This is a genomic window from Alsobacter metallidurans, from assembly GCF_014636935.1.
GTDB classification, from domain to species: Bacteria; Pseudomonadota; Alphaproteobacteria; order Rhizobiales; family Beijerinckiaceae; genus Alsobacter; species Alsobacter metallidurans.
Map to the genome: position 1 here is coordinate 1988822 of NZ_BMES01000002.1, position 56543 is coordinate 2045364.

The 56543-nt window shown below is 67.3% G+C and carries 56 protein-coding genes and 1 other RNA gene (2 of these 57 running past the window's edge); 27 read left to right on the plus strand and 30 right to left on the minus strand.

Going from position 1 to position 56543, the window contains the following annotated elements; genetic code table 11:
* Positions 1-162: the 5' portion of a DUF6476 family protein gene (locus IEV99_RS19640; protein WP_188519399.1), read on the minus strand. It extends 159 nt beyond the left edge of the window; 162 of the gene's 321 nt are visible here — the first part of the coding sequence; it begins with the start codon at positions 160-162; its stop codon lies beyond the left edge, outside the window.
* Positions 163-292: 130 nt separating this feature from the next.
* Here IEV99_RS19640 and IEV99_RS19645 point away from each other — a divergent pair, with 130 nt between their 5' ends.
* Both IEV99_RS19645 and rpoH read left to right on the plus strand, forming a co-directional pair.
* Entirely contained in the window at positions 293-1315 is a 1023-nt protein-coding gene (locus tag IEV99_RS19645) for an RluA family pseudouridine synthase (protein WP_371875804.1), read from the plus strand.
* A gap of 185 nt (positions 1316-1500) precedes the next feature.
* Positions 1501-2403, plus strand: coding sequence for an RNA polymerase sigma factor RpoH (gene rpoH, locus IEV99_RS19650; RefSeq protein WP_188519400.1), 903 nt, complete (start codon positions 1501-1503; stop codon positions 2401-2403).
* An 18-nt stretch (positions 2404-2421) separates the two neighbouring features.
* Here rpoH and IEV99_RS19655 read toward each other — a convergent pair whose 3' ends face one another.
* The 15 genes from IEV99_RS19655 to IEV99_RS19725 all read right to left on the minus strand — a co-directional run bounded on the left by IEV99_RS19655 (position 2422) and on the right by IEV99_RS19725 (position 22099).
* Positions 2422-3612 carry a histidine kinase gene (locus tag IEV99_RS19655; RefSeq protein WP_188519401.1) on the minus strand — a complete coding sequence of 397 codons (1191 nt, stop codon included), beginning with the start codon at positions 3610-3612 and terminating at the stop codon, positions 2422-2424.
* 31 nt (positions 3613-3643) lie between these two features.
* Positions 3644-4936 carry an adenylosuccinate synthase gene (locus IEV99_RS19660; protein WP_188519402.1) on the minus strand — a complete coding sequence of 431 codons (1293 nt, stop codon included), beginning with the start codon at positions 4934-4936 and terminating at the stop codon, positions 3644-3646.
* A 254-nt stretch (positions 4937-5190) separates the two neighbouring features.
* Complete coding sequence (locus IEV99_RS19665; RefSeq protein ID WP_188519403.1) at positions 5191-6867, minus strand: mucoidy inhibitor MuiA family protein; 1677 nt, start codon at positions 6865-6867, stop codon at positions 5191-5193.
* A gap of 111 nt (positions 6868-6978) precedes the next feature.
* Positions 6979-7836, minus strand: a complete 858-nt coding sequence (locus tag IEV99_RS19670; protein WP_188519404.1) for a type 1 glutamine amidotransferase — start codon at positions 7834-7836, stop codon at positions 6979-6981.
* Positions 7837-7956: 120 nt separating this feature from the next.
* Entirely contained in the window at positions 7957-9537 is a 1581-nt protein-coding gene (serA, locus tag IEV99_RS19675) for a phosphoglycerate dehydrogenase (protein ID WP_188519405.1), read from the minus strand.
* Between the two features lie 216 nt (positions 9538-9753).
* On the minus strand, positions 9754-10926 hold the full coding sequence (locus IEV99_RS19680; protein WP_188519406.1) for a phosphoserine transaminase: 1173 nt from the start codon (positions 10924-10926) through the stop codon (positions 9754-9756).
* Between the two features lie 165 nt (positions 10927-11091).
* A complete protein-coding gene (locus tag IEV99_RS19685; RefSeq protein WP_188519407.1) occupies positions 11092-11904 on the minus strand; it encodes an outer membrane protein in 813 nt (270 codons plus the stop codon).
* A gap of 163 nt (positions 11905-12067) precedes the next feature.
* Positions 12068-13411, minus strand: coding sequence for a phosphoglucosamine mutase (gene glmM / locus IEV99_RS19690; protein ID WP_188519408.1), 1344 nt, complete (start codon positions 13409-13411; stop codon positions 12068-12070).
* Positions 13412-13566: 155 nt separating this feature from the next.
* Positions 13567-14925 carry a nucleobase:cation symporter-2 family protein gene (locus IEV99_RS19695; RefSeq protein ID WP_188519409.1) on the minus strand — a complete coding sequence of 453 codons (1359 nt, stop codon included), beginning with the start codon at positions 14923-14925 and terminating at the stop codon, positions 13567-13569.
* A 130-nt stretch (positions 14926-15055) separates the two neighbouring features.
* A complete protein-coding gene (ftsH, locus tag IEV99_RS19700; protein WP_188519410.1) occupies positions 15056-16978 on the minus strand; it encodes an ATP-dependent zinc metalloprotease FtsH in 1923 nt (640 codons plus the stop codon).
* A 173-nt stretch (positions 16979-17151) separates the two neighbouring features.
* The gene (tilS, locus tag IEV99_RS19705; RefSeq protein ID WP_188519411.1) at positions 17152-18174 is read right to left on the minus strand and encodes a tRNA lysidine(34) synthetase TilS; all 1023 of its coding nucleotides are present in this window, start codon (positions 18172-18174) and stop codon (positions 17152-17154) included.
* Positions 18171-19211 carry a tol-pal system protein YbgF gene (ybgF, locus tag IEV99_RS19710; protein WP_188519412.1) on the minus strand — a complete coding sequence of 347 codons (1041 nt, stop codon included), beginning with the start codon at positions 19209-19211 and terminating at the stop codon, positions 18171-18173. The genes tilS and ybgF overlap by 4 nt, the downstream gene beginning before the upstream one ends.
* Before the next feature lie 157 nt (positions 19212-19368).
* Positions 19369-19902 carry a peptidoglycan-associated lipoprotein Pal gene (gene pal, locus IEV99_RS19715; RefSeq protein ID WP_188519413.1) on the minus strand — a complete coding sequence of 178 codons (534 nt, stop codon included), beginning with the start codon at positions 19900-19902 and terminating at the stop codon, positions 19369-19371.
* A 282-nt stretch (positions 19903-20184) separates the two neighbouring features.
* Complete coding sequence (locus tag IEV99_RS19720) at positions 20185-20901, minus strand: DUF1013 domain-containing protein (protein WP_188519414.1); 717 nt, start codon at positions 20899-20901, stop codon at positions 20185-20187.
* A gap of 196 nt (positions 20902-21097) precedes the next feature.
* Positions 21098-22099: an NAD(P)H-quinone oxidoreductase gene (locus IEV99_RS19725; RefSeq protein WP_188519415.1), complete on the minus strand. Its 1002-nt coding sequence runs from the start codon at positions 22097-22099 to the stop codon at positions 21098-21100.
* Positions 22100-22231: 132 nt separating this feature from the next.
* Between IEV99_RS19725 and IEV99_RS19730 the strand changes: the two genes are divergently transcribed.
* Together IEV99_RS19730 and rcdA are read left to right on the plus strand one after the other, a co-directional pair.
* Positions 22232-22429, plus strand: coding sequence for a DUF1192 domain-containing protein (locus IEV99_RS19730; protein WP_188519416.1), 198 nt, complete (start codon positions 22232-22234; stop codon positions 22427-22429).
* Between the two features lie 477 nt (positions 22430-22906).
* Positions 22907-23428: a protease adaptor protein RcdA gene (gene rcdA / locus IEV99_RS19735; RefSeq protein ID WP_188519417.1), complete on the plus strand. Its 522-nt coding sequence runs from the start codon at positions 22907-22909 to the stop codon at positions 23426-23428.
* 155 nt (positions 23429-23583) lie between these two features.
* Here the strand turns inward: rcdA and rpmE are convergent, their stop codons facing one another.
* Complete coding sequence (gene rpmE, locus IEV99_RS19740; protein ID WP_188519418.1) at positions 23584-23817, minus strand: 50S ribosomal protein L31; 234 nt, start codon at positions 23815-23817, stop codon at positions 23584-23586.
* Between the two features lie 147 nt (positions 23818-23964).
* On the opposite strand from rpmE, the gene IEV99_RS19745 reads away from it, so the two are divergent.
* Entirely contained in the window at positions 23965-25824 is a 1860-nt protein-coding gene (locus IEV99_RS19745) for an ABC transporter transmembrane domain-containing protein (protein WP_188519419.1), read from the plus strand.
* A gap of 6 nt (positions 25825-25830) precedes the next feature.
* Here IEV99_RS19745 and IEV99_RS19750 read toward each other — a convergent pair whose 3' ends face one another.
* From IEV99_RS19750 to tkt, 11 genes are all read right to left on the minus strand, one after another.
* Positions 25831-26271 carry a GNAT family N-acetyltransferase gene (locus tag IEV99_RS19750; protein ID WP_188519420.1) on the minus strand — a complete coding sequence of 147 codons (441 nt, stop codon included), beginning with the start codon at positions 26269-26271 and terminating at the stop codon, positions 25831-25833.
* Positions 26271-27302: a peptidoglycan -binding protein gene (locus IEV99_RS19755; RefSeq protein WP_188519421.1), complete on the minus strand. Its 1032-nt coding sequence runs from the start codon at positions 27300-27302 to the stop codon at positions 26271-26273. The genes IEV99_RS19750 and IEV99_RS19755 overlap by 1 nt, the downstream gene beginning before the upstream one ends.
* Complete coding sequence (locus tag IEV99_RS19760) at positions 27299-28297, minus strand: flagellar motor protein MotA (protein ID WP_188519422.1); 999 nt, start codon at positions 28295-28297, stop codon at positions 27299-27301. The genes IEV99_RS19755 and IEV99_RS19760 overlap by 4 nt, the downstream gene beginning before the upstream one ends.
* Positions 28298-28391: 94 nt before the next feature.
* A complete protein-coding gene (locus tag IEV99_RS19765; RefSeq protein ID WP_188519423.1) occupies positions 28392-29195 on the minus strand; it encodes an inositol monophosphatase family protein in 804 nt (267 codons plus the stop codon).
* Positions 29196-29242: 47 nt separating this feature from the next.
* A complete protein-coding gene (gene efp / locus IEV99_RS19770) occupies positions 29243-29809 on the minus strand; it encodes an elongation factor P (protein ID WP_188519424.1) in 567 nt (188 codons plus the stop codon).
* Between the two features lie 117 nt (positions 29810-29926).
* The gene (locus IEV99_RS19775) at positions 29927-30940 is read right to left on the minus strand and encodes a tetratricopeptide repeat protein (protein ID WP_244643940.1); all 1014 of its coding nucleotides are present in this window, start codon (positions 30938-30940) and stop codon (positions 29927-29929) included.
* The gene (locus tag IEV99_RS19780) at positions 30937-31599 is read right to left on the minus strand and encodes a thiamine phosphate synthase (RefSeq protein WP_188519425.1); all 663 of its coding nucleotides are present in this window, start codon (positions 31597-31599) and stop codon (positions 30937-30939) included. The genes IEV99_RS19775 and IEV99_RS19780 overlap by 4 nt, the downstream gene beginning before the upstream one ends.
* Positions 31600-31703: 104 nt before the next feature.
* A complete protein-coding gene (gene fba / locus IEV99_RS19785) occupies positions 31704-32792 on the minus strand; it encodes a class II fructose-bisphosphate aldolase (protein ID WP_188519426.1) in 1089 nt (362 codons plus the stop codon).
* Positions 32793-32873: 81 nt separating this feature from the next.
* Complete coding sequence (locus IEV99_RS19790; protein WP_188519427.1) at positions 32874-34067, minus strand: phosphoglycerate kinase; 1194 nt, start codon at positions 34065-34067, stop codon at positions 32874-32876.
* A gap of 79 nt (positions 34068-34146) precedes the next feature.
* Complete coding sequence (gene gap / locus IEV99_RS19795; protein ID WP_188519428.1) at positions 34147-35154, minus strand: type I glyceraldehyde-3-phosphate dehydrogenase; 1008 nt, start codon at positions 35152-35154, stop codon at positions 34147-34149.
* Positions 35155-35238: 84 nt separating this feature from the next.
* Positions 35239-37224: a transketolase gene (gene tkt, locus IEV99_RS19800; RefSeq protein WP_188519429.1), complete on the minus strand. Its 1986-nt coding sequence runs from the start codon at positions 37222-37224 to the stop codon at positions 35239-35241.
* A gap of 381 nt (positions 37225-37605) precedes the next feature.
* Between tkt and IEV99_RS19805 the strand changes: the two genes are divergently transcribed.
* From IEV99_RS19805 to IEV99_RS19890, 18 genes are all read left to right on the plus strand, one after another.
* Positions 37606-37893, plus strand: coding sequence for a DUF4164 family protein (locus tag IEV99_RS19805; RefSeq protein ID WP_188519430.1), 288 nt, complete (start codon positions 37606-37608; stop codon positions 37891-37893).
* A 39-nt stretch (positions 37894-37932) separates the two neighbouring features.
* Positions 37933-38301, plus strand: coding sequence for a cell division protein ZapA (locus tag IEV99_RS19810; RefSeq protein WP_188519431.1), 369 nt, complete (start codon positions 37933-37935; stop codon positions 38299-38301).
* Positions 38302-38410: 109 nt separating this feature from the next.
* A non-coding RNA gene (ssrS, locus tag IEV99_RS19815) (6S RNA) lies at positions 38411-38567 on the plus strand.
* 12 nt (positions 38568-38579) lie between these two features.
* Positions 38580-39158, plus strand: coding sequence for a 5-formyltetrahydrofolate cyclo-ligase (locus IEV99_RS19820; RefSeq protein ID WP_188519432.1), 579 nt, complete (start codon positions 38580-38582; stop codon positions 39156-39158).
* Between the two features lie 9 nt (positions 39159-39167).
* Complete coding sequence (locus IEV99_RS19825) at positions 39168-39989, plus strand: TIGR00282 family metallophosphoesterase (protein ID WP_188519433.1); 822 nt, start codon at positions 39168-39170, stop codon at positions 39987-39989.
* Between the two features lie 118 nt (positions 39990-40107).
* The gene (locus IEV99_RS19830) at positions 40108-40854 is read left to right on the plus strand and encodes a YebC/PmpR family DNA-binding transcriptional regulator (protein ID WP_188519434.1); all 747 of its coding nucleotides are present in this window, start codon (positions 40108-40110) and stop codon (positions 40852-40854) included.
* 60 nt (positions 40855-40914) lie between these two features.
* Complete coding sequence (gene ruvC, locus IEV99_RS19835; protein WP_188519435.1) at positions 40915-41436, plus strand: crossover junction endodeoxyribonuclease RuvC; 522 nt, start codon at positions 40915-40917, stop codon at positions 41434-41436.
* Between the two features lie 18 nt (positions 41437-41454).
* Complete coding sequence (gene ruvA, locus IEV99_RS19840) at positions 41455-42072, plus strand: Holliday junction branch migration protein RuvA (protein ID WP_188519436.1); 618 nt, start codon at positions 41455-41457, stop codon at positions 42070-42072.
* 139 nt (positions 42073-42211) lie between these two features.
* Positions 42212-42685, plus strand: coding sequence for a hypothetical protein (locus IEV99_RS19845; RefSeq protein WP_188519437.1), 474 nt, complete (start codon positions 42212-42214; stop codon positions 42683-42685).
* 88 nt (positions 42686-42773) lie between these two features.
* Entirely contained in the window at positions 42774-43820 is a 1047-nt protein-coding gene (ruvB, locus tag IEV99_RS19850) for a Holliday junction branch migration DNA helicase RuvB (protein WP_280514679.1), read from the plus strand.
* Positions 43813-44262: a tol-pal system-associated acyl-CoA thioesterase gene (gene ybgC / locus IEV99_RS19855; RefSeq protein ID WP_188519439.1), complete on the plus strand. Its 450-nt coding sequence runs from the start codon at positions 43813-43815 to the stop codon at positions 44260-44262. Before ruvB ends, ybgC begins: the two co-directional genes overlap by 8 nt.
* A gap of 186 nt (positions 44263-44448) precedes the next feature.
* The gene (tolQ, locus tag IEV99_RS19860) at positions 44449-45162 is read left to right on the plus strand and encodes a protein TolQ (protein ID WP_188519440.1); all 714 of its coding nucleotides are present in this window, start codon (positions 44449-44451) and stop codon (positions 45160-45162) included.
* 25 nt (positions 45163-45187) lie between these two features.
* A complete protein-coding gene (gene tolR, locus IEV99_RS19865) occupies positions 45188-45655 on the plus strand; it encodes a protein TolR (protein WP_188519441.1) in 468 nt (155 codons plus the stop codon).
* Positions 45656-45669: 14 nt separating this feature from the next.
* On the plus strand, positions 45670-47025 hold the full coding sequence (gene tolA / locus IEV99_RS19870; RefSeq protein WP_244643941.1) for a cell envelope integrity protein TolA: 1356 nt from the start codon (positions 45670-45672) through the stop codon (positions 47023-47025).
* 32 nt (positions 47026-47057) lie between these two features.
* Complete coding sequence (gene tolB, locus IEV99_RS19875; RefSeq protein ID WP_188519442.1) at positions 47058-48410, plus strand: Tol-Pal system beta propeller repeat protein TolB; 1353 nt, start codon at positions 47058-47060, stop codon at positions 48408-48410.
* Positions 48411-48508: 98 nt separating this feature from the next.
* Entirely contained in the window at positions 48509-49105 is a 597-nt protein-coding gene (locus IEV99_RS19880; protein ID WP_188519443.1) for a LemA family protein, read from the plus strand.
* Between the two features lie 5 nt (positions 49106-49110).
* A complete protein-coding gene (locus IEV99_RS19885; RefSeq protein WP_188519444.1) occupies positions 49111-49905 on the plus strand; it encodes a TPM domain-containing protein in 795 nt (264 codons plus the stop codon).
* Positions 49905-50522, plus strand: coding sequence for a TPM domain-containing protein (locus IEV99_RS19890; RefSeq protein WP_188519445.1), 618 nt, complete (start codon positions 49905-49907; stop codon positions 50520-50522). The genes IEV99_RS19885 and IEV99_RS19890 overlap by 1 nt, the downstream gene beginning before the upstream one ends.
* 1 nt (position 50523) lies before the next feature.
* Here the strand turns inward: IEV99_RS19890 and IEV99_RS19895 are convergent, their stop codons facing one another.
* Positions 50524-51264: a DUF1223 domain-containing protein gene (locus IEV99_RS19895; protein ID WP_188519446.1), complete on the minus strand. Its 741-nt coding sequence runs from the start codon at positions 51262-51264 to the stop codon at positions 50524-50526.
* 151 nt (positions 51265-51415) lie between these two features.
* A complete protein-coding gene (gene acnA / locus IEV99_RS19900; protein ID WP_188519447.1) occupies positions 51416-54130 on the minus strand; it encodes an aconitate hydratase AcnA in 2715 nt (904 codons plus the stop codon).
* 193 nt (positions 54131-54323) lie between these two features.
* Between acnA and ccmA the strand changes: the two genes are divergently transcribed.
* From ccmA to IEV99_RS19920, 4 genes are all read left to right on the plus strand, one after another.
* Positions 54324-54923, plus strand: a complete 600-nt coding sequence (ccmA, locus tag IEV99_RS19905) for a heme ABC exporter ATP-binding protein CcmA (RefSeq protein ID WP_188519448.1) — start codon at positions 54324-54326, stop codon at positions 54921-54923.
* The gene (gene ccmB, locus IEV99_RS19910) at positions 54920-55591 is read left to right on the plus strand and encodes a heme exporter protein CcmB (RefSeq protein WP_188519449.1); all 672 of its coding nucleotides are present in this window, start codon (positions 54920-54922) and stop codon (positions 55589-55591) included. The genes ccmA and ccmB overlap by 4 nt, the downstream gene beginning before the upstream one ends.
* Positions 55592-55775: 184 nt before the next feature.
* Complete coding sequence (locus IEV99_RS19915) at positions 55776-55928, plus strand: aa3-type cytochrome c oxidase subunit IV (protein ID WP_188519450.1); 153 nt, start codon at positions 55776-55778, stop codon at positions 55926-55928.
* Between the two features lie 98 nt (positions 55929-56026).
* Positions 56027-56543: the 5' end (the start) of a Re/Si-specific NAD(P)(+) transhydrogenase subunit alpha gene (locus tag IEV99_RS19920; protein WP_188519451.1), read on the plus strand. 662 nt of this gene lie beyond the right edge of the window; the window shows 517 of its 1179 coding nt (coding positions 1-517); the start codon lies at positions 56027-56029; the stop codon falls past the right edge of the window.

The window sequence follows — 56543 nt, forward strand, 5'->3', positions numbered from 1 at the left end:
GATCGGCCGCCGGGAACCGCCTTCGCCGGGCAGCGCCGGCTGCGGCGCCGAGGCGGTTTGACCGCCGCCCTTGACGGCGCGTATCGCAAGCGTGGAAAAGACCACGACGGCGAGCGCCACCAGGATCACGCCCAGCGTGATCACCAGCATCTTCATCGCCATCAGCCGAGCCGCTTCCTTCGCTTTCGCAGCCTTTTCGGCCGGATCCGCTTCATCGGACGGCGTTGCGGCGACGGAAATGGGATCTGCGGTCATGGGGCCCGGGGCGGCTCGGATACGGAAAGGACGACACGTGCAGGACGGCGACGCCGAGGCGATCGAAGGCCTTCAGGCCTATCTAGCCCGCCCGGAACACAAAGGCGAGCGCCTGGACCGCTTCCTCGCCGTCATGGTCCCGACCCTGTCGCGCACGCGCCTGAAGGCGCTGATCCTGGACGGCCGCGTGACGATCGACGGCGCGCGCGCGGACGATCCCGGCCGCAAGGTGGACGCCGGACAGGAGATCGCCCTGGACGTGCCGCCGCCCGTGCCGCCCGAGCCGGCGGGCGAGGAAATCCCGCTCGACGTGGTGTTCGAGGACAACCAGTTGCTGGTGCTCGACAAGCCCGCCGGGCTCGTGGTGCATCCCGCGGCCGGCCACGACACCGGCACCCTCGTGAACGCCCTAATCGCCCATTGCGGCGACAGCCTGTCGGGCATCGGCGGCGTCCGCCGCCCCGGCATCGTGCACCGGCTCGACAAGGACACCACCGGTCTCCTGGTTGTGGCGAAAACCGACCTTGCTCACAAGAAGCTGGCCGACCAATTCGCCGATCACGGGCGAACTGGCCCGCTGGAACGCGCCTACCGGGCGGTCGTTTGGGGCGTTCCACCCCGCAAGCACGGCACCGTGGACGCCAAGCTGGATCGCTCCAACAAGCATCGCGACCGCATGGCGGTGGTGTCCGGCGAAAAGGGTCGCGACGCCATTACGCATTACGAGATCGAGGAAGTCTTCACCGGCTCCAACGGCGAGCCGGTCGCAAGCCTGATCACCTGCAGGCTGGAGACCGGCCGCACGCACCAGATTCGTGTCCACATGGCGCATCTCGGCCACCCCTTGGTGGGCGACAGCCTGTATGGCGGCGGCTTCCGCACCAAGGCGACACTGCTCGCGCCAGAGGCTCGTGCGATCGTGGAGGAATTTCCAAGGCAGGCCCTGCACGCGGCGCTGCTTGGCTTCGCGCATCCGGCCACCGATGAGGAGATGGTTTTCGAGAGCGAGTTGCCGGACGACCTGCAGCGGCTGATTGAGGCGCTGCGGCAGGGATCCTGAACGCGCCGCGACGAAAGCGAGCACCGCGAGAACCCTCGCGGCTCGCGCGCGTTTGATCGATGGCCCGGCGCGCATGATGCGCCCTGCCCTCTTTCGGCCAATGTCACGCCGATGATAGACTGTTGTCGTGGCCGTGCTTCGTGGCGGCCCAGAACGGCCTGCTTGCGAGGGGCCTAGGAGGATCCATGGCGTCCGCCCTGCCTATCATTGCCGCCGAAGGCGGCTTGTCGCGGTATCTCGACGAGATCCGCAAATTTCCGATGCTGCAGCCGCAGGAGGAGTACATGCTCGCCAAGAGTTGGCGCGAGCATGAGGACTCCGAGGCCGCGCACCGCCTCGTCACATCGCATCTGCGTCTCGTGGCCAAGATCGCCATGGGATATCGCGGCTATGGCCTGCCGATCGGCGAAGTCATTTCCGAAGGCAATGTCGGCCTGATGCAGGCCGTGAAGCGGTTCGAGCCCGAGAAGGGCTTCCGCCTCGCCACCTACGCGATGTGGTGGATCAAGGCTTCGATCCAGGAGTACATCCTGCGCTCGTGGTCGCTCGTGAAGATGGGCACCACGGCCAACCAGAAGAAGCTGTTCTTCAACCTGCGCAAGGCGAAGAGCTCGATTTCGGCCCTGGACGAGGGCGACCTGCGTCCCGACCAGGTCAAGCAGATCGCCACCAAGCTCGGCGTGCACGAGCAGGAAGTGATCGAAATGAACCGCCGCCTCGGCGGCGACAGCTCGCTCAACTCCCCCATCCGCTCGGACGGCGAAGGCGAAGGCGAGTGGCAGGACTGGCTCGCCGATGACAGCGCCAGCCAGGAATCGCTGCTGGTCGAGCAGGAAGAGGCGAACAACCGCCACCTCGCATTGCGCGACGGTCTGGGCGTGTTGAACGAGCGCGAGCGCCGCATCTTCGAGGCGCGCCGCCTGGCCGACGACCCGATCACCCTCGAAGAACTCTCCGAGGAGTTCGGGGTCTCGCGCGAGCGCGTGCGTCAGATCGAGGTGCGGGCTTTCGAGAAGGTGCAGAAGGCCGTCCGTGAGGCGGTGGCCAAGCAGGAGGGCGGCCGCCTGGCTCTCCCGGCGCATGCCTGATCGTACGCTGCGGAAGCCTTAGCCGCCCTGCTGCCATCCGCTGATCGCATCCCCGATGGTGCGATCGCCAGTCGGGCCCTTCTCGAAGAGCAGCAGCGCCCGCCGCCCATTGGCGAAGCGCAGCGGCGTCATGAACCAGTTGCGGGTGCGCAACAGCTCGAGATTGCGGGTGATGTCCACCGGCAGGTTAGACAACCCGATCAGGAACACGTTCTCGGTCACCGGCACCGAGATCCCGGCGAGCGGCGTACCGCGAGCCGTTTCCTCGTTCCGCATTTCCGGAACGCCCAGATCCCGAACCGCCCCGTTGGCCGCCTTGGCGCCTGCCGTGAAGCGGATCTCGACCGTATGCGACGCCGGCAGGGCTCCGTCTCGGTTGCGTCGCAGGAGCACGTCCGCCTTGAGCCCGGCGTCAGCGACCTCGATTTCAGCCCGCACGGCGACGTCCAGCGGCTCGCCTGCGCCGGCCGGCACATTGTCCAGCCGCCACAGCACGCGGCCCACCGTCTGCCGGATTTCGGTCGTGCCCTCGGCGGCTTCCTCCACCAGCAGGGCCCGCTGAAGAACCCCGATCGCGGCCGAGGCGCCCGCCGGAGCCTGCTGAGGCTGCGCGGCGGTGCGCGGCTGCGTCGCTTCCACGGGCTGCGCCGGCGCGTCGCCCGAAAGCCGTTCCTGGAACTTTCGGTCCTGCTCGGCCGGCTGCGTCGCGGCCGCCTGGCGGCCCGGCGTAAACTCGGAAGGCGATTGCTTCAGCTGGATCGCCGTGATCGCGGTGACGCCAACCACCACCGCGATCGCCAGTCCGATAACGGCGGCGCGCAGCCACGGCCGCCGATCCCTCACCGCCGGACGGGGCGCAGCAGGCCGCAGGCGGTCCGTGTTGACGGCGTCCTCGGGTTGATCAAAGGCCGGCGGCGTTGCAGGCGCTTGCGGCGGCTCCTCATAGTGCTCGCGGGCCGGAAGCGGCTCGTCGAGCACGTCCGTTACGGTCGGTACGCCGCCGCCATATTCGGTTTCCACGCGGCGTATCGCATCCTCGAGCGCAATCCGCTCGCGCGCGATGTCGGCCTCGGCGACCGGTGGGTCCGAGTTCCGCAACTGGCCCAGCAGCGCGTTCGTGGCGCGCTCGTAGAGCGCCCGACGCTGCTCGGGCGTGCTTTCGACCATGTTGGCGACAGCGCGCGAAATCAGCGGATAATAATCGGCCATGGCGCCTCAGTGGAGGAGAAGCCTGTGGGGGTCAAGCCTCGAAGGGATTCTGCACCAGGATCGTATCGTCACGCTCCGGGCTCGTGGACACAAGGGCCACCGGCGCGCCGATCAGTTCCTCGATTCTGCGCACATACTTTATGGCCTGCGCCGGGAGGTCCGCCCACGAGCGCGCGCCGGCCGTCGAGCCTTCCCAGCCCTCGATGGTCTCGTACACCGGCTGGATGCGCGCCTGCGCGCCCTGGCTCGCGGGCAGGTGGTCATATTCCTGGCCGTCGAGGAGATATTTCGTGCAAACCTGGATTTCCTTGAAGCCGTCCAGGATGTCGAGCTTGGTCAGCGCGATGCCGTCGATGCCGGACGTCCGGACGGTTTGGCGCACCAGCACGGCGTCAAACCAGCCGCACCGCCGCTTGCGGCCCGTCACGGTGCCGAACTCACGGCCGCGCTCGCCGATCAGGTTGCCGATGTCGTTGTCCTGCTCGGTCGGAAACGGCCCCTCGCCCACCCGGGTCGTATAGGCCTTTGCGATGCCGAGCACGTAGCCCACCGAGCGCGGCCCCATGCCGGAGCCGGTCGCCGCCTGCCCGGCGATGGTGTTGGACGACGTTACGAACGGGTAGGTGCCGAAGTCGATGTCCAGCAGCGCGCCCTGCGCGCCCTCGAACAGGATGCGCTTGCCGGCCCGGCGCTGCTCGTCGAGCAGCTGCCACGTCGTATCCATGTAGGGCAGCACCTTGGGGGCGATGGAGGCGAGTTCGTCGAAAATCGCCTGCGCCTCGAACTCCGAAAGCCCGAGGCCCCGCCGCAGCGCGTTATGGTGGGTCAGCAGGCGGTCGATCTTGGCCGGCAAGGTGTCGAGTTCGGCCAGATCCATCAGCCGGATGGCGCGCCGGCCGACTTTGTCCTCATAGGCCGGCCCAATGCCGCGCTTGGTGGTGCCGATCTTGGTGCCGGGCGCGCCCGACTCGCGCAAGGCGTCGAGTTCGCGGTGCAACGACAGGATCAGCGGCACATTCTCGGCCACCCGCAGGTTGTCGCGCGAGATCGCGACGCCCTGGGCCTGCAGCTTTTCCACCTCGGCCGCGAGCGCGTGCGGGTCGAGCACCACGCCATTGCCGATGATCGCGAGCTTGTTGGGCCGCACCACGCCGGAGGGCAGCAGCGACAGCTTATAGACGTTCTCGCCGATGACGAGCGTGTGGCCGGCGTTGTGCCCACCCTGGAATCGCACGACCGTGTCGGCCTGCTCCGAGAGCCAGTCGACGATCTTGCCCTTACCCTCGTCGCCCCACTGGGCGCCCACGACGACGACATTGGCCATCGATCTCTCCATCCGCGGCAGGGGCGGCGCGCGGCGTCGTCCCGGTCCAAACACAGAAGTTCAAAAACGAAAGCCCCGGCAGTTCCGCAAGTCGGATCAGCCGGGGCTTGCGCGGGAGCATTACCCGCAAAGGGCCGGGGCGTAAAGCACGACTGCGGTTCACCTTGGGATTGCGAGCCTCCGGCTCGCATAGGCCGGCTCCGTGACGGCGAGCGGTGGGTCTTAGTTCAGCGTTGGGATCCAAGTCTGCAAAACTACCGAATCGGCGCTCCGTCGATGGCGATGTCGCGGTCGGCCGGCCATTTCAGACGATAGCCGAGCTTGATCTCCTTTTGCTCGCCAGCCTGATAATCCCAGGTCCACCCCATGACGCCGCGCTTGTCGGCGATGATCTTCTCGGTGGCGGGCGTGCCGGGCAGCGGCTCCACCGTAATGGAGGAGTTCTCGGACACCGGAATCCGGTCGATCACGCTGATGCGCAGCGGCGTGTCGTGCAGGTTACGAACCGTGGTTTTGAACTCGCGCTGATCGGTTTTCGTGGAGCCGATCCAGGACGGCTCGTTCTCCTTCCGCTTCACAGGCGCGCGGGTGACCTTGATGCGGTCGTCGGCGCCAAAGCCCAGGTCCAGCTTGTCGCCGGGCGCGACCAGCTTCACGCGCCCTTTACCGACATAGAAGCCGTCCCGGTGCAGCGCGACGTCGCCAGGCAGAACTGGAGCTTCGTCCTCGTTGGCGAAGGACGCCTCCAGATAGGCGGTCTCGTCCAGCGCCGGGACCACCTTTGCGAGAAGGCTCGGCTCAACCCTGCGGCTCCCGAGCAGGAAGCTCTTCGCTGCTCCGTCACGTGGCACGGTGACGCGTCCGGCGACCCGGAACGACGCCTGGAAATCCCCCGCTTCAAGTTGGGCGCCCTGCTCGACGGCCTCCACGGGGGCCGGGGCCACATCTCGGCGCGGCGCAGCGAGACTGGGCGCCGCCGGCGGCGCCGCGCGCTCCATCATGAGCTTGTTCTGCTGGGATCGCGCAGCATCCAACGCGATGACCTGCGGATCGAATACATTGACGGTGAGCGGAGGCGGATCAGGCGCCTGCGTGCCTCGTGCGGCCCGGATGGTCGACACCGAAAGCGCCACGTCGGACCAGTCTTCGCCCGTGCGCTGGCTCACCTGCGCGCGACGGACCAGCTCAAGCGTCGGCTTGCGGTCCTTTCCGCCCGTTTCCAGGCGGGCGTCATAGACCGGCCGCCAATTTGCAGCCGCAACTCGGTACGTCACCGTCAGCCCGCCATTCACGGCGCCTGTTGTCTCGATCGTGATCAGCAGGTCGCGCCGGGACGAAGTGGCCGGAGCAAGCCGAGGCCGCGACTGCTCCAAAGCGGCGATCTGCTCATCCAGGTCGCGTGCTTTCGCGCGTAAGCTGCGCAACGCCTCGTTGACGCGCGCCGCGCCGTCCCCAACCGCGTCCCAGGCGGCGGACCAGCGGTCGATGTCCAGCGGCTTCGCCTCGGAGCCGAGTTTCTCCGGGCTCGCCTGCGCGAATGTCTCGATCGCCTTTTTCTTGAGCTCGGCCGCCTCGATCTGGCCGGCGACGCCATCGCGATCAGCCTTCAGGGCATTGACCCGCTTTTCCAACTCGGGATCCAGAGCCGGCTTGGCGTCCGCCTGCGAAGGCCGTATCTCGACCGAGCCGATCGCCATCACGCCGTCGCCCAGTCCTTGGACGCGCACGCTGGCGGGATCCATGGAGCCGCTGAGCCCGCGCAAAACCAGCGTCGTCGCGCCAGCCGGCAATGTGACCGGCACAGCCCGGGTCACCGTCGCGCCATCCGGATAAACCGTGACGGCGTCCGCCCGGGACGGCGCCTCGAGGTCTGCGGCGAGCGCCACGGTGGAGATGCCCGACAGAAGCAGGACGACGAGCGCACGGCGCATGAATGACCCTCTGCACGGCAGGTGTTTCCGCCGAACCACCACAGACGACAATCGTGCAGTCTTTGCGGCGTGAGCGTGGCCTTGCGGCGGCGTGGCGGCCGCCCTCCGGGTTCAGGCGCGTCCGCGCGCCGAGAGGGTCGGTCTCACGCGCATATCCAGGAAGTTGCGGATCTCCGTGAGCCGTTTGGTCGGGTCAAGGACCTCGGCGTCGAGGCCGTGACGCCAGGCGAGGTCCTGCCGCGACGGTTCGTCGTGCAGCGCCATCAACTCGTCGACGTAGCGGCCATGGTCGCCCTCGCCCCGGCAGAACCCTTCGGCCACGAGATGCCGACCATACCGACACAAGATCACGGCGAGCTCGCGCAGGCTGAACTCGGGATGGTACTGGACGCCCCAGAACGTGCCGCCGTCATGCCGGATCTCGGCGGCTTGCATTGGCGTCATCGCGTTGAACGCCAGCACGGACACGTCGCCGGGGGGCGTCGTCACGGCGTCGAGATGCACGGCGGGCGCGTCCCACGACGCTGGCCGACCGGCAAGCAACGGGTGTGTGCGCCCGGCCTCGGTCGGGACGATGCGGCGGGCGAAACCGATCTCGCTGCCCGCAGGGTTGCGGCGCACATCGCCGCCGGCCGCCAGTGCGCCCATCTGGATTCCCCAGCAGGAGCCGAACATGGGCGTGCCGGACGCATAGGCGGCGCGCGCCAGCTCCACCTGGCGCGTCACGGCGGGCTCGACATTGTAGGCGTTCAGCGCCGACCCGGTGAGCACGACCGCGTCGTAGCTTTCCAGGCCCGAACCGTCCGGCAGGTTCGCGCCCTCGTCGGCCGGGAATGCGATGTCGGTGATCGCGCCCGGCTCCAGCGCCCGGAGGACGTCGCCATAGGACTCGGACGGCGTCATCCCGTAATCGTCGCGATGCCGTTGCCGCGCCTCGCGAGTGTTGCCTTCGACGACCAGGAAACGCATGGAGAGCGCTCGGATGCTGCGATTGTCCCCTGATAGCAGGCCCGCGGAGAGGTTCAAGCGTTGGGATGACGGTGGATCGAGGAGGCGCGCCGCTGGGATGACCGGCGCGCCGTTCCGCCCTCAGAACCGCAGCGCCTTGGCCTGCTTGACGCCCGGTAGCGCCGGGATCTGCTCCAGCACTGCGGCCGGGACGTCGCCGTCCACCTCCACCAGCGCAATCGCCGACCCGCCCTGTGCGTCGCGGCCGAGCGCGAAGGTGGCGATGTTGACGCCGGCGTTACCGAGCAGGCTGGCGAAGCGGCCGATGAAGCCGGGCTTGTCCTCGTTGGTGACGTAAATCATCGACGGCCCAAACTCGGCATCCACCTTGATGCCCTTGATGGAGACGAAGCGCGGCTTGCCGTCGTGGAAAGCCGTGCCCGACACCGAGCGCTCCTGCTCGTCCGTGATCACCGTGACGGTGATCAGCGACTCATAGTCGCCCTCGGCCGCCCGTGTGGTTTCCTCCACGACGATGCCGCGCTCCTTGGCGACGATGGGAGCCGACACCACGTTGACGTCCTGCAGCGCAGGCCGCAGCAGTCCCGCGATGGCGGCGGCCGTGAGCGCCTTGATCTTGAGGCCCGCCACCGCGCCCTCATAAGTGATGCGCACTTCCTTGATGTCGGTGTCGGTGAGCTGCCCCGCAAAGGAGCCCAGACGTTCGGCCAGCGCCACGAAAGGCTTCAGCTTCGGGGCTTCCTCGGCGGTGATGGACGGGAAGTTGATCGCATTCGTGATCGCGCCGCGGATCAGGTAATCCGACATCTGCTCGGCCACCTGCAGGGCGACGTTCTCCTGCGCCTCGTTGGTGGCCGCGCCCAGATGCGGCGTGCACACCACGTTGGGGTGCCCGAACAGCGGATTTTCCTTGGCGGGCTCGGCCGTGAACACGTCAAAGCCCGCGCCCGCCACATGCCCGCTGTCGAGCGCAGCGCGCAGCGCGACCTCGTCGACGAGGCCTCCGCGCGCGCAGTTGACGATGCGCACGCACTTCTTGGTCTTGGCCAGGTTTTCGGCCGAGAGGATGTTCCTGGTCTGCGCCGTCATGGGCGTGTGCAGGGTAATGAAGTCCGCACGCGCCAGGAGGTCGTCCAGCTCCACTTTCTCCACGCCGAGATCCAGCGCCCGCTCAGGCGACAGGAAGGGATCGAAGGCGATCACGCGCATCTTCAGCCCGAGCGCCCGGTCGGCCACGATCGCGCCGATATTGCCGCAGCCGATCACCCCCAGCGTCTTGCCGGTGATCTCGACACCCATGAAGCGGTTCTTCTCCCACTTGCCCGCCTGCGTGGAGGCGTCGGCGGCCGGGATCTCGCGCGCCACCGCGAACATCAGCGCGATGGCGTGCTCGGCGGTCGTGATGGAGTTGCCGAAGGGCGTGTTCATCACGATCACGCCCTTGGCGGTCGCGGCCGGAATGTCGACATTGTCGACGCCGATGCCGGCGCGGCCCACCACCTTCAGGCGTGTGGCGCTCTCCAGGAGCTTCGCGGTGACCTTGGTCGCCGACCTGATCGCCAGTCCGTCATAGTCGCCGATGATGCGGGCGAGCTCGTCTTTGTCGAGGCCGGGCTTCACGTCGACCTCGACGCCCCGCTCGGTGAAGATCGCGACGGCGGCGGGCGACAGGCTGTCTGAAATGAGAACGCGGGGAGCCATGATGCAGTCTCCTTCATCCCTCCCGCGGGAGGGGCGGCGCTGGGCGCCTGAATGCAGAATTGGATGAGTTCGGGCTGAACCCCTCTCCCCTCCAGGGGAGAGGGGTAGGGGTGAGGGTCCGACGCAGCCGCGATCTTGCGAAAATGGCGGCGCGCCACAAAGGCCCTCACCCCTGCCCCTCTCCCGCCGGGCGGGAGAGGGAACGAGCGCGGGCGACTACGCCGCCTTGGCGAGCCCGGCTTTTGCCTCCGCGAAAGCCCACGCGATCCAGTGCGTCAGCGCCTGAACGTCGGCGGTCTCGACCGTCGCGCCGCACCAGATGCGCAAACCCGGAGGCGCATCGCGATAGGCGCCGATGTCGAAGCCCGCGCCATTCTTTTCGATCGCGCCTGCCACCGCCTTGGCGAAGGCAGCCTGCGCATCAGCCGGCAGCGCCTGCACGGCGGGATCGGAGAACACCAGGCACACGCTGGTGTTGGAGCGGATGCTCCCATCCTTGGCCAGAAAAGCGATCCAGTCGTTCTGCGCCACGAAGTCGGCGAGCATCTTCGTGTTCGCGTCCGCCCGCGCGATCAAGGCATCGAGCCCGCCGATCCGCTTCGCCCACTGCAGCGCGTCGATGTAGTCCTCCACGCACAGCATGGAGGGCGTGTTGATGGTCTCGCCCTCGAACAGGCCCTCGGTGATCTTGCCGCCCTTGGTCATGCGGAAGATCTTGGGCATCGGCCAGGCCGGCGTATAGCTCTCCAGCCGCTCGACGGCGCGCGGCGACAAAATCAGCATGCCGTGGGCGGCCTCGCCGCCCAGCACCTTCTGCCAGGAGAACGTCACCACATCGAGCTTGGGCCAGTCGAGCCGCTGCGCGAAGGCCGCCGAGGTTGCGTCGCAGATCGTCAGGCCGGCCCGGTCGGCCGGAATCCAGTCGCCGTCCGGCACGCGTACGCCGGAGGTCGTGCCGTTCCAGGTGAACACCACGTCATTGTCGAAATTGATGGTCGAGAGGTCGACGATGTCGCCGTAGCCGGCCTTCAGGACGCGCGCGTCCTTGAGCTTCAGCTGCTTGATGGCGTCCGTGACCCAGCCCTCGCCAAAGCTCTCCCACGCCAGCATGTCGACGCCGCGGGCGCCAAGCAGCGACCACATCGCCATCTCGACAGCGCCGGTGTCGGACGCCGGCACGATCGCGATCCGGTAGTCGGCCGGAACCTGCAGCACCTCGCGGGTGAGGTCGATGGCGAGCTTCAGCTTCGCCTTGCCGGGCTTGGCCCGGTGGGAGCGGCCCAGCGGCGCATCCTTGAGGGCGTCCAAGGACCAGCCAGGGCGCTTGGCGCAGGGGCCGGACGAGAATAGGGGATTGGCCGGCTTTTGGCCGGGCATTGCGTTCGTCATCGATAGCTCCATCCTTGCAGATGGGCGCTCCGCGTTGGGGCGGAGTGTCCCGCCGACCGGGGTAGGCGAAGGCGGGTACGACGTCAAACGGAAAAGGCGGCCCGGTACATCCGCGGGCCGCCTCTCACAGGGCGGCTCGGGTCGAGCCGCCGATCGATACGTCGTTCAGTACTTCCGGATCAGCGGAGGCGGAGCCATCGGGGGCAGCGCGGTGTCGCTGAACATGTAGCGCAGGCCCATCCGCACATCGTGCGAGGCGAGCTTAAATTTGTGCTCCTGGGTCGAGGTGCCGCAGTCGCAGTTGATCAAGGTCGAATAGTCGCCGAGGCTGAGGTAGCGATAGCCAACATCGAACTTCAGGTTCGGCGTCAGGTTCATCGCCGCGCCGGCCATCAATGCCCAGGCAAAGCCCCACTTGCTGTTGGAAACCGATGAGCCGTGGCCCGAAACTGTCGGATTGTAATCCTGGACAGAGCCGAACTCGTTGTACGCGGTGCCTAGACCGACGCCCAGATACGGGGTCACATTGTACCAGGTGCCGAGGTCGAAGTAGCCATTCGCCAGAAACACGCTCTGCTGGAGCTTGCCACTGTAGAGATCCAGGCATCGACCAGCGCCGCAGCCGTAGCTGTCCGTCGCCCGATATTTCATGTTGGTGCGGTATTCGCCGGTCACGTCGGCGCGGAACCAGCTGTTGAACTGGTAGCCGACGCCAAGGCCGAAGATCGCCGCTTGCCCGATTGAGTGATAGTCGTGCGTGAACTCGACCGGCGGCGTCGCGATGGCTTCGAACTTGGACTCGCTCGCGAATGCGACGCCGAGGTCGCCGCGCAAATACCAGCCCGAATATTCGGACGAGGGCTCATAGCTCGGCGCAAGCGGCGGCGGAGGAGGAAGCGGCATATCGGCCGCGTGAGCAAAGCCCATCGCCCCGATCGCCATGGCGCCCGCAAGAGCGAGGATTTTCACGCTGCCCATGACACATGTTCCCTGATGTGGCCGGACGGGTGCGAGACGCCGTCCTACCGCTATTCGACAGGGGCCAGATTGACAGGCGAGAGTTAAGGGCGACTTAACCCTAAGACTTAACCTTACGAACGCGTTTACGCCGCCTGGGGCCGAACTTCGGCCCCGGCGAGCCTCAGGCGGCCGCCGACGTGAGAGCGTCAACGACGTCGTCAACCGCCTGCTCGACGATCACGCGATCGTCGCCTTCCGCCATCACGCGGATCACCGGCTCGGTGCCCGAGGGGCGGATCACCAGCCGCCCATGGGTCCCAAGGCGCTCGCGCGACGCCGCGATCGCGTTGACGACCAACTGGTTCTTCAGCGGCTCACCCTTGCGGAAACGCACGTTTTTCAGGATCTGCGGCAATGGCTCGAAGCAATGGCAGACTTCGCTCACCGGCTTGTTCTGCTGCTTGACGACCGCCAGCACCTGCAAGGCCGCGATCAGTCCGTCGCCCGTGGTGGCGTAGTCGGACAGGATGATGTGGCCGGACTGCTCGCCGCCCAGATTGTAGCCATGCTCGCGCATGTGCTCGAGCACGTAGCGGTCTCCCACCGCCGTACGGGCGAGCCCCAGTCCGAGGTCGGCAAGGTGCCGTTCCAGGCCGAGATTGGACATGATGGTCGCGACCACGCCGGGCTGCGTCAGCCTGTTGTCGTCGCGCCAGCTCTTTGCGACCACCGCCATCAACTGGTCGCCATCGACAACCTGTCCCTTTTCGTCCACCAGCACGACGCGGTCGGCGTCGCCGTCCAGCGCGATGCCAATGTCAGCGCGCAGCTCACGCACCTTGCGGCTCAGCGCATCCGGCGCGGTGGAGCCCACGTCCTTGTTGATGTTGAAGCCGTCCGGCTCGACCCCCATCGAGACGACTTCGGCGCCGAGCTCCCACAGCGCCTCAGGCGCGACCTTGTAGGCGGCCCCATTGGCGCAATCCACGACGATGCGCAGGCCGGACAGGTCCATGTTGCGCGGCAGGGTGCGCTTGGCGAACTCGATATAGCGGGCGTGCACGCCCTCGATGCGCTTGGCGCGGCCGAGGTCGCGCGGCTCCGAGAGCTTCGCCGCAAGGTCGGCGTCGATCAGCGCCTCGATCTCGCGCTCGGTGTCGTCGTTGAGCTTGAAACCGTCAGGGCCGAACAGCTTGATGCCGTTGTCCTGGAATGGATTGTGCGAGGCCGAGATCATCACGCCGAGATCGGCGCGCAATGAGCGCGTCAGCATGGCGACGGCGGGCGTCGGCATCGGGCCGAGCAGCATCACGTCCATGCCCACGGAGGTGAACCCCGCAACCATTGCGTATTCGATCATGTAGCCCGACAGGCGCGTATCCTTGCCGATCACCACCCGGTGGGCGTGGTCCCCGCGCTGGAAAGCCAATCCGGCCGCCTGCCCCACGCGCAAGGCCAGGTCGGGCGTGATCACCCGGTTGGACAGGCCGCGGATGCCATCGGTCCCGAAGTATTTCCTGCTCATGATCCGTCCTCGGCAGCGCCCGACTCAAAATCTCGGTCACCGTCTTATGCAGCGACCAAGCTCGAATTGTGACTCACGAATCTTTTCAAACCGCAACAGGCCGACGAAGCTTCGCTGCGCCGGCCTGCCAAAAAGCATCGAGCCCGGTGTCTGCCTTAGTGCTGGTCGGCCGCAAGCGCCGCTTGCGTCAGGGCTCCAGCCGCCTTTTCAGATGTTCCTACGCCGTTGAACAAGGCGTTCAGCAACACGGCCGCGATGCACGCCAGCAGAATGCCGGAATCCAGCAAGGGATGAAGGACCTCGGGCAGCTTCTTGAGCAGCGTCGGGGCGACCAGCGGGATCATGCCGAACCCAATCGAAATCGCGACCACGAACAGGTTGTTCCGACTGCTTTTGAAATCGACCGCCGCGAGAATGCGAATGCCGGTGGCCGCCACCATGCCAAACATCACGATGCCGGCGCCGCCCAGCACATAGGTCGGCACCGCCTCCACGAGCGCGCCAAGCTTGGGGATGAGCCCGAGAACCACGAGGATCAGCCCGCCCGCGACCGCGACGTAGCGCGAGCGCACGCCCGTAACGCCGACGAGGCCGACGTTCTGCGAGAACGACGTGTACGGGAAGGTGTTGAAGACGCCGCCGAGGATGGTGCCGACGCCATCGGCGCGCAGCCCCTTGGTGAGGTCGTCGCCCGTAATCTTCGTTCCGGTCATCTCGCCGAGCGCCAGGAACATGCCGGTGGATTCGATCATCACGACGATCATCACCAGCGACATCGTCAGGCAGGCGACGGGATCAAAGGTCGGCAGGCCGAACTGAAACGGCAGTATAAGGCCAAACCAGGCGGCGGACTCAACCTTTGCGAAGCTCATCTCGCCCAGCAGCGTCGCCAGCATGCAGCCCGCCACGATGCCGAGCAGCACCGCAACGTTGCCGACGAAACCGCGACCGTATTTCGTGATCGCCAGGATAACCAGCAACACGAACCCCGCCATTGCGAGGTTGAAAGGCGCGCCAAAGGTTGGGCTTGTCGGCAGCCCGCCGCCCGCCCAGTTGATGCCGATGCGCATCAGCGAGATGCCGATCACCGTGATGATCGTGCCGGTCACGACGGGCGGGAAGAGCGGCAGCAGCCGGCTCATGAACGGGGCGAGCAGGACGCCGACCACGCCGGCCGCGATCACGGAGCCGTAGATCCCGAGCAGCCCGATTGCGGGGTTGCCCGCCATGGCGGCCATCGGCCCGACAGCCGCGAAGGTGACGCCCATCATCACAGGCAGGCGTATGCCGAGACCCAGCGCGCCAAAGGATTGGATCAACGTCACGAGCCCACACACGAACAGGTCGGCGCTGATCAGGAACGCCACCTGCTCGGGCGGCAGCTTCAGGGCCCGCCCGATGATCAGCGGCACCGCGACCGCGCCCGCATACATCACCAGCACGTGCTGGAGGCCGAGCGCCGCCAAGCGCGGCGCCGGCAGCATCTCGTCCACAGGCCTTGTTGTTTCAACCATGTCTCGCCCCCCGTAAGCCAATCCGGCTTACCTGATGCAAAGACTAGGCCTGAAGCTCAGGCGGAGCCACAAAAACGAAACGCCCGGCGCAGGGGCCGGGCGTTACAGTTCGAGGTTGCCGAATTGCCGTTCAGGCCTGCGGCTGAGGCTCCAGCCCGCCATCCGGCTCCTGCCGTGGGCGGGTCTTGCCGGCCGTCGGCACCACCGGGGCGGACCGGTTCGGCGGCTCGTCGCCGGCATCGCGGACCGGCGGCTTGCCGGCGATCAGGTTCTTGATCTCCTCGCCCGAGAGCGTCTCGTATTCGAGCAGCCCCTTGGCGATGGCGACGAACTCGTCGTGCTTGTCCGTCAGGATCTTGCGGGCGTCACGGGCGGCCTGCTCGATCAGGTTGCGAACTTCCTGGTCGATCTTCTGGGACGTCGCCTCGGAGACGTTCTGGTGGCGCGAGACCGACATGCCGAGGAAGACCTCGTCCTGGTTCTCGCCATACGCCACCGTGCCGAGCTCGTCCGAGAAGCCCCAGCGGGTCACCATCAGGCGCGCCAGCTTGGTGGCCTGCTCGATGTCGCTCTGGGCGCCGGACGTGATGTTCTCCTTGCCGAAGGTGATCTCCTCGGCGAGGCGTCCGCCCATCATGATGGCGAGGCGCGATGTCATCCACTTGTAGCGGTAGGAGTAGCGGTCGCCTTCCGGCAACTGCATCACCATGCCGAGCGCCCGGCCACGCGGGATGATGGTGGCCTTGTGCAGCGGGTCCGCGGACGGGACGTTCAAGGCGACGACGGCGTGACCGGCCTCGTGATAGGCGGTCAGCTCCTTTTCTTCCTGCGTCATCACGGTGGAGCGGCGTTCCGCGCCCATCATGATCTTGTCCTTGGCGTCTTCGAATTCCGCCATGGTGACGATGCGCTTCCCGCGGCGCGCGGCCAGCAGGGCGGCCTCGTTGACGAGGTTCATCAGGTCGGCGCCCGAGAAGCCCGGCGTTCCGCGCGCAACCACCTTGAGGTCGACATCCGGCGCAAGCGGCACCTTGCGGATATGAACGCGAAGGATCTTCTCGCGGCCGATGACGTCCGGGTTGGACACAACGATCTGGCGGTCAAAGCGGCCGGGGCGCAACAGCGCGGGATCGAGCACGTCGGGCCGGTTGGTGGCCGCGATGATGATGATGCCCTCGTTGGCCTCGAAGCCGTCCATTTCGACGAGCAGCTGGTTCAGCGTCTGCTCACGCTCATCGTTGCCGCCGCCGAGACCGGCGCCACGATGGCGACCGACGGCGTCGATTTCGTCGATGAAGATGATGCAGGGCGCATTCTTCTTGGCCTGCTCGAACATGTCGCGCACGCGGCTGGCGCCGACGCCCACGAACATCTCGACGAAATCCGAGCCCGAGATGGTGAAGAACGGAACATTGGCTTCGCCCGCGACCGCACGGGCTGTCAGCGTCTTGCCGGTGCCCGGAGGGCCGACCAGCAGAACGCCGCGCGGAATGCGACCGCCGAGACGCTGGAACTTCTGCGGGTCACGCAGGAATTCGACGATCTCCTGCAGGTCTTCCTTGGCTTCGTCGATGCCGGCCACATCCTCGAAGGTGACGCGGCCATGCGCCTCGGTGAGGAGCTTGGCCTTGGATTTGCCAAAGCCCATTGCCTTGCCGCTCGCGCCTTGCATCTGCCGGGACAGGAAGATCCAAGCCGCGATGAACACGATCAGCGGCATCCAGTTGACGAGCAGCGCCAGGAACCAGGGCAGGTTCTCCTGCAGGGGCTTGGCGGAGAAGTTCACGCCCTTCTGCGAGAGCTTCTGCACCAACCCGGGATCGTTCGGCGAATAGGTCTGGAACTGACGCCCATCCGACAACGTGCCATGGATCTCCGGACCCTGGATGATCACGTTGGACACGCGGCCGGTGTCGACCTCGCTGAGGAACTGGCTGTAGCTCATGTCATAGGCTTGACCGCGCTGCCCAGGATTCTGGAACAGGGTCACGAGCGCGAGCACGAGCAGGAAGATGATCACCCAAAGGGCGAAATTGCGGACGTTCGGGTTCATTACCGATCGATCGCCTTGGTGAGTCTCGTACCGCCAGGAGAGCGATTTCGAGAGGTTGCGTGTCGCTAATGTAGGATCGGGGCGCCCCCTTGCCAAGGGAAGCCCCGGAACTCATCCGCGCGGGAGCCCCGCTCTTAGCAAGCGCCCGGAGCGATGGCGAGCCGAACCGGCGTCTATGATTGACGATTAGCCCCGCGGCGCCGCGGCTTTTCCTGCGTCACCGTGACCGTTCCGTTGCGGCCGAGCGTCACCATGCAGCCGCCCAGCGTCCGCCGCAGGCTCCGCCGCTCCGCCGCGGCCTCCGCGACCGCCGCCTCCAGCGCCTCGAGCCGCTCGAGCCTTGGGGCCTCGCCGCCACCCCGCGCCTCCACAACCGCACGCGCCAGGAGCCTCAGCCGAATTTCCGCAGGCTCATCGAACAGTGAGGCCGCCAAGGCCAGCCCTCCTCCCGCTTGCGAGGCGAGCCCCGCAAAGGCCTTGTCCGCCGCGGCGCTCAGCGCCTGCTCGGCCCGGGCCGCGCGGGCCGCCAGCGTGGTCAGGCGCTCCCGAGTCAGCCCCTCGGGCTCCAAGAGGGCCCACAATCGCCGGATCCTGTTTCGGGCATAGAGCGGCTTTTCATTGCTCGGGTCCTCACAAAATGGATGGCCAGCCCGCGCGAGGGTAGCGGCCAGCCGCACCTTCGGGACATTAAGAAGCGGACGCAAAAGCGTCAGCCCATCCAGCGTCCCCCCCTGCCGCATTCCGGCGAGGCCGGCCGGGCCGCTGCCTCGGACCAAGCGCATCAGCACGGTCTCGGCCTGATCGTCCGCGTGGTGCGCGGTCGCCAGGGCGTCGGCCCCGATTGTTCGAGCGTGTTCGCGTAGCAGGCCGTAGCGTGCAGCCCGGGCGCTTTCCTGGCTCACCCTGCCGGCCTGGCGATGATTCCAGACCAGCGTCGCATGCGGGAGGCTCGCTTCCCTCGCCCAACCGGCGACGGTCGCTGCCTCCATTCCGGATTCGGGCCTGAGCCCGTGATCGACCGTCGCGACGAAGAGTTTGGGCCCTGTCGGACCGGACGCTCGCCAGCGGGCGGCTAGCAGCATCATCGCGACTGAATCAACTCCGCCGGAGACGGCGAGCAAAACGGCCTCGTGCGCGGCGAACGGAGCGAACAGGAACTCCGCCTCGGCCGCTCCGATCGGCGCAGGCCCGCTCAATTGGCGCAGGAGCCCTTCCGGATTTCGCGATCCGCCATGGCTTTGACGTCCGCGGACGCGTCCGGGTAGCGGCGCGTCACTTCGGCGAGCGTCGCGCAGGCTTGGTCGGGCTGGCCCATGCCCCGCAGCGCGAGGCCGAGCTTCAACATGCTCTCGGGCGCGACCTTGGATCCGTTATACTGCTTGTAGACCTTGAGATATTGCTCAACCGCGTCCGGGTACTGGCCCCGGCGGTAGTATGTCTCGCCCAGCCAGTATGTCGCGTTGGCCGCCATCCGGTCGCGCGGATGCGCCTGCAGGAACTGCTTGAAGGCGTTTTCGGCCTGCTCGTATTGCCGCTGCAGCACGAGCCCGTAGGCGAGGTCATAGTCGTCCTTGGCGAGGCCCGATCCGGCAGTGGCGACCGTTCCCGTCTGCATCGGGGCGGCGACGCGCGGCGTGCCGGGCGGCGGCGAAACCTGCGGAACCGTGGAAGGGGGCGCACCGACGCCGCCTGGCGGCAAAGCTCCCTGTGGCAGGGCGGCGGAACGACGGTTCATGCCGCCGAGATCCATGGGCGCGCCGGGCTCGTCGTCGATGATGTCCGCGATGCCGCGGTCCTGAAGACCCGCTCGGTCTTGGGGGCCCACCGGCGCAGCGGCCGCCGCGCCGAGCCCGCCGTCGCCGCCGAGCGATCCGAGCGTTCGCGGCGCGCCAGGCGCCGTCGGCTGCGCCGAGGGATCAAACGCGTCGCTGCGCTTCTGCGGCGGCGCCTTGGGCTGCGTCGCGGGCGGCGTAGCGCCCGAAGCGGCCGGGCGGGCTCCGCCCTTGATGTCCTGGAACCGGAATTCCACGTCTTCCTGGAACTTGCGCAGCTGGTCTTCGAGCCGCTTGTTCTGGAACTGCAACTGCTCGATTTGCCCGGAGAGCTGGCGAACCTGCCCTTCCAGGCGACTGGTGCGCACCAAAAGCTCGGACACATCCTGCGCCCGGGCGGAGGGGGCGACAAGCCCTGCGAGAACAACGGCCGCAAGGGCCCACACGACGCGACGAATCATGGTGGAGGATCTTCCGGGCTCGGGCATCTGCAACCCTCGTCTAGCATGGGAGCCGCCGCGGCCAAAATATGTCGCCCGTCTGGCGTGAGCGTGACAGTGGCCGCAAACGAAAACCGGCGCCACATGGGCGCCGGTTCGTGTCGTGAGGCGTTGCGGATCACATGCCCGCGGCGCCGCCCAGCACCGTGACGGCGCGGCGGTTCTGTGACCAGCACGAGATGTCGTCGCACACCGCGACCGGCCGCTCCTTGCCGAACGAGATTGTCTTCAGGCGCGAGCCGTTCACCCCGCGCGAAGCGAGATAGTCGCGGGCCGCCTGGGCGCGACGGGCGCCGAGCGCGAAGTTGTATTCGCGCGTGCCGCGCTCGTCCGCATGGCCTTCGATCGTGATGGCGTAGCGCGGATACTGGCTCAGCCACTGCGCCTGCTTGTCCAGCGTGGCGGTCGCGGTCGGGGTCAGGTCGGTGGAATCCGTCTCGAAGAACACGCGGTCGCCGACATTGACGATGAAGTCCTGGGCCGAACCCGGCGTGCCCGCGCCGCCGCCTGCTCCGAACCGTCCTGCGCCGCCGGCGCCCATGGCGTCAGAGCCGTCCGCCGCCTTGTTCGACGAACAGGCAGCCAGGGTCAGCGCCGCCGCGAGCACGATGCCGAGCTTCGCCGCTTTCGCGACCGCGAGGGTACCCGTCATAGTCTTGCTCCTTGTGATAAACCGTTGACCCGACGCTTACGCCCGGGTGGTTAAGCGAAGGTTCCGTCAACCTTGCTGGATCGTTTTCGGAATATGTTGCTTTCGAGCGATTGCCCGGATGGTGAATGCTTGGTGAACGACGCGGCTTGAGCTTGGCGGCTCTAGCCCAACGAACTGGCGTTGTTCTCAAAGCTGATTTGCGGCGAAACCGCGCCAGAAAAGCGAATGGCCGGGACATGCCCGGCCATCGTCAACCCATGTGTCTCGGCCGCAACAGCCAGACTACTCGTCGTCATCCTCGCCGCGGCGGCCCTTGAGAGGCTTGAGCTTGGCGAACACCGACTCGGCGTCGATCCGCTCTTCCTCTTCTTTCGGAGCATTGAGCGACGCAAAGGGCTGCTGAACCGGCTCCTTGGCGGTTGTGATCTCGGCGGGCAGAAGCGTCTGGCCGCTGGACTCGACGCTCGCGGGCCGGTCCTTGGCGGCCTTGGCGACCTCGAAATCAAGGTCAATCTGCGAGCACAGGCCCAGCGTCACGGGGTCGAGCGGGCTCAACGTCGCGGCGTTCCAGTGCGTCCGGTCGCGGATCTGCTGGATCGTGGTCTTGGTGGTGCCCACCAGGCGCATGATCTGCGCGTCCTTGAGCTCGGCATGGTTGCGCAGCAGCCAGAGAATCGCGTTGGGACGGTCTTGGCGGCGCGACAAAGGCGTGTAGCGCGGACCCTTCTTGCGCTTCTGCTCGGGGATCCGGACGCTTGACACAGCCAGCTTCAGCGGATGATTGCGGTCCTTCTCGGCCTTCTCGATCTCGTCGCGCGTGAGCTGCCCGGCCACGACCGGGTCGAGGCCCTTGATGCCGGCGGCCACCTCGCCGTCCGCGATGCCCTTCACCTCGAGAGGGTGCAGCTTGCAGAAGTCGGCGATCTGCTCGAACGACAGCGATGTGTTGTCGACAAGCCAGACGGCCGTCGCCTTCGGCATCAGCGGTCCAGTGCTCATGATCGCGCTCCTCTGCAAAACGGCGCTGAAAATCAGGCCCCTCGACGACATAGCTCCTTCGCGCTCCGGCCGGACCTTTCGGTCGGAGCCCCAGGGCAGCCATCACTGATCGGGGATGCGCGCTATATAATCCGCCCGTCGTCCCGACGCAATCGGCGTGATGGTTCACGGACGGCTCCCCGCCTTTGAACGTCGATTACTCCACCGTGAGCACGATCTTGCCGATGTGCTGGCTGGTTTCCATCAGCGCGTGCGCCTGAGCGGCCTCCGCCAGCGGAAACGTCTTGTGGATCACGGGCCGGACCTGACCAGACGTGACAAGAGGCCAGACCTTTTCGACGAGTTGGTCGGCGATCGCGGCCTTCTCGGCGGGCGAGCGGCTGCGCAGCGTCGAGCCCGTATGCGTCAAGCGTTTCAGCATCAGCCGCATGAAGTCGATCTGCGTCTTGGACGAGGACTGGAAGGCGATCTGCACAATGCGGCCCTCAACGGCGGCCGCCTCGTAGTTCTTCGCAATGTAGTCGCCGCCGACCATGTCGAGGATGACGTCCACGCCCTTCTTGCCGGTCGCCGCCTTGCACTCGGCCACGAAGTCCTGCGTCTTGTAGTTGATCGCCACATCCGCGCCGAGCTTGCGGCAGGCCTCGCACTTCTCATCGGATCCGGCCGTCGCGATCACGGTCGCGCCGAAAGCCTTGGCGAGCATGATCGCCGTCGTGCCGATGCCGGATGTGCCGCCATGCACCATGAAGGTTTCGCCGGATTTCAGCCGACCGCGCTCGAAGACGTTGGTCCAGACCGTGAAGAACGTCTCCGGAATGGCGGCCGCCTCCACCATCGAGACGCCGTCCGGGATCGGGAGCGCGTTGCTCTCGTGGACCGGGCAATACTCCGCGTAGCCACCGCCCGAGACGAGCCCGCAGATCCGGTCGCCGACCCGGTAGCGGGTGGCGCCCTCCCCCACCGCGACAACTTGGCCGGCGATCTCCAGGCCGGGAATGTCCGAGGCGCCGGGCGGCGGCGGATAAAGCCCCTTGCGCTGCATGACGTCGGGCCGGTTCACGCCCGCGGCCGCCACGCGCACCAGCACTTCGCCCGGGCCGGGCTGCGGCACGGGGCGGCTTTCCGGCGCGAGCGCTTCGGGGCCGCCCGGCTCCTTGATGCCGATCGCGGTCATGGTCTGCGGCGTTGCGGTCATGCGGGCCTCCTGAGGGCTTCGGACGTGGTGGTCCGGAACGCGTTCTGGCGCAAATGGTCCCGTTCGCGCCATTTTGCGCTCCAGCCGGGCTTGTCTATCCTGCGCGCCCCGTCATCGCAGATGGAGCGCACCATGGCTGATCCCTTCGCAGACGACCTGGCCCAACGCAAGCCGATGCAACATGCCGTCGGGCAGGACCTCTCAGCCTTGTCAGTGGACGAGATCGACGAGCGGGTCAGCCAACTCCAGGCCGAAATCGCACGCCTTCAGGACGCCCGCAAAGCCAAGATGGCGTCTCGCGACGCGGCGTCCGCGTTTTTCAAGAGCTGAGCGGCTAATCTCCGTCGCCCCGGCGGCGGGCGCCAGTGTGGCGTTCCGGGACGGGAGAGAACGCGGCGAACGATTTCGGCACAGGAGGGAATAACCGGAAGCTCCACCTTAACGGGTGGTTAAGCTTTCGGGACTATGAATGAAACATCCAGATTCCTTCTGGATGTCGAGTGGCTCCTGTCCACTCTGTTTGACGCCTCCCTGTTTACCCACTCCGCAAAGCCGCCTTCGGGCGGCTTTTTTTTGCGCCATCAACTCTCTAGGGCGCCGCAAGCGTGGCGCAACCTGTGCGGGCCGGCACGCGTTGCACCCGTGCTGTCCACAGCGTTAGGGTTAACAAACAGTTAAAGTGGCGTACCAGCCCCGGCTGGCGCTATGTTTGCTCCGTACCGCCACGAAGGCGGCTGGACCCTGACCCGGGATCGTTCCGGGACGATGGTGAGCCAGCGCCGCGACAGTGAGCGGAGAAGTGGCGTGATGAACGAGATCCAGCACAAGGTTTCCTTCCCGAAGCCCGTGTCCTTCGCGGAGAGCTTCGTCTCCTCGGATGCGTTTCGCACGCTGTTTCGCGAGGGGATGTCCCTTGTGGAGGCCACGGCCGCCTACCTGGACGGCGAAGGCCGCGAGGAATCCAAGAACCTGCCGCGCCTTGCAGCTCTCGCTTATGCGAGCGAGAGCATGCGGCTGACGACCCGCCTGATGCAGCTCGCCTCCTGGCTGCTGCTGCAGCGGGCTGTGTCGGAAGGTGAGCTCACCTCGGACGATGCGCAGCGCCAGAAGGAAAAGGTGCGCCTTTCGAGCCAGAACGGGGCGAGCAGCCCTGAGACGGTCGAGAGCCTCCCCGAGCAGCTGCGCATGTTGATTGGCAGTTCGCTGCGCCTGCAGAGCCGCATTTTGCATCTCGATCGCCTTATGGAGGGCAAGACCGAGGACGCTCCGACCATCCCGAACCCCGTCGCCATGCAGCAGCGCTTGCTGCAGTCGGCTTTCCGGAGCTGAGACGACCCGTTTTCGGCGCTCGCCTCGACGGTCCGTCAGGCCGCCGCGGCGGGGCTCCGACCCAAACAAAAACCCCCGGCGCGAGCCGGGGGTTTTGTCGTTGAGAAGCTCCGCTCGCGGGCGGGAGGCGCCGGCCAAAGCCGGCGCGCCAGGCCTTACTTCTTGGCGCCGATGCCGAAGCCGCCGAACTTCGTGTTGAAGCGCGACAGGCGGCCACCACGGTCCATCAGCTGCTGCGTGCCGCCGGTCCAGGCCGGGTGCGTCTTGGAATCGATGTCGAGCTGCATGACATCGCCTTCCTTGCCCCAGGTCGAGCGGGTGTGGAACTCGGTGCCATCGGTCATCACGACCTTGATGGTGTGGTAGTCGGGGTGAATCTCGGGCTTCATGAGTAGTCCTCGCAGGGTCGCCGCGGCGCCCCAATATCGTCTATAGGAGCCTGGAATGATGTTGTGCCCCTATAGCGCAGGGCGCACCGCTGCACAAGCCGGCCACGGCTGCGATAAAGGGCCCAGGCCCGAGAAACGAGTATGACGATGTCCGATCCCGCTTCAGCGACGCCCTCCAACCGGTTGCAGGCTCCGTTGGCCCCGACATCCGCGGACGCCCCGGGCGAACGGGACAGGACGTCGCTGCGGGACCTCCAGCCGCTCCTGCCCTTCGCATTGCGCTATCGCGGCCGGATCGCGGCCGCGCTCGCCGCCCTCGTGCTCGCCTCGATGGCGACGCTCGCCATCCCGCTGGCGGTTCGCCGCATCATCGACAATGGTTTCTCTCCGGAGAACGCCGGCTTCATCGACCGCTACTTCACGGTCATGATCCTGGTGGTGGCCGTGTTGGCCTTTGCGAGCGCGGCCCGCTACTACCTCGTGATGACGCTGGGCGAACGCGTGATGACGGATGTCCGCACCGCCGTATTCGCGCATCTGACGCGGCTGGATCCGAGCTTCTACGACACCGCCAAGTCCGGTGAAATCGTTTCGCGGCTCACGGCCGACACCACGCAGATCAAGTCGGCTTTTGGCGCCAGCGCCTCCATCGCGTTGCGCAACCTCGTGCTGTTCATCGGCGCGATCGCCATGATGGTGATCACCAGCCCGCGCCTGTCCGGCCTCGTGCTGCTCGCCATTCCGTTCATCGTGCTGCCGCTGGTGGCGTCGGGCCGCTCCGTGCGGCAGCGCTCGAGGCTGGCGCAAGACCGGCTTGCCGACGCCTCAGCCTTCGCCACCGAAGCGATTGGCGCGACCCGAATCATGCAGGCGTTCACGGCCGAGAAGCCGACGCTCGCACGCTTCGCGCAGGCGGCCGAGGACGCGTTCCACGCCGCCCGGACGGCCACCCTGGCTCGCGCCATCCTCACCGCGGTGGCGATTTTCCTGATCTTCGCCAGCGTGGTGGCCGTGCTGTGGTATGGCGCCCAGGACGTGCTCGCCGACCGGATCACGGGCGGGCGGCTGTCGCAATTCGTGCTCTACGCCGTGTTCGGCGCGGGTGCGCTGGGCGAACTCTCGCAGGTCTGGAGCGAGGTCAGCGCGGCGGCGGGCGCGGCCGGGCGCATCGCCGAGATCCTGGGCGTGAAGCCCCGCATCGCGGCGCCGGCCAATCCCACGCCGTTTCCGCAGCCGCCTGTCGGCTCCGTGGCGTTCGAGAACGTCCGCTTCGCCTATGCGACCCGCGACGATCACCCGGTGCTTTCGGACCTGTCCTTCGCGGTCGCGCCGGGCGAGCGCGTCGCCATCGTGGGCCCGTCCGGGGCCGGCAAGAGCACCGTCGTGCAGCTCCTGCTGCGTTTCTACGACCCGCAGGCCGGCCGCGTGCTGGTGGACGGCGTGCCGCTCGTGGAGGCCGATCCCGAGGCCCTGCGCCGGCGCATCGCCTTCGTGCCACAGGATCCGGTCGTGTTCGGCGCCACCATCGCCGAGAACCTGCGCTACGGCCGCCCCGACGCTGCCGAGGCGCAGATGCGCGAAGCCGCGCGCCAGGCCGCCGCCGACCGCTTCATCGAGGCGTTGCCGGAGGGGTATGACACGCGCGTGGGCGAGCGCGGCGTCACGCTCTCGGGCGGGCAGCGCCAGCGCATCGCCATCGCGCGCGCGCTCCTGCGCGACGCCCCCATCCTCCTGCTGGACGAGGCGACGTCGGCGCTGGACGCCGAGAGCGAGACCCTGGTGCAGGAGGCGCTCGACGGCCTGATGGAGGGGCGTACCACCATCGTGATCGCCCACAGGCTCGCTACCATCCTGAAGGCCGACCGCATTCTTGTGATGGACGAGGGCCGGATCGTCGAGCAGGGCAAGCATTCCGAGCTCGTCAATCGCAACGGCCTCTACGCCCGGCTGGCGCGCCTGCAGTTCGAGGCCGGAGCCGCCGCGCTGGCCGCGCACGCGGCCGAGTAGCCGCGCTCAGGGCTCCCAGGCGTAGTGGAACAGCGGCAGCCCGGAGGCGGCGCTGACGCCCTCGCCGGTGCGCCGGAAGCCCTCGCGCTCGTAGAAGCGCAGCGCGCGGTCATTGCCGGCGTTCACCTCCAGCCGCACGCCGGTGGGCGCCAGCGCCTTGGCGTGGTTCAGAAGCGTAAGCCCGGCGCCCTGCCCCCAGCTGCGCGGCGCGGCGGCGAGCTGGTCGAGATGGCCGTTGCGCGCATCGATGGTCACGAAGCCAAGCAGCCCCTCGCCGTCCTCGGCCACGAACACCCCGACGCCATCCCGGCGCAGCTCGGCGATGCGGCCCTCGAACCAGCCGCGCCGCGCCTCGAAGTCGATCTGCCGCATCACGTCCCGCCAGCTCTCCACCCAGAGCTGGGTCATGGCGGGCTGGTCGCCGTCCTGCATGGGCCGGATGCGCATCACCGCTCCGTCAGCTTGAGCTCGATCCGGCGGTTGCGCTTGAACGCCTCGTCGGTGTCGCCCAGCTCCAGCGGCTGGAACTCGCCAAAGCCCGTGGCGCCGAGCCGCTGCGGCGGCACGCCCCGCGAGACGAGGTATTGCACCACCGCGATGGCGCGCGCGGCCGAGAGATCCCAATTTGACTTGTAGACGCCCGAGCCCGAGAGCGGCCGCTTATCCGTGTGGCCGTCCACCCGCATGATCCACGGGATATCGCCCGGGATCTCGCGATCCAGCGTCACCAGCGCGGCCGCGAGCCGGTCGAGCTCCGCCGTGCCAGCCGGGTTCACGCCCGCCGCGCCGGGATCGAACAGCACCTCCGACTGGAACACGAAGCGGTCGCCGACGATGCGCACGTCCTGCCGGTTGCCCAGCACCTGCCGCAGACGCCCGAAGAAGTCAGATCGGTAGCGCGCCAGCTCCTGCACCTTCTGGGCGAGCGCCACGTTCAGCCGCGAGCCCAGGTCGGCGATGCGCGCCTGGCTTTCCTTGTCGCGCGATTCCGAGGCGTTCAGCGCCTCCTCGAGGGCCGCGAGCTGGCGCCGCATGGCGGCGATCTGCTGGTTCAGGATCTCGACCTGGTTCGCGGCCCGGGCGGCGAGCTGGCGCTGCGTCTCCACTTCCTTGCTGAGCGCCGCTACCTGCCCGCCCGCCGCCGCCGCCCCGGCCGAGCTGGAGTCGACGAGCCCCTGCAGGCGGTTGCGCTCGTTCTCGGCCGCCTTAAGCGTGTCGGACAGGAGCAGCACGTTGTCATCCGAGCTCTTGCGGCCGACGCGCTCCAGCGCGAGCAGGTCGGTGAGCTCGGAGATCTGCCGGGTAAGCCGCACCAGCGCCTGGTCCTTGTCGGTGACCTGCTGGCTCAAGAAGAACTGCGCCAGCACGAACACCGAAAGGAGGAACACGATGGCGAGCACCAGCGTCGACAGCGCGTCCACGAAGCCGGGCCAGTAGTCGATGGGGCGCTGGCCACGCCGCGTGCGCCCGAGGCTCATCGGCGCATGTCCTCTGCGGCAATGCGTTCGAGAAGCTTGCGCATGTCGGCGTCACGCCCGGCCTGGCTCTCCACCCAGTCGCGGATGAGCTGCTGCTCGGAGCGCATGTGGTGAACCAGCGCCTGGATGCCTTCGGCCAGGTTGGCCAGCGCCGCCGTGGTGCCGCGGCTGCCGGTCGCTTCCTGCACGGCGAAGCTAAGCCGGTCCAGGGCGGCGCGCACATCCGTGCCGCTGCCGGTGCCGATCATCGGCAAGGCTTCGGGCGTCGGCTCCGCGACCGTGGTGGACAGCCAGTCCTCCACCTCGTTGTAGAAACGATTCTGCGCCTGGGCGGCCTGTAGATCCAGAAAGCCGAGCACCAGCGAGCCTGCGAGGCCGAACAGCGAGGACGAGAACGAGATGCCCATGCCGGCCAACGGCGCGGCGAGCCCGCTTTTCAGGTCCTCGAACATCAGGGTCGCATCCGCGCCGCCCTTCATGGTCTGGATCACCCGGCCCACCGACCCGACGGTCTCCAAAAGGCCCCAGAAGGTGCCCAGCAGGCCCAGAAACACCAGAAGGCCTGTCAGGTAGCGGCCGATGTCACGGGACTCGTCGAGCCTCATGCCGACCGAATCCAGCAGCGACCGCAGCATGGCGGGCGTCACCGTAACGGAGCCGCCCGGGGTTGGCCCCTGCCGGTTCAAGAGGATCGCCGCCATCGGGGCGAGCAGCACCGGCGTGTCGATGTTGCGGTTCTCGAGGTTTGGCGCCCGCACGGCGTTGACCCAGCGGATCTCGCGAAACAGCCGGATCACCTGCCGGAACGCCAGGATGATGCCGATCAGCAGCACGCCGAAAATCAGCCCGTTCAGGCCTGGATTGGCCAGAAAGGCGTTCCAGATCGCCTTGTAGAGGATCAGGGCCACAAAGGCGGCGAGGATCAGGAACACGGCCATCCGCAGCAGATGGCGCCGCGGAGAAGACAAACGCTGGATTTCGAGAGGAATCGCCATGGGGCCTCGCGATCGGGGCGGCCATGTTCGCGCCCCTGCCCGCCTCATTCAAGGCGGCGGGCGCGTAATCCTTAATCCGGACAACAGGAAAGCGCTACGCGGTGGCGGCGCGCGCGTCCTTGAGGATGGTGAGCAGGGCGCGATGCATGTCCTCGTTGCCGGCCACGATGGTATCGGCCGTGAACACGTCGTCCTTGCCGAACGCGTCCGACACGTAGCCTCCGGCCTCGCGCACCATCAGCGCGCCAGCCGCCAGGTCCCACGAGTTCAGGCCTTGCTCCCAGTAGCCGTCGTAACGGCCTGCCGCCACCCAGGCGAGGTCCAGCGCAGCCGCGCCCATGCGGCGCACGCCGCTCGACTTCAGCATCACGCGCGACAGCTGCTTCAGGTAGCCCGGATGGTCACGACGGCCCAGCGTCGGGATTCCGGTCGCGAACACACCGTCGAGATGGTCCGTGCGGGCCGCCACGCGCATGCGCTTGTTGTTCAGGAAGCAGCCTTTGCCGCGCTCGGCGATGAAAAGCTCGTCCTTGATCACGTCGTAGATCACGCCAGCGACCAGCAGGTTCTCGCGCTCGAGTCCGACCGAGATGCAGAAATGCGGGATGCCATGCAGAAAGTTCGTGGTGCCGTCGAGCGGATCGACGTGCCAGCGATGCGTCTTGTCGCGCCCTTCGACGACGCCGCTCTCCTCCATCACGAAGCCGAAGTCCGGCCGCGCCTTTTCGAGCGCCTCCTGGAGGGTCTTCTCGGCCCGGTGATCCGCGATCGAGACGAAGTCGCCCGGCCCCTTGCGGGACACCTGGAGGTTCTCGACCTCGCCGAAGTCGCGGCGCAGGCCCTTAGCGGCCTTCATCACGGCGTCGACCATCACGGTCATAAGGGCGGAGCGGATCATGGCGTGTCTCTGGTCTCGTTCGGCAGGGCTACGACGGGCGTGCGATCTCAGTCGGCGCGCCGCACATAGGTGATTTCGGTCGTGTCGACGACCACCTTCTCGCCGGCGCTGATGAAGGGCGGAACCAGGATGCGCAAGCCGTTCTCGAGCCGGGCGGGCTTGTAGGACGACGCGGCGGTCTGGCCCTTCATCACCGGATCGGCTTCCGTGATGGTGAGCACCACCTGCTCGGGCAACCGGATGCTGATCGGCCGCTCCTGATGGAGGCGCAGCGTCACCGTCATGCCGTCCTGCAAAAACGCCGCGCTGTCGCCCACGAATTCCTTGGGCAGCTCGATCTGCTCATAAGTCTCGTTGTTCATGAAAACGAGCTTGTCGCCCTCGACGTACAGGAACTGGAACTCGCGATATTCAAGCGAGATCTCCTCGACCCGGTCGTCCGTGCCGAAGCGGTTGTTCAGCTTCCGGCCGTCGATCAGGTTCTTGAGCTCGACCTGATTATAGGCCGGGCCCTTGCCGGGCTTGACCTTCTCGGTCTTTACCGCGACCCAGAGGCCGCCGTCATGGTTGATGGCCATGCCGGGACGGATGTCGTTGCCGCTGATACGGGCCATGCGCGAGCGTCTTTCGTGGGAGGAGAACGCGCCCAAAAGCACGACGGGCCGGGCGAGGTCAAGCGAGAAGGAATTTTGACGGCCCGCCGCAGCGTCGGCAGCTCAGGCAAAAGCGCCCTAGTTGCCCAGCCACTTGCGGACGGCCTCGTCGGCCTTGCGCCGGTCCTCGGGGCTGAGCCCCTTCAGGTTTTCGTCGAGCCACGGGTCCTTGATGCCCTGGTTCGTCGCAATCGCGTGCCATTTGGCCGCTTCGACCGGGTTTTTCGGCAGCCCGCGTCCGGCCGCGTAAATGCGCGCCAGGCGGTTCTGCGCCACGGGGTTCCCCTGCTCCGCCGCGCTGAGGAACATCTTGGCTCCGGCAGTCTCGTCCTTGCGCACGCCATCGCCGTTGAACAGCATGATGCCGTATTCGACCTGCGCGGAGACGTTGCGGTCACGCGCGGCGCGACCCATCCAGGCCGCCGCCTGGGCGTTGTCGCGCGGAACGCCGCGCCCGTCGCGCAGCACGACCGCAAGCGCGTATTCGCCATCCGCGTCGCCCGCGTCAGCGGCGTCCCGGAAAAGCTGCACGGCCCGCTTGTCGCTCTCAGCCTTGTTCTCCTGCAGCAGCATGAGGCCGAGCGTGTAGGCGGCGTCCGGCACGGCGTCGGCGGCGCTTTCCAGCAGGCGCCGGCCCTCAGCGGCGTCGCGCGGCGTGCCCTTGCCGTCGAGTTTCAGCATCGCCAGCGCGAAAGCCGCGTTGGGGTCCCCCCGTCCGGCGGCGAGGCGGTACCATTCGGCAGCCTTGGTCCAATCCTGCGCGACGCCAAGCCCGGCGCTGTAAAGCTCGCCCAGCAGCGTCATCGCGGCCGCGTCGTTCGGATCCTCCGCGATGCGCTTGGTCGCTTCGCGGAAGGCCGTGATGTAGAGCCCGCGTTGATAGGCGCCGTAGGCGACGTCGAGGGGCTGGGCCGGCGTCGCCGGAGCGGCGGTTTCCGGCGCGGGCGGTGTGGCGGAGGGCTGCGGCGGGGCCGCCGGGGCGCTGGTCTCAGGCGTGGTCGTCTGGGCGTGTCCGGCTTGCGCAGCCATGAGGGCCGCGAAAGCCGCGCCCAGCCGCGCCGCCCGCAAGAGCCTGCTGCGCGTGGACCTCACCGGGCCGGAGCCTCTGCGCTCTTACGGAGCGCCGCCAGCGCCAGCGCCATGGCCTCGGCCGGCCCGCCTGGATGCGCGAACACAGCGTCTCCGAGCGCCACGAACTCACATCCCGTCGCGGCAAGCGCCGCGACGTCGTCCAGCGTCGGCGCATACGCGATGCAGGGCGTCTGGAACAGTTCGGCCCACCACTGGGCGCGCTCCAGCACGCCCGAGAGCGGCTGCAGGCTGCCGTCGCGGCGGGGCTCGCCAAACAGCACGTAGTCGGTGCCTTCCTCGGCCGCCTCCATGGCGTCGTGCCGAGCCCGCAGATTGCCGACGCCGACCATGCGGCCCAGCGTCTTCATGGCTTCCGCCGCGTCGTGCAGCTGCGCGGGGTCGCTCACATGAGCGCCGTCAGCGCCAGACCGGGCTACGAGTTCCGGAGCGTCCTCGATCAGCACCGCAACATTGTGCTCCTGCAGCCGTGCGATCAACGGCTTCAGGGCCTTGAGCAGGCTCCGCTCGTCGAGCTTGGGCAGACGCAGCAGCACGGCGTCCACCGGAGCGGCTGCGACGGCCGCCAGCAGGGCGTCGCCCATCGTCCCGGGCCAGCCGTCGGCGTCCTGGACGGGCGGCGTCATGAGGACAAGGCGGGCAGTGGCAGCGTCAGCGGTCATGGTCCTGGCGATCGTGCGAAGGCTCCGGGCCGTAAAGCCCGGAGCCTGGATGAACAGGCCGGCGCAGGAATCGCGCCGGAAAGGAGCCGCAAGCGGCTTGCAGCCTACTCGGCCGCCTGGGCGGACGCCCCGAACTGCGGGTCAAGCGCGCCCGACGCATAGCGCTTGGCCATGTCGGACAGCGTGATGATCTTGCCGATCTTGGACGCCTTGCCGGCGGTGCCGAACTCCTCGAGCCGCTGCTTGCAAAGCTTGGTCATGGCGTCCATGGCGGGCTTCAGATACTTGCGCGGGTCAAACTCGCCGGGGCTCTGCGCGAAGACCTTGCGGATCTGGCCCGTCATCGCCATCCGGTTGTCGGTGTCGATGTTGATCTTGCGCACGCCGTGCTTGATGCCGCGCTGGATCTCCTCCACCGGCACGCCCCAGGTCTGGGGCATCTTGCCGCCGAATTCATTGATGATGTCCTGCAGGTCCTGCGGCACCGACGAGGAGCCGTGCATCACGAGATGCATGTTCGGCAGCAGCCGGTGGATCTCCTCGATGACGTTCATCGCCAGGATGGCGCCGTCCGGCTTGCGGGAGAACTTGTAGGCGCCGTGCGAGGTGCCCATCGCGATCGCGAGCGCGTCAACCTTGGTGGCGCGCACGAAGTCGACGGCCTCTTTCGGGTTGGTCAGCAGCTGGTCGTGGCTGAGCTTGCCCTCGGCGCCATGGCCGTCTTCCTTCTCGCCCATGCCGGTTTCGAGCGAGCCGAGCACGCCGAGTTCGCCTTCGACCGAGATGCCGCCCAGATGGGACATGTCGACCACCGTCTTGGTGACGCCGACATTATACTCCCAATCGCCGGGGGTCTTGCCATCTTCCTTGAGCGAGCCGTCCATCATCACGGACGTGAAGCCGGCCTGGATGGCGGTCATGCAGGTCGCGGCGTTGTTGCCGTGGTCGAGATGCACGCAGACCGGGATCTGCGGGTAGATCTCCGTCACGGCGTCCATCATGTGCTTGAGCATGATGTCGTTGGCGTAGGAGCGGGCCCCGCGCGAGGCCTGGATGATCACCGGCGCGTCGGTGGCGTCGGCGGCCGCCATGATGGCGAGCGCCTGCTCCATGTTGTTGATGTTGAAGGCCGGAACGCCATAGCCGTGCTCGGCGGCGTGGTCCAAAAGCTGCCTCAGGGTGATGCGCGCCATGGTTCTTGTCTCCCGGACGATACGCCAGACATTACAGGCGTTGGTGTCGATAAGGTGGTCGTTTGTGAGCCTGCGGCCAAGTCAGCGCAGGCGGAGAATCTCGACGCCCGGCAGCGGCTTGCCTTCCAGCCACTCCAGGAAGGCGCCGCCGGCGGTGGACACGTAGGAGAAATCCTCGGCCGCGCCCGCGTGGTTCAGCGCCGACACGGTGTCGCCGCCGCCCGCCACCGAGAGCAGCTGGCCGGCCTTGGTGAGCCGGGCCGCCTCGCGGGCGACCGCGTTGGTGCCCGTGTCGAACGGCTCGAGCTCGAAAGCCCCGAAGGGGCCGTTCCACACCAGCGTCTTGGCCTGCGCGAGCTTGCCCTTCACCGTTTCGATCGAGGCCGGGCCGATGTCGAGGATCATGTCGTCGGGGCCGACGGCGTCCACGGACACGACCTTGTTGGCCGCGTGTGCCTTGAACTCGGACGCCACCGTGGCGTCCACCGGCAGCACGATCTCGCAGTTCGCGCCCTTGGCGGTCTCCAGGATCGAGCGAGCCGTGTCGAGCAGGTCCTTCTCGCACAGCGATTTGCCGACAGCCTTGCCCTGGGCGGCCAGGAACGTGTTGGCCATGCCGCCGCCGATCACCAGGATGTCGACCTTCTTCACCAGATTGCCGAGCAGCTCCAGCTTGGACGACACCTTGGCGCCGCCCACCACGGCCAGAACCGGGCGCTTCGGCGCTTCCAGCGCATGCGCGAGCGCCTCCACCTCGGCCTGCATGGTGCGCCCCGCATAGGCCGGCAGCACGTGACCGAGACCCTCGGTCGACGCGTGGGCGCGGTGCGCCGCCGAGAAGGCGTCGCTCACCCACAGGTCGCCATTCTCGGCGAGCGACTTCACGAAAACGGGGTCGTTCTTTTCTTCCTCGGGGTGGAAGCGAGTGTTTTCCAGCAGCACCACGTCGCCCGGCTTCATCGCGTCCACGGCGGCCTTGGCGGCCGGGCCGACGCAATCCTCCGCGAATCCCACCGGGCGGCCGAGATGCTCGGCCACCACGGCCGCGACGGGGCGCAGCGTCTCCTTCAGGTCGCGGCCCTTCGGCCGGCCGAAATGCGCCAGCAGCACCACCTTGCCGCCCTTGTCGGCGATCTCGCGGATGGTCGGCAGAACCCGCTCGATGCGGGTGGCGTCCGACACCTTGCCGTTCTCCATCGGCACGTTGAGGTCCACGCGAAGCAAAACGCGCTTGTTGGAGACGTCAGCGCTGTCGAGGGTGCGGAAGGCGGTCATGATGTCCTCTGTCGGCGGGCCTGGGCCCCAAAGCGAAGACGCCCCCGGCCGTGGCCGGAGGCGCGTCGTTAGCAGGCTCTCAGAGCAGCTTGCCCATCGCAACGGCGGTGTCGGACATGCGGTTCGAGAAGCCCCACTCGTTGTCGTACCAGGACAGGATCGACACCAGCGTGCCCTCCATGACCTTGGTCTGGTCCATGTGGAAGATGGACGAGTGCGGGTCGTGGTTGAAGTCGATCGAGACGTTCGGAGCCGTGGTGCAGCCGAGGATGCCCTTGAGCGGGCCGTCGGCCGCCGCCTTGATGGCGGCGTTGATCTCGTCCTTGGAGGTCGCCTTCTTGGCGATGAACTTCAGGTCCACCACCGAGACGTTCGGGGTCGGCACGCGCAGCGCGAAGCCGTCGAGCTTGCCGTTGAGCTCGGGCAGCACGAGGCCGACCGCCTTGGCCGCGCCCGTGGAAGTCGGGATCATCGACAGCGCCGCCGCGCGGCCGCGGTACAGATCCTTGTGCATGGTGTCCAGCGTCGGCTGGTCGCCCGTGTAGGAGTGAATCGTCGTCATCATGCCGCGCTCGATGCCGAAGGCCTCGTTCAGCACCTTGGCGACCGGGGCGAGGCAGTTCGTCGTGCACGACGCGTTGGAGATGACGAGGTGGTCCTTGGTCAACTTGTCGTGGTTGACGCCGTACACCACCGTCAGGTCCGCGCCGTCGGCCGGGGCAGAGACGATCACCCGCTTGGCGCCAGCCTGCAGGTGAGCGGCGGCCTTGTCGCGCGACGTGAAGATGCCGGTGCACTCTAGCGCGATGTCGACGCCGAGATCCTTGTGCGGCAGCTCGGCCGGATTGCGGACGGCCGTCACCTTGATGGGCCCGCGGCCAACATTGATGGTGTCGCCCTCGACCGTCACCGTGCCGGGGAAGCGGCCATGCACGCTGTCATAGCGCATGAGGTGCGCGTTGGTCTCAACCGGGCCGAGGTCGTTGATGGCCACGACCTCGATGTCGGTCCGGCCGGACTCGATGATGGCCCGCAGCACGTTGCGGCCGATACGGCCAAATCCGTTGATGGCGACGCGTACGGTCATGATCTCATCCTTCTCCAACTCTCCCCGCCGCAACGCAAAGCCGAGGCCAAGGTTGCGCGCAGCCTGCAAAAATGAGGCGTGGGTTCAGACCCGCGCCGCGGCTTTCTCCGCCACCGCCTCGGCCGTGATGCCGAAGTGGGCGTAGAGCTCCTTGTAGGGGCCGCTCGCCCCAAAGCCCGTCATGCCGACGAACAGCCCGTCCGAGCCGATCACCTCGTCCCAGCCCATGCGCAGGCCGGCCTCGACGGCGATCTTCACCGGAGCGTCGCCGATCACGGCGGCGCGCTCGGCTTCGGGCAACGCCAGGAAAATGTCCATGCACGGCACGGAGACGACGCGGGCAGGCACGCCCTTGTCGGCCAGCAGCTTCTGCGCCGCGAACGCGATCTCGACCTCTGATCCCGACGCGAAGATCGCCACCTTGGCGGCGCCGCCCGTCGCCGGGGAGGCCTCGTAGGCCCCCTTGGCGCAGAGGTTCTCGTCGGTTGCGCTCTTGCGGAAGGGCGTCAGGTTCTGGCGTGTCAGCGCCAGGATGCTGGGCGCGTTTTTGTGCTCAAGCGCGTACTGCCAGCACTCAGCAGTCTCCATGGCGTCGGCCGGGCGAAACACATTGAGATGCGGGATGGCCCGCAACGCGGCCAAATGCTCCACGGGCTGGTGCGTCGGTCCATCCTCGCCAAGGCCGATCGAGTCGTGCGTCATCACATAGACGACGCGCAAGCCCATCAATGCCGACAGGCGGATCGCGGGCCGGCAATAGTCCGTGAACACCATGAAGGTGCCGCCGCCCGGGATGACGCCGCCATGCAGCGCCATGCCGTTCATGGCGGCCGCCATGCCGTGCTCGCGGATGCCGTAATGGATGTAGCGACCCGAGAAGTCCGCCGGGGTGATCGGCTGGGCGTTCTTAGTGCGGGTGTTGTTGGAGCCCGTCAGGTCGGCGGAGCCGAGCAGCAGCTCGGGCACGGCCTCCGTGATGGTCTCGAGCGCCAGCTCGGATGACTTGCGAGTCGCCAGCGTCGGCGGCTCGGCGGCAAGCTTGTCCTTGAACCCCTTCAATGCGGCCTTGAAGCCGGCCGGCAGAGCGCCGCTCTGGCGACGCTCGAATTCGGCGCGAACGGCCGGGTCCAGCTTGGCGACGCGCTCCTTCCACGCCTCATGAGCGGGCTTGCCGCGCTGGCTGGACTCGCGCCAGGCGTCGAGCACGTCCGGCGGAACCGAGAAAGGCTCCGGCGAAATGTTCAACTGGGCCTTGGCGGCCGCGAGCTCCTCGGCGCCCAGCGGCTCGCCGTGCGCTTTGGAGGTGCCGGCGCGCTTGGGCGAGCCAAAGCCGATGATGGTCTTGCAGGCGATCAGGCTCGGCCGGTCCGCCTTGCGGGCGCGCTCCAGCGCCGCCTCGATGGCGGCGGGGTCATGCCCGTCGACGCGTTCAGCCGCCCAGCCGGCGGCCTGGAAGCGCATCAGCTGGTCGACATTGTCGGACAGCGATACGGGGCCATCGATCGAGATGCCGTTGTCGTCCCACATCACCACCAGCTTGGAGAGCTTCAGGTGGCCGGCGAGCGCGATCGCCTCGTGCGAGATTCCCTCCATGAGGTCGCCGTCGGACGCCAGCACATAGGTGTGGTGGTCGACGATGTCGGATCCGTACTCGGCCGCGAGGTGACGCTCCGCCATCGCCATGCCGACCGCGGTGGCCAAGCCCTGCCCGAGCGGGCCGGTCGTGGTCTCAACGCCCAGGGTGTGGCCGTATTCGGGATGACCCGGGGTCTTGGAGCCCATCTGGCGAAATGACTTCAAGTCGTCCAGCGCCATGCCCTGCGTCCCCGTGAGGAACAGCAGCGAATAGAGCAGCATCGAGCCATGGCCGGCCGACAGCACGAACCGGTCGCGGTCGGGCCAGTGCGGGTCGGTGGGGTCGAACTTCAGGAACCTTGTGAAGAGCACCGTAGCGACGTCGGCCGCGCCCATGGGAAGGCCCGGGTGGCCGGATTTCGCCTTCTCGACCCCGTCCATCGCGAGGGAACGGATGGCGTTGGCCATAGGCACGTGCTGGTCACTGAAATTCATGGTCTCACCGTGCTGGAAACGGGCGGACTGATAGCATCCTGCCAAAGCGAGTCAATGTGAGGGCAGGCCGCTCAACGGCTTCGGCCGCCTCGCCGGCCTCATCCTTTCCGCTACGGGCGCACGCCCGGCCGAGGCTGAAAATGCGTCTTACCCCCGCCGCATGACGCCACCGCGCCAGACGCTCGCGGGAAAGACGTAAGCGCCGCGCAACGTCCGCCAGCCGGGCGTTCTTTCGACGTAGGAGCGGTGTTGACGGGCGTTCGAGCGGCCCGACGGGCGTTGACGCCTCATCCGGCCGGCCCCTACACTTTTTTGATCAGCAAGCGACAGCCCCCTGATTCTCCCGATCGGCGCTGGTCCCACGCTATCGCCCGGAGTCCGATGCCAAGCTCCCCTGCCGTTGACCAGGCGCTCGCCCGTCTCCTCGCATCCATCAGCGTGCTCGAGGTCGCGGCGGCGCGGCGCGCGGAGGCCGAGCGATCCAAGGGCACGTTGGAAACCGAACTCGCCCTCATGCAGGACGACCGCGCGCGGCTGGCCGTGGAGTTGGACGGCTCCGTGGCGTACGGCAAGCGGCTGGAGGCGACCACCGACGAACTCGCCCGGCGTGTCGATCGCGCTTTGGGCGACGTGCGATCGGTCCTCGACGCCGCCGTGGGTCGGGGCTAGTCATCGTCGGCGCGTGGGCGTGTCGAGTCGGAGGTGAGTTTGGGACAAGTCACGGTCACGATTGCCGACAAGATTTATCGCATCGCGTGCGACGACGGCCAGGAAGACCACCTGCGCAGCCTTGCGGCCGAGGTGGATGCCAAAATCGGCGAAATGCGCAAGGGTTTCGGCGAAATCGGCGACAACCGGCTTACCGTGATGGCCGCCATCACGTTCCTCGATGAGCGCGAAGAGATGCGCAACCGCATCGCGCGGCTGGAGGGTGAAGTCGCCCAACTGCGCGAATCGCATGATCGCGTCGAAAGCTCGCTCGGCGAGACAGAGGCCGAGATCGCCTCCGCGGTGATGGAAGCCGCGGACCGGATCGAAGCCGTCGCGCGCAGCCTCGCGCCAACCCAAAACGGCTGACTTCGCCGGGCGCTCAACCGTTGTCTGTGCGGGAGCGCACGTCTCGTGGCGGAAACTGAGCCGCAAATAGGACTGGCAATTCGCTTTCAGCCTACCTAGATTCAGGACCGCGGGGCTGCGGGGTGCGTGAGGACCATGTATCCCCGGGGCCTTATCGATCCTAACGGGAGCTGTCCCCGCCCTTGTCCCTGGACTCGGGCACACGGCGCCCACCTACGCTGTAGGTTTCCCGGGATCGATCGTCCCACGGCCACTGTGGCTCCGCACTCGGCATTTCGATGACGCGACCGAACGACAAGTCAGCGATCCGCCAGGACGTTCTGTCCCGGCGAGACGCCTTGTCGGAGGCGGACCGCGCCCGGATGTCTGCGGCGATGGCCGAACACCCCCTGCCCTTTCTCGACGAACTCGGAGAAGGCCCGGTATCGGGATTCTGGCCGATCCGGAGCGAAGTCGACCCCCGCCCCTTGATGCGACGCCTCGCCCAGCTTGGCGCTGGGCTCTGCCTGCCGGTCGTGCGGGAAACAGGGCTCGAATTCCGCGCCTATGCGTTCGGCGACTTGCTCGATAAAGCCGGTTTCGGCCTGAGCGAACCTCCCCAGACCGCGCCGGAAGCTCGCCCTCGCGTGATGCTCGCTCCCATGGCGGCGTTCGACCGCTTTGGCGACCGCGTGGGCTACGGCAAGGGGCATTACGATCGCGCCATCGAGCGGATGTTGGCTGACGGCAAGCCGCTGACCATCGTAGGCCTTGCATTCTCGCTGCAGGAAGTCGAGCGAGTGCCCGCAGAAGCGCATGACCGACGGCTCGACTGGATCCTCACCGAGCGCGAAGTCATTCGCCCGTCCCACCTATGAGATTGACCCATGCGCCTGCTCTTCCTTGGTGATGTCGTCGGGCGCTCCGGCCGCAATGTGGTCGTGGACCAGCTGCCGGCGCTGCGCGAGCGCTGGAAACTCGATTGCGTCGTGATCAACGGCGAGAACGCGGCCGGCGGCTTCGGCATCACGGAAGCCATCTGCGACGATCTCCTTTCGGCCGGCGCCGACGCCGTGACGCTGGGCAACCACTCCTTCGACCAGCGTGAGGCGCTGGTTTTCATCGAGCGTCAGACCCGCCTGATCCGCCCGGCCAACTATCCCCCCGGCACGCCCGGCCGCGGCGCCACCGTGGTGGAAGCCCGCAACGGCGCGCGCGTGCTCGTCGTCAACGCCATGGGGCGGCTGTACATCGACCCGCTGGACGATCCCTTCTCGGCCGTGGAGCGCGAGCTCGCCGCCTGTCCGCTCGGTGAAGTCTGCGACGCGGTTCTGATCGACATGCACGCCGAAGCCACCAGCGAGAAGCTCGCGATGGCGCATTTCGTGGACGGCCGCGCCACCCTGGTGGTGGGCACGCACACCCATGTGCCGACCGCCGACCACCGCATCCTGCCTGGCGGCACCGCCTACCTGTCGGACGCCGGCATGTGCGGCGACTACGATTCCATTCTCGGCATGGCCAAGGAGGAGCCGATCCGGCGCTTCCTGCAAAAAACGCCGGGCGCCCGGATGGAGCCCGCGAACGGCCCCGGCGCGCTCGCCGGAATCGCCGTGGAGGTCTGCGACAAGACCGGCCACGCGCTGGACGTCGCGCCTATCAGGCTCGGCCCGCATCTCTCCGAAGCGCGTCCGCACTTCTGGGAATAGCGGGCGCGACGCCGCCCATCGGCTTCCTTTATTTCCGCGACGCTGCGACGTATAAGGCGCGCGCTCCATTCCGACCGGCCGCGCGCGGGGCGCCGGCCCGTTTCATCCGAGGTTCGCCATGGCCGGCCATTCCCAGTTCAAGAACATTATGCACCGCAAGGGCCGCCAGGACGCCATGCGGTCCAAGCTCTTCTCGAAGTTGGCGCGCGAAATCACCGTCGCGGCCAAGATGGGCCTGCCCGACCCGAACATGAACGCCCGCCTGCGCGCCGCCATTCAGGCCGCCCGCGCCGAGAACATGCCCAAGGACAACGTCGACCGCGCCATCAAGAAGGCGATGGGCTCCGACTCGGAGGACTACGACGAGATCCGCTACGAGGGCTATGCGCCCGGGGGCGTCGCGGTGATCATCGAAGCGCTCACCGACAACCGCAACCGCACCGGCGGCGAGGTGCGCTCCGCCTTCACCAAGGCGGGCGGCAGCCTGGCCGAGACTGGCGCGGTGTCGTTCATGTTCGACCATGTCGGCGTTGTGGAGTTCAACGCCGAGGCGGCCAGCGAGGACGCCATGATGGAGGCCGCCATCGAGGCCGGCGCCGACGACGTCTCCACCGGCGAGAACGGCCATGAGATCGTGACGTCGATGGAGTCCCTTCGCGACGTCGCCAAGGCGCTGGAAGAGAAGTTCGGCGAGCCCCGCAAGGCGTCGCTGGTCTGGCGCGCCCAAAACAGCATCGCGGTGGATGACGAGGCCGGCGAGAAGATCCTTAAGCTGCTCGACACGCTGGAGGAGAACGACGACGTCCAGAACGTCTACTCCAACGCCGAATTCTCCGACGCCCTGATGGCCAAGATCGCCGGCTGAACCTGGACAGAGGCGCCGTCGCACTGGCGGCGCAGCCTGCGCTCGGGCTAACTCGCCCGTATGAGCATCCAGGCGATTCGCATTCTTGGCATCGACCCCGGCCTCCGCAACACGGGCTGGGGCGTTGTCGACACCTTGGGCTCGCGCCTCAGCTTCGTGGCCTGCGGATCGGTTCATTCGGACGGCAAGCTGACGCTCGCCGATCGCCTGCGGCAATTGCACGAGCAACTCGCCGAGGTGATCCACGCCCACCAGCCCGACGAGTGCGCCGTGGAGGAAACCTTCGTCAACAAGGACGCCCGCGCCACGCTGAAACTCGGCCACGCCCGCGGCATCGCGCTGCTCGCGCCCGCGCAGGCGGGCCTGTCGGTCGCCGAATACGCCCCCAACCTGGTGAAAAAGACCATCGTGGGCGCCGGCCATGCCGAGAAGGACCAGATCCACATGATGGTTCGCGTCCTGCTCCCCAGGTGCGATCCGCAATCGGCAGACGCCGCCGACGCGCTCGCGGTGGCGCTCACCCACGCCCAGCATCGCGGCGCCCGGGCGCTGGAAGCCGCCGTGCTGGCGCGGGCGCGCTGAGAGTGCTGGAATGACGCGATGATCGGCAAACTCAAGGGCACCATCGACAGCTATGGCGAGGACTCCATCGTCCTCGACGTCCATGGCGTCGGCTACGTGGTGCAGTGCTCGGCCAAGACGCTCGGCGCCCTGCCGGCGGCCGGCGAAGCCGTGGTGCTCTCCATCGAGACGCAGGTGCGCGAGGACGCGATCCGGCTGTTCGGCTTCCGCACCGACGGGGAACGCGAGTGGTTCCGCCTTCTGCAATCGGTGCAGGGGGTCGGGGCCAAGGTGGCGCTCGCCATTCTTTCGGTGCTCGACGGCGGCGCGCTGGCGACCGCCATCGGCACGCAGGACAAGGCCGCCGTCGCGCGGGCACCCGGCGTCGGCCCCAAGCTGGCGGCCCGGATCGTGGCCGAACTCAAGGACAAGGCGCCCGGCCTCGGCGCGCTCGATCCCGCCCTGGTGCGCCTTGCGGGCGCGGTCGAGGACCGCACGGCGCCCAAGCCCGTCGCGGACGCGGTCTCGGCGCTGGTCAACCTCGGCTACCCCCAGGCGCAGGCTTCCGCCGCCGTGGCGGCGGCGCTGAAGAATGGCGGCGAAGGGGTCGAGGCGCCGCAGCTGATCCGGCTGGGGCTGCGCGAACTGGCGCGGTGAGACGGGCCGGGGCCGGGTTCGCCCGCCATACCGGTAAACTTAACGCCATGTTCCCATTGATTTGTTCCGGAATCGAGCTCATCCAGACCTGATCCGCGCGCGGTGCGACGCTCCGTGTCGCGGACCCCAGGCGTTCAGCATGGCTCTCGACACTCACGCCATACAGGTCGACAGACCCGCCGCCTCGCCGACCTGGCGAAGCCGTCTCGCCGCGCTGGCCGTGTCGGTTTTGCTCGGTCCGACCCTGGTGGGCCTGGGGTGCGGCCTCGTGGCTGTCTTGGGCCTTTCGCTGGGAGGCGTGCCGTCCGCGCAGAACGCTTCGGCTTGGGGAGTCCTGGCCATTTTCGGGGCGTTCGGCCTTGTTTTCGGCGGCCCCGCGCTGGCCGCTGGCCTCACACTGGTCATCGTCAGCCGGCGGCGCGCCGTGATCTCGCTTCGCCGGTGCCTCGCGGCCGTGGCTCCGTTCAGCATCGCGTTCGTGGCGCTGGCCAGCCTGCGCCGGATTCACCAGCCGTCGGACCTGTGGTTTCCGCTGCTGTTTCTGGCGCTGATTGTCGGCGCCGCCGCGCTGTGCTGGCGTCTGACACGGCGATGGCACTCGCCTGCCGCCTAGCATTGGCGCGCGGCCGGGCGGAGATGCTATGCAGGCGAATGGATTCGCGCGCGCTCATCACAATGATCCAGACCGACGGCGCCCCGTGGTGACCCCCCCGCCCCGCAGGCTGGTGCAGCCCGAAAAGCGCGAGGACGATCTCGAGTCGTCGATCCGCCCGCTCGTGCTCGACGACTTCGTCGGCCAAGCCGCTGCGCGCGCCAACATGAAGGTGTTCATCGAGGCCGCAAAGGCGCGCCGCGAGGCGCTGGACCACGTGCTCTTCGTTGGGCCGCCCGGCCTGGGCAAAACGACGCTCGCTCAGATCGTGGCGCGCGAGCTCGGCGTGAACTTCCGCTCCACATCCGGCCCGGTGATCGCCAAGGCGGGCGACCTCGCCGCCCAGCTCACTAATCTGGAAGAGCGCGACGTGCTCTTCATCGACGAAATCCACCGCCTCAATCCGGCCGTGGAGGAAATCCTCTATCCAGCCATGGAGGACTACCAGCTCGACCTGATCATCGGCGAAGGCCCGGCGGCCCGCAGCGTCAAAATCGACCTCGCCAAGTTCACGCTGGTGGGCGCCACCACCCGCGCCGGCCTGCTGACGACGCCGCTGCGCGACCGCTTCGGCATTCCGATCCGGCTGAATTTCTACACCGTGGACGAGCTGGAGCTCATCGTCAGCCGCGGCGCCCGCGTGCTGGGCTTCAACATGGCCCCGGACGGCGCCAACGAAATCGCCAAGCGCGCCCGCGGCACCCCGCGTATCGCCGGCCGGCTGCTGCGCCGGGTGCGCGACTTCGCCATCGTGGACGGCGCCGAGACGGTGACGCGCGCCGTCGCCGACAAGGCCCTGCGCCTGCTGGACGTGGACGCCATCGGCCTCGACATGATGGACCGGCGCTACCTCGAGATGGTGGCGGTGAACTTCGGCGGCGGCCCCGTCGGCATCGAGACCATCGCGGCGGCGCTCTCGGAGCCGCGCGACGCCATCGAGGACATCATCGAGCCTTACCTGCTGCAGCAGGGCTTTCTCCAGCGCACGCCGCGCGGTCGGCTCCTCACCCCGCAGGCGTTCCGGCATCTCGGGTTGGCGGAGCCCCGCAGCGGGCCAGCTCAGTTTGGGCTGTTCGTCGAGGGCGGCGATGAGTGAGCGGCTCGCGCCCCACACCCTCTCCATCCGCGTCTACTACGAAGACACCGACTTCTCGGGCGTCGTCTACCACGCCTCCTACCTGCGTTTCCTGGAGCGCGGCCGCACCGAGTTCATCCGCGACCTGGGCGTCGACCAGGCGCTGCTGCATGGCGACCATGGCTTCGGCTTCGTGGTGCGCCGCATGACCATCGACTGGCTGAAGCCCGCCCGCATGGACGACATCGTCGTGGTTGAGACGCGCCCGGCCATCCTGAAAGCCGCCAGCATGACGCTGAACCAGCGCGTGCTGCTTGGAGATGACGTGCTGGTGACCGCCGAGGTCCTGATCGCGTCCGTGGTGCATGGTCGCCCGTCGCGCCTGCCGGCTGACATCCGCCAGCGGATCACCGAGTCCGCACGGGACGCCGGCGTCGATGTCACCCGGAAAGCACGCCCGTAACCGGACGTTAACCCTGACGGGGCCTTAACTCGGAAACTCGAAGAAGCGCGGCTCTCTCAGGGCCTGCGCTCATAGTTTCGCCGGATTCCGGGACGACTTGACGCGGATCGCTTCAGGACTCTGCAGAAAGCACGTTCCGGCCGCCCGCCTTGCACGCGGGCCCGCAGGACGAAAGGACATTGGCCGATGAACCCGACCGACGTGATGGCGAGCGGCCTCGCCGCCCCGGAGATCTCCGTCTGGCACATGTTCTGGAACGCGAGCTTCGTGGTGAAGTTCGTGATGCTCGGCTTGCTGGCCGCGTCGGTCTGGTGCTGGGCGATCATCATCGACAAGACGCTGCTGTTCAACCGCACCCGCAAGGCCATGGACCGCTTCGAGGAAGTGTTCTGGTCCGGCCAGTCGCTGGAAGAACTCTACCGCATGCTGAACGAGCGTCAGACCAGCACCATGGCGGCCGTGTTCGTCGCCGCGATGCGTGAGTGGAAGCGCTCATTCGAGGGCGCTGGCCGATCCGTGATGGGGCTCAGCCAGCGCATCGACAAGGTGCTGGACGTCACCATCAATCGCGAGGTCGAGCGGCTGGAATCCAAGCTCCTCGTGCTCGCCACCATCGGCTCATCCGCGCCCTTCATCGGGCTGTTTGGAACCGTGTGGGGCATCATGACGTCGTTCCGCTCGATTGCGGCCTCCAAGAACACCTCGCTCGCCGTCGTCGCGCCCGGCATCGCCGAAGCGCTGTTCGCCACCGCGATCGGCCTCTTCGCCGCCATCCCGGCCGTGATCGCGTACAACAAGCTCCAGGCTGAGGCCGCCAAGCAGCAGGCCCGCCTCGAGGGGTTCGCGGACGAGTTCTCAGCCATCCTGTCCCGCCAGATCGACGAACGGATCGCCGCCTGAACCCCGCTCGCGAGGAGTTGCGCACATGGCCATGTCGGTAGCTGGAGCTGGCGCCCAGGGCGGCCGTCGCCGCCGCGGCGGCAAGCGGCATCGTCCGATGTCGGACATCAACATGACGCCGTTCATCGACGTCATGCTGGTGCTGCTGATCATCTTCATGGTGGCCGCGCCGCTGCTCACCGCCGGCGTGCCGCTCGATCTGCCGCAGACCAAGGCGGCCGCGCTGAACATCGACAAGCAGCCGCTCACCATCTCGGTAAAGGCCGACGGCAAGGTGTTCCTGATGGAGACCGAGATCGGCCGGGAGGAGATTGCCGCCAAGCTCACCGCCGTCGCACAGGCCAACCAGCGCGCCGGCCAGGATGAGCGCATTTATGTGCGGGCCGACAAGAGCGTGAACTACGGCCTCGTTGCCGACGTGATGTCGACCGTGACGGCGGCTGGCTACCGCAAGGTGGCGCTGCTGACCGATCCTACCCCGGCCGCGAAGTAATCGGGCCGCGCCGCGTGAAATTCGATCGCTCCAGACCCGGCGCCCTGATCTCCGGCATCGTCCATGTGGGCCTGCTGGGGGCGACGCTCGTCGCGTTCTCGGACACAAAGCCGTTCGAGGAGCCCACCGAGGCCGTGCCGGTGGAGGTGATCAGCGAAGCCCAGCTGTCGCAGATGATGAAGGGCGAGAAAACCGGCAAGGCGCAGCCGACGCCGAAGCCCCGCGTCGACAAACTGGCGCAGACCGAAGAGCTGAAGCCCGAGACGCCCGAGTTGAAGCGCGACGTGCCCGCCCCGGCGGCCTCCGCCGCCGAGCCCGTGCCGACCCCGCCCGAGCGCCCCCGCGACACGCAGGCCGAAGCCGACGCGAAGGCCGCGGCTGAGGCCGCCAAGGCTGCTGAAGCCGCCAAGGCCGCCGAGGCCGCGAAGGCCGCGGAAGCGAAAGCGGCCGCTGACGCCCGCGCCAAGGCGGAAGCCGCCGCAAAGGCCGCCGCGGCCGCAGCCGCCCAAAAGGCCGCCGAAGCCAAGGCGAGGGCCGAGGCCGCAGCCCAGGCGAAAGCCGAGGAAGAGGCCCAGGAGGCGCTGGAGCGCGCCGCGCAGGCGAAGGCCGAAGCCAAGGCTCAGGCCGAGGCGAAGGCGCAGGCCGAAGCCAAAGCGCGCGAGGCGAAGGCGAAGGCGGAGGCCGAAGCCAAACAGAAGGCCATCGCGCAGGCGAAAGCCGAGGCCGAGGCCGAGGCTCGCCAGGAGGCCGCCGAAGCCAGACGCAAGGAAGAGGCTCGCCTGAAGGCCGAGCAGGAGGCCAAGATCCTGGCCGACATGCGCGCCCGCGAGAAGGCCGAGGACGAGAAGCGCAAACAACTAGAGGCTCGCCAGCGCGAGGCCGAGCAGAAGAAGCTGGCCGCCCTGGCCGCCCCCAGGACGGAAAGCAAGTTCGATCCGTCCAACATCGAAAAGCTGCTTCAGTCGAAGGAAAAACCGTCGCAGGCGGGCAGCACCGGCCGCGAGATCAACCGCACGGCCTCGCTGGGTTCCGCAACTGGCTCGGCACAAAAGATGAGCCCAAGTCAGCTAGGAGCACTGAAGGAACTGGTGAGAGAGCAGCTAGTCCAATGCTGGAGCCCACCCGCAGGACTAGCGCAAGCCGATCGTCTTGTGCCTAATGTGAAGATGACTCTGAACCAAGATGGTTCGTTAGCGGCTGAACCAGTCGTCGTGAATACATCCAGCGATCCGAATTTCCGACCTTTGGCTGAAAGCGCAGTTAGAGCTATTCGACGCTGCAATCTGAAAATACCCAGCCAATTCGTCCCGTTCTACCAAGAGTGGCGCGAGCTATCGATTAAGTTCGACATCAAAGACATGCTCGGCTGACGCCTAACCCTCAGAACATAAACGGCTCGTCAATGTCCCCTCTCGATCCCGACTATCTCCGTAGCATGCCGCTCATTAACCGCCGCACCGCCCTGCTCGGCGCAGCAAGCGTTGCCGCGACGGCCGTGCTGGGCGTGAGTAGCGCTCACGCGGAGATCTCCATCACGGTCGACCGCGGCTCGTTCCAGCCGATGCCAATTGCGATCACGGATTTCGGCGGCGCGGACCCGAACCTAGGCGCGCAGATCTCGGCCGTCATCACCAACAATCTGAAACGGTCCGGCGTCTTCGCGCCGATCGACAAGAAGGCCTTTGTCGAGAAGGCCGCCAGCATGGATGCGGCGCCGCAATTCGACAGCTGGAAAGTCATCAACGCGCAGGCGCTGGTCACGGGCCGCGTCATCCGGGATCCGTCGGGCCGGCTCAAGGCCGAGTTCCGGCTGTGGGACGTGTTCGCCGGCCAGCAGCTCATCGGCCAGCAATATTTCACCGACCCGAACAACTGGCGGCGCGTCGCCCACATCATCTCGGACGCGATCTATGTGCGGCTGACCGGCGACAAGGGCTTCTTCGACAGCCGCGTCGTGTTCGTGGACGAGACCGGCCCCAAGGACAACCGCAAGAAGCGCCTCGCCATCATGGACCAGGACGGCGCCAACGTGCGCTACCTGACGCGCGGCGACGACCTCGTGGTGACGCCGCGCTTCTCGCCGTCCAGCCAGGAAGTGACCTACATGTCCTTCGGCAATGGCGATCCGCGAGTCTACCTGCTGAACATCGAAACCGGCCAGCGCGAGGTCGTGGGCAATTTCCCAGGCATGACCTTCGCGCCGCGCTTCTCGCCGGATGGGCAGAAGATCGTGATGAGCTTGAGCCAGGGCTCCTCGTCCAACATTTTCGTCATGGACCTGCGCTCGCGCACCACCACGCGACTGACCGACTCCACCGCGATCGACACCTCGCCGTCCCTTTCGCCGGACGGCGCGCAGATGGTGTTTGAATCCGACCGCGGCGGCGCCCCGCAGATCTACCTGATGTCGGCCGGCGGCGGGCCCGCCAAGCGCATCAGCTTTGGCGAGGGGCGCTATTCCACCCCGGTCTGGTCGCCGCGCGGCGACTACATCGCGTTCACCAAGCAGAAGGGCGGGACTTTCGCGATCGGCATCATGAAGCCGGACGGATCGGGCGAACGCATCCTCACCGAAGGCTTCCACAACGAGGGCCCGACCTGGGCGCCGAACGGCCGCTACCTGATGTTCTTCCGCGACGCGGGCGGCAGCGGCGGGGCCAAGGTCTTCATGGTGGATATCACCGGCAGGGTCGAGGTTCCGGTGCCGTCTCCGGGCTTCGCGTCGGATCCGGCCTGGGGTCCGCTTCTGAATTGATCCTTTCGGCCAAGGTCGCGTTTCCATTCCGCTTCGCGATGCCTACATTGCGAGCGGGCGCCGGACCCCCATCCGGCCTTCGCGATCGAGGATACGCCATGGCCTTTCTTCCCCGCCTTCGCGCCGCCGCGGCCGCCCTGGTGGTCGGGCTCACGCTTTCGGCGTGCGGCATCAACAATGTGCCGACGCTCGAGGAGCAGGCCAAGGGCGCCTGGAGCGAGGTGCAGAACCAGTACCAGCGCCGCGCCGACCTGATCCCGAACCTGGTCGAGACCGTGAAGGGCTACGCCAAGCAGGAGCAGGACACGCTGACCAAGGTCACCGAGGCCCGCGCCAAGGCGACCTCGATCAAGGTCGACGCCAGCACGATCACGGACCCGGAGAAATTCAAGCAGTTCCAGGACGCCCAGAACCAGCTCTCGGGCGCGCTCGGTCGGCTGATCGCGGTGAGCGAGGCCTATCCCGACCTTAAGTCGAACCAGAATTTCCTGGCGCTGCAATCGCAGCTGGAAGGCACTGAGAACCGCATCGCGGTGGCGCGGCGCGATTATATCGGAACGGTGCGGGCCTATAACACCGAGCTGCGCACCATCCCGGGCCGCTGGATCGCGGCGATCTTCTATCCGTCGGCCAAGCCGATGGAGACCTTCACGACTGCGCCCGAAAACCAGGCGGCTCCCAAGGTGACGTTCTGATCGCCATGCGCGGCAAGGCGGCGACGATCGGGACGGCGGCGCTCGTCGCCCTCCTGCTCGGCGTGGCGGCAGCGTGGGCGGCTATCACCTTTCCGCAGCTGACCGGGCGGGTGGTCGACGGCGCGAACATCCTGGCGCCGGACGCACGCCAGCGGATCGAAGCCAAGCTCAAGGCGCACGAAGACAAGACGTCGGACCAGATCGTGGTCGCGACCGTCCCGTCTCTGCAGGGCACAAGCGTCGAGGATTACGCCAACCAGCTCTTCCGCGCCTGGAAGCTCGGACAGGCCAAGACAAATAACGGAGTGCTGCTGCTGGTCGCCCCCAGCGAGCGCAAGGTCCGCATCGAGGTTGGCTACGGCCTTGAAGGCGCGCTCACGGATGCGCTCTCCAAGGTGATCATCACCACCGCGGTCGCGCCGAAGTTCAAGTCCGGCGACTACGCGGGCGGGATCGAGGGCGGGGTGGACGCGATCGTGTCCATTCTTACTGGCGACGCCGAGGAGTGGCAGCGCCGCGCCGAGGTCCGCGCCACCGAGCAGCCCGCGCCGGATGACTGGATTTTCACCGCGATCGTGATCGCGTTCATTCTGTTCATTCTCTGGCGCATGATGACGGGCGGTGGACAGGGCGGCCGCGGACGCATGCACCGCACCCGTGGCGGCAACTGGATCGTGATCCCGAGCTCCGGCGGGTTTTCGGGCGGCGGCTGGTCCGACGGCGGCGGTTTTGGCGGAGGCGGCGGCTTTTCTGGCGGTGGAGGCTCGTCCGGCGGCGGCGGCGCCTCGGGGGATTGGTGATGCGGCGCCTCCTGACACCGGCCGACCATGCAAGGCTCGACGCCGCGATCCGTGCCGCCGAGGCGCGCACGGACGCCGAGATCGTCTGCGTGGTCGCGCGCCAGGCCAGCGACTGGCGCTTCATCCCGATCGTCTACGCGGCCGCCGCTGCGCTGATCGCGCCTTGGCTTCTGCTCGCGGCCACGCGCTGGGACTTCCCGATCATTCTGGCGGCCCAGCTCGGCGTATTCGCGGCTCTGCTTGCGATCCTCTCATGGGCGCCGCTGCGCTACAGGCTCGTTCCTCGCCCGGCTGCGCGGCGACGCGCCCATCAGGCGGCGGCCGAGCAGTTTCTCGTGCGCGGGCTAGGGCGGACGGAGGGCCGCACGGGCGTGCTGATCTTCGTCGCGGTCGCCGAACGCTACGCCTGCGTGATCCCGGATACCGCCGTCGAAGCCGCCGTACCCAAGGAGGTCTGGCGCAAGGCGGTCGACCTCCTGATCGAGCGGCTCAGGGCGGGCGAGCCGGCCGCCGGGCTGGAAGCCGCCATCACGATCTGCGCGGACGCGCTCGCGGCGCATCGGCCGCCAACGGCGGGCGACGCGAACGAACTCCCAAACGCCGTGATCGAGTACTGAGCTAGAGGCCCGGACCCTTGGCTGCCCCCAGGATCACGCCGGGCCGTCCAATGGTGCCGGTCTGCAGCAGCACCACATAGCTGTCTGCGTCGCGCGTCTGCGCCAGCGTGGCGGCGACGTCAAAGGTGGCCGCCTGGCCCTTCCAGGCGCCGACAGGCAGCACGCTGCGGGCGACGTTCACATAGGTGACCGCTTTGCCCTTGTTTTCCCCGCGCGTGATCGACACGTCGCACCGCTTGCGCACCGGCACGAGATAAACGCCGGCCTCCGCATCGGCCGCTCCGGCGCCGACGGAAATCCGGATCGTGCCGGCCGCGGCTTCCACCGATACCGGCACCGTCATCGCGCCCTTGAGGCGCGACGCCGCCTCGGCCTGCGCGACCGCGCCGGGATCGGACCCGATCGCATGCGCGACGCCGTCCACCACCGCCTGGGGCGTGTAGACCTGCCGGTCGCCGCGTTGTTCGCCATACCCGCGCTGGCGCGACGTGAACGCGTGGTCCGCCAGCGTGTCCTTCCAGCCGAGATAGTCCCAGTAGTCGATCGGCATAGAAACCGCGACGAGGGTCGGATCCTGCGCGAACTCGGCCATGAGCTTGTCGGCTGGCGGGCACGAGGAACAGCCCTGGCTGGTGAACAGCTCCACCACGGCGCGCGGCTGCGGCGCAGCCTGCGCGATCGCCGCCGGGGCGCAAAGGCCTGCCGCGACTGCGAGGATCGACAGGCTGCTGGCGTGCTTCAAAACCGTGGTCCTCTCCGATGTTGAACGGACGATACGCCCCGCCCGGTTACGAGGAAACTCACGTTGGGTTGAATTGCGCTCACGAAAAAGCCGCCGGGTGCGCCGGCGGCCTCTTCTCACTTCCGGTCGGCGCCGCGACGGCGCCGCGCGATCAGGCCGCGAGGCTGCGCAGCACGTACTGCAGGATGCCGCCGTTGCGGTAATACTCGAGCTCGTCGAGCGTATCGATCCGGCAGATCAGCGGCACCTTCACGGTCTTGCCGTTCGGGTAGGTGATCTCGGCCTCCATCTTCTGGCGCGGCTTCAGGTCGCCCTGCAGGCCCCGGATGGTGACCGTCTCGTCGCCCGTCATGCCGAGCGTCTGCCAGGACGTCCCCTCCTCGAACACGAGCGGAACGACGCCCATGCCGACCAGGTTCGAGCGGTGGATGCGCTCGAAGGACTGCGCCACCACGGCGCGGACGCCGAGCAGCACGGTGCCCTTCGCGGCCCAGTCGCGCGACGACCCGGTGCCGTATTCCTTGCCGGCGAACACCACCAGCGGAATCCCGGCCTCCTTGTACTTCATCGCGGCGTCGTAGATCGGCAGCTGCTCGCCGCCCGGGAAGTACTTGGTCACGCCGCCCTCGATACCCGGCAGCATCTGGTTCTTGATGCGGATGTTGGCAAAGGTGCCACGCATCATGATCTCATGATTGCCGCGGCGCGTGCCGTACTGGTTGAAGTCGGCCGGTGCGACCTGCCGCTCCATCAGGTACTTGCCGGCGGGCGACGCCGCCTTGATCGAACCGGCCGGCGAGATGTGGTCGGTCGTGATCGAGTCGAGGAAGAGTCCGATCACCCGGGCGTCGACGATGTCGGCGACGGGCTTGGGCTCCTTCTCCATGCCTTCGAAGTAGGGCGGGTTCTGCACGTAGGTGGACGACATGTTCCACTTGTAGGTCTTGCCGCCCTCGACCTGGATCTTCTGCCAGTGCTCGTCGCCCTTGAATACGTCCGCGTATTTGGACTTGAACAGCGCCTTGGTGACGGTCTTCTGGATCAATTCGTCGACCTCCTTGGAGGTCGGCCAGATGTCCTTCAGGTAGACGGGCTTGCCCTTCTTGTCGACGCCGAGCGGATCCTTGGTGAGGTCGACCTGCATCGAGCCGGCCAACGCATACGCGACCACCAGCGGCGGCGAGGCGAGATAGTTCGCCCGCACGTCCGGGTTCACACGGCCTTCGAAGTTGCGGTTGCCCGACAGCACCGAGGCGGCCACAACGTCGTTGTCGTTGATCGTCTTGGAGATCTCGGCCGGCAGCGGCCCCGAATTGCCGATGCAGGTCGTGCAGCCAAAGCCCACTAGATTGAAGCCGAGCTGGTCGAGCGCAACCTGCAGGCCGGACTTGGACAGGTACTCGGCGACCACCTGCGAGCCGGGAGCTAGCGAGGTCTTCACCCAGGGCTTCACGGTGAGGCCCTTCTCGACCGCGTTGCGGGCCAGGATGCCGGCCGCCATCATGACGCCCGGGTTCGACGTGTTGGTGCAGGACGTGATGGCGGCGATCACGACGTCGCCATTGCCGAGGTCGAAGTTCTTGCCCTCCACCTTGTAGCGCGCCGACAGGTCGGCGGCCTTCTTGAACTCGGTGTCCAGCGCCGTCGCGAAGCCCGTCTTGGCTTCGGTGAGGAGCACGCGATCCTGCGGGCGTTTCGGGCCCGCGATGGACGGCTGCACGGTGCCGAGATCGAGCTCGAGCGTGTCGGTGAACACCGGGTCGGGGGCAGACCGCGAGCGGTACATGCCCTGCGCCTTGGCGTATTTCTCCACCAGCTCGACGCGCTCGGACTTGCGGCCCGAAGTCTCCAGGAAGGCCAGCGTCTCGCCGTCCACCGGGAAGAACCCGCAGGTCGCGCCATACTCGGGTGCCATGTTGGCGATGGTGGCGCGGTCCGCCAGCGTCATGGCGCCGAGGCCCGAGCCGTAGAACTCCACGAACTTGCCGACCACGCCCTTGCGGCGCAGCAGCTGCGTGACCGTGAGCACCACGTCGGTCGCCGTCACGCCCTCGCGTGGCTTGCCGGTGAGCTTGAAGCCGATCACCTCGGGGATGAGCATCGAGATGGGTTGGCCGAGCATGGCCGCCTCGGCCTCGATGCCGCCGACGCCCCAGCCGAGCACCGCCATGCCGTTTACCATGGTGGTGTGCGAATCGGTGCCCACCAGCGTGTCCGGATACGCGACCTCGACGGTCTCGGTCTTGCCCTTGCCGTTGGAGACCTTCTCCTTCTTGGTCCAGACCGTCTGGGCCAGGTATTCCAGGTTCACCTGATGGCATATGCCGGTGCCGGGCGGCACCACGCGGAAGTTCTCGAAGGCCTGCTGGCCCCAGCGCAGAAAGTTGTAGCGCTCGCCGTTGCGGGCGTATTCGAGCTCGACATTCTTCTCCAGCGCCTTCGGGGTGCCGAATTCGTCGACAATCACGGAGTGGTCGATCACGAGGTCGACCGGCACGAGCGGGTTGATCTTCTCGGGATCGCCGCCCAGCTTGGTCATTGCGTCGCGCAGCGCAGCCAGATCCACCACGGCCGGAACGCCGGTGAAGTCCTGCATGAGCACGCGCGCGGGGCGGAAGGCGATTTCGCGCTCGGCCTTGCCGCGCAGCGTCAACCAGTCCGCGATGGACTTGATGTCTTCCTTCGTGACGGTGCGCCCGTCCTCGAAGCGGAGCAGGTTCTCCAGCAGGATTTTCAGCGAGACCGGGAGGCTGGAGATGCCTTCGAGGCCGTTCTGCTCGGCGTCCTTCAGCGAGTAGTAGACATAGGTCTTCTCGCCGACCTTGAGCTTCTTGCGGGATTTGAAGCTGTCGAGTGATTGCGTCACGGCGGGATCCTCTTGGGGTTCGGAAACGTGGTTCGGCCGGATTGCGTGAACACGCGCGCCGCCCCGGGGGTGCCCAGGTCCCCGCGCTGGATGAAAGCGCTCGGCGCAGCCGTCGCGCTTATAGATAATTTCCGCGCGACCCGCTACACGAACGAAAGTCGTTGAATCACGGATCAGAGGCCGCACGCGCGCAATGCGTCTCGTTGTCGAGAACCTCGCCTGTGAGCGCTCGGGCCGGCCGATCTTCTCAGGCGTCGGATTTGCGCTGGACGAAGGCCAGGCGCTCGCCGTCACGGGCCGCAACGGCGCCGGTAAAAGCACGCTGTTGCAGATCCTCGCCGGGCTCCTTGAGCCGGCCTCAGGCACAATCCTGCTGGACGGCGGCCATGACGAGCGCACTCTCCCCGAACAGGCCCACTATGTCGGCCATCGCGACGCCCTGAAGCCGGCGCTCACGCCTTTGGAGGCGCTCGCTTTCTGGCAGGCCATGCTGGGCGAACCCGCGATGGCGCCCGACGACGCTCTGGACCGCCTCGACCTCGGGCACGCAGCCGACTTGCCCTGCGCCTATCTCTCGGCCGGCCAGCGGCGCCGCCTCGCCCTGGCCCGGCTGCTCGTGTCCGACCGCCCGGTCTGGCTTCTGGACGAGCCCACCTCCGCGCTGGACGCCGGATCGCAGACGTTGTTCGCCGAACTGGTGGAAAGCCACCTCGGGCGCGGCGGCCTCGTGGTTGCGGCCACCCATGCGCCGCTTGGCCTGCACGAGGCCGCCACCATCCGGATCGGCGCATGACGTCGCCGCTTCTCGCCCTCGCCACCCGCGAGTTTCGGCTCGCCGCCCGCATCGGCGGCGGCGGCGGAATGGGGCTCGTGTTCTTCCTGATCCTCGTCACGATCGTCCCCTTCGCGATCGGGCCCGACCTGAACCTGTTGTCCCGCATCGGCCCCGCCATCCTGTGGATCGCCGCGACGCTCTCGACCTTGCTGGGGCTCGACCGGCTGTTCCAGGCCGACGCCGAGGACGGATCGCTGGACCTGATCCGCATGAGCGAGACGCCGCTCGAACTGGTCGTGCTCGTGAAGGGCCTTGCTCACTGGGCCGGCACGGGCCTCCCCCTCGCGCTGGCGGCTCCGCTCTTCGGCCTTTTGCTGGCCCTTCCGCCGGATGCGATGGCTTCCGTCTGCGCGACGCTCCTGGTGGGCACGCCGGCGCTCACCTTCATCGGGGCGATCGGGGCGGCGCTGACCGCAAGCCTGCGCCGCGGGGGGCTGGTCCTGTCCATCCTCGTGCTGCCGCTGATGATCCCTGTCCTGATCTTTGGCGTCTCGGCCGCGAATGCGGCGTTGGGCGGAACGGTGCCGTTCTGGACGCCCTTCCTGGTTCTCTGCGGCCTGAGCCTTTTCGCTCTCGTCACTGGCGTCATGGGCGCGGCAGCCGCGATCCGCCTCGCCGCCGGGTGAACCGGGCTTGCGCCGACGTCTCTGGCATGCCAGCTTTCCAACAAGAAGCGCAGCAGACCTGAACCGATTTAGTTTCTGCTGCGGAGAGGGATGAACCGGCCGGCTCGGATTGCGTCAATGCCTTGCTTGCGCTACACGCGCAGGCTGGGACCACCCAATCTGAAACCTGTAAACTGAGGGCGAAATGGCTGATCACAACGTGGCGCATGCGGGCGGACATCCGGCGATGGATTATCCCGAGCACGAGCGCACCTACGGCATGTTCGTGAACCTCGCCAAGTACGGCACGATCGCCGTGATCGTCGTGCTGATCGGCATGGCCATCTTCCTGCTCTGACCCCTCTACTCTTCCTCAGGCGCGCGGCGTCCGCCTGACGCAGCGCTCCCCCTCCTCACCGCGCGCCTGGCGCGCCGTAGGCCAGCGGAGTTCCCGCGATGCGTATCGCCGTGATTACCGAGACCGATCCGCATGAGGATCGCGTCGCCGCCACGCCGGAAACGGTGAAGAAGCTCGTCGCCCTCGGGGCGACCGTGTCGATCGAGGCCGGCGCCGGCCTCGCATCGGGGGTCACAGACGCCGACTATCAGGGAGCCGGCGCCACCACCGCCCCGAACGCGCAAGCCGCCCTGGCGGACGCTGACGTGGTCCTGAAGGTGCGTCGCCCGACGGCCGCCGAAGCCGGCCAGATGAAGCGCGGCGCGATCGTGCTCGCGATCATGGACCCCTACGGCGCCGAGGCCGCGCTCCAGAGCATGGCGGACGCCGGGCTCTCGGCCTTCGCGATGGAGTTGATGCCGCGCATCACCCGCGCGCAGGTGATGGACGTGCTGTCGTCGCAGGCCAACCTCGCGGGTTACCGCGCCGTGATTGACGGGGCCGCCGAGTATGGCCGCGCCCTGCCGATGATGATGACCGCCGCCGGCACCGTGCCGGCCGCCCGCATCTTCATCA

Excerpts from the sequence above, each read along its gene's own strand:
- IEV99_RS19660 (WP_188519402.1), bottom strand. The coding sequence starts at position 4,936 with ATGGCCAATGTCGTCGTCGTGGGCGCCCAGTGGGGCGACGAGGGTAAG.
- IEV99_RS19670 (WP_188519404.1), bottom strand. The coding sequence starts at position 7,836 with ATGCGTTTCCTGGTCGTCGAAGGCAACACTCGCGAGGCGCGGCAACGG.
- IEV99_RS19755 (WP_188519421.1), bottom strand. The coding sequence starts at position 27,302 with ATGAGCCTCGGGCGCACGCGGCGTGGCCAGCGCCCCATCGACTACTGG.
- IEV99_RS19820 (WP_188519432.1), top strand. The coding sequence starts at position 38,580 with ATGACGCGACCGAACGACAAGTCAGCGATCCGCCAGGACGTTCTGTCC.
- IEV99_RS19915 (WP_188519450.1), top strand. The coding sequence starts at position 55,776 with ATGGCTGATCACAACGTGGCGCATGCGGGCGGACATCCGGCGATGGAT.
- rpoH (WP_188519400.1), top strand. The coding sequence starts at position 1,501 with ATGGCGTCCGCCCTGCCTATCATTGCCGCCGAAGGCGGCTTGTCGCGG.
- IEV99_RS19885 (WP_188519444.1), top strand. The coding sequence starts at position 49,111 with ATGCGCGGCAAGGCGGCGACGATCGGGACGGCGGCGCTCGTCGCCCTC.
- ybgF (WP_188519412.1), bottom strand. The coding sequence starts at position 19,211 with ATGATTCGTCGCGTCGTGTGGGCCCTTGCGGCCGTTGTTCTCGCAGGG.
- IEV99_RS19665 (WP_188519403.1), bottom strand. The coding sequence starts at position 6,867 with ATGCGCCGTGCGCTCGTCGTCCTGCTTCTGTCGGGCATCTCCACCGTG.
- rcdA (WP_188519417.1), top strand. The coding sequence starts at position 22,907 with ATGAACGAGATCCAGCACAAGGTTTCCTTCCCGAAGCCCGTGTCCTTC.
- IEV99_RS19725 (WP_188519415.1), bottom strand. The coding sequence starts at position 22,099 with ATGACCGCAACGCCGCAGACCATGACCGCGATCGGCATCAAGGAGCCG.
- IEV99_RS19745 (WP_188519419.1), top strand. The coding sequence starts at position 23,965 with ATGTCCGATCCCGCTTCAGCGACGCCCTCCAACCGGTTGCAGGCTCCG.
- IEV99_RS19750 (WP_188519420.1), bottom strand. The coding sequence starts at position 26,271 with ATGCGCATCCGGCCCATGCAGGACGGCGACCAGCCCGCCATGACCCAG.
- ruvC (WP_188519435.1), top strand. The coding sequence starts at position 40,915 with ATGAGCATCCAGGCGATTCGCATTCTTGGCATCGACCCCGGCCTCCGC.
- tkt (WP_188519429.1), bottom strand. The coding sequence starts at position 37,224 with ATGAATTTCAGTGACCAGCACGTGCCTATGGCCAACGCCATCCGTTCC.
- IEV99_RS19845 (WP_188519437.1), top strand. The coding sequence starts at position 42,212 with ATGGCTCTCGACACTCACGCCATACAGGTCGACAGACCCGCCGCCTCG.
- tolR (WP_188519441.1), top strand. The coding sequence starts at position 45,188 with ATGGCCATGTCGGTAGCTGGAGCTGGCGCCCAGGGCGGCCGTCGCCGC.
- IEV99_RS19685 (WP_188519407.1), bottom strand. The coding sequence starts at position 11,904 with ATGGGCAGCGTGAAAATCCTCGCTCTTGCGGGCGCCATGGCGATCGGG.
- tolQ (WP_188519440.1), top strand. The coding sequence starts at position 44,449 with ATGAACCCGACCGACGTGATGGCGAGCGGCCTCGCCGCCCCGGAGATC.
- ccmA (WP_188519448.1), top strand. The coding sequence starts at position 54,324 with ATGCGTCTCGTTGTCGAGAACCTCGCCTGTGAGCGCTCGGGCCGGCCG.
- pal (WP_188519413.1), bottom strand. The coding sequence starts at position 19,902 with ATGACGGGTACCCTCGCGGTCGCGAAAGCGGCGAAGCTCGGCATCGTG.
- IEV99_RS19825 (WP_188519433.1), top strand. The coding sequence starts at position 39,168 with ATGCGCCTGCTCTTCCTTGGTGATGTCGTCGGGCGCTCCGGCCGCAAT.
- efp (WP_188519424.1), bottom strand. The coding sequence starts at position 29,809 with ATGGCCCGTATCAGCGGCAACGACATCCGTCCCGGCATGGCCATCAAC.
- IEV99_RS19720 (WP_188519414.1), bottom strand. The coding sequence starts at position 20,901 with ATGAGCACTGGACCGCTGATGCCGAAGGCGACGGCCGTCTGGCTTGTC.
- IEV99_RS19760 (WP_188519422.1), bottom strand. The coding sequence starts at position 28,297 with ATGGCGATTCCTCTCGAAATCCAGCGTTTGTCTTCTCCGCGGCGCCAT.
- ftsH (WP_188519410.1), bottom strand. The coding sequence starts at position 16,978 with ATGAACCCGAACGTCCGCAATTTCGCCCTTTGGGTGATCATCTTCCTG.
- ybgC (WP_188519439.1), top strand. The coding sequence starts at position 43,813 with ATGAGTGAGCGGCTCGCGCCCCACACCCTCTCCATCCGCGTCTACTAC.
- IEV99_RS19890 (WP_188519445.1), top strand. The coding sequence starts at position 49,905 with ATGCGGCGCCTCCTGACACCGGCCGACCATGCAAGGCTCGACGCCGCG.
- rpmE (WP_188519418.1), bottom strand. The coding sequence starts at position 23,817 with ATGAAGCCCGAGATTCACCCCGACTACCACACCATCAAGGTCGTGATG.
- ruvA (WP_188519436.1), top strand. The coding sequence starts at position 41,455 with ATGATCGGCAAACTCAAGGGCACCATCGACAGCTATGGCGAGGACTCC.
- glmM (WP_188519408.1), bottom strand. The coding sequence starts at position 13,411 with ATGAGCAGGAAATACTTCGGGACCGATGGCATCCGCGGCCTGTCCAAC.
- IEV99_RS19655 (WP_188519401.1), bottom strand. The coding sequence starts at position 3,612 with ATGGCCGATTATTATCCGCTGATTTCGCGCGCTGTCGCCAACATGGTC.
- IEV99_RS19730 (WP_188519416.1), top strand. The coding sequence starts at position 22,232 with ATGGCTGATCCCTTCGCAGACGACCTGGCCCAACGCAAGCCGATGCAA.
- tolB (WP_188519442.1), top strand. The coding sequence starts at position 47,058 with ATGTCCCCTCTCGATCCCGACTATCTCCGTAGCATGCCGCTCATTAAC.
- IEV99_RS19790 (WP_188519427.1), bottom strand. The coding sequence starts at position 34,067 with ATGACCGCCTTCCGCACCCTCGACAGCGCTGACGTCTCCAACAAGCGC.
- IEV99_RS19695 (WP_188519409.1), bottom strand. The coding sequence starts at position 14,925 with ATGGTTGAAACAACAAGGCCTGTGGACGAGATGCTGCCGGCGCCGCGC.
- IEV99_RS19680 (WP_188519406.1), bottom strand. The coding sequence starts at position 10,926 with ATGACGAACGCAATGCCCGGCCAAAAGCCGGCCAATCCCCTATTCTCG.
- ccmB (WP_188519449.1), top strand. The coding sequence starts at position 54,920 with ATGACGTCGCCGCTTCTCGCCCTCGCCACCCGCGAGTTTCGGCTCGCC.
- IEV99_RS19880 (WP_188519443.1), top strand. The coding sequence starts at position 48,509 with ATGGCCTTTCTTCCCCGCCTTCGCGCCGCCGCGGCCGCCCTGGTGGTC.
- fba (WP_188519426.1), bottom strand. The coding sequence starts at position 32,792 with ATGGCGCGCATCACCCTGAGGCAGCTTTTGGACCACGCCGCCGAGCAC.
- IEV99_RS19765 (WP_188519423.1), bottom strand. The coding sequence starts at position 29,195 with ATGATCCGCTCCGCCCTTATGACCGTGATGGTCGACGCCGTGATGAAG.
- gap (WP_188519428.1), bottom strand. The coding sequence starts at position 35,154 with ATGACCGTACGCGTCGCCATCAACGGATTTGGCCGTATCGGCCGCAAC.
- IEV99_RS19805 (WP_188519430.1), top strand. The coding sequence starts at position 37,606 with ATGCCAAGCTCCCCTGCCGTTGACCAGGCGCTCGCCCGTCTCCTCGCA.
- IEV99_RS19780 (WP_188519425.1), bottom strand. The coding sequence starts at position 31,599 with ATGACCGCTGACGCTGCCACTGCCCGCCTTGTCCTCATGACGCCGCCC.
- serA (WP_188519405.1), bottom strand. The coding sequence starts at position 9,537 with ATGGCTCCCCGCGTTCTCATTTCAGACAGCCTGTCGCCCGCCGCCGTC.
- IEV99_RS19830 (WP_188519434.1), top strand. The coding sequence starts at position 40,108 with ATGGCCGGCCATTCCCAGTTCAAGAACATTATGCACCGCAAGGGCCGC.